At 56.7% G+C, this 54735-nt stretch carries 55 protein-coding genes, 1 other RNA gene, 3 pseudogenes and 1 other annotated feature (1 of these 60 only partly in view); of the genes and pseudogenes, 28 read left to right on the top strand and 31 right to left on the bottom strand.

Features of this window, described 5'->3' with window-relative positions; all coding sequences use genetic code 11:
- Together GTU67_RS13485 and GTU67_RS13480 are read left to right on the top strand one after the other, a co-directional pair.
- On the top strand, positions 1-424 hold the 3' portion of the coding sequence (locus GTU67_RS13485) for a helix-turn-helix domain-containing protein (RefSeq protein ID WP_185780574.1). The gene continues 548 nt to the left of window position 1, outside the view; only the last 424 of its 972 coding nucleotides appear in the window; its start codon lies off the left edge, out of view; it ends in the stop codon at positions 422-424.
- A gap of 24 nt (positions 425-448) precedes the next feature.
- Positions 449-1240, top strand: a complete 792-nt coding sequence (locus GTU67_RS13480; RefSeq protein WP_185780573.1) for a complex I NDUFA9 subunit family protein — start codon at positions 449-451, stop codon at positions 1238-1240.
- Here GTU67_RS13480 and GTU67_RS13475 read toward each other — a convergent pair.
- A pseudogene (locus GTU67_RS13475) lies at positions 1138-1392 on the bottom strand (PLP-dependent transferase); the annotation flags it as partial. The gene GTU67_RS13480 and the pseudogene GTU67_RS13475 overlap by 103 nt on opposite strands.
- A 201-nt stretch (positions 1393-1593) precedes the next feature.
- Here GTU67_RS13475 and GTU67_RS13470 point away from each other — a divergent pair.
- Entirely contained in the window at positions 1594-4197 is a 2604-nt protein-coding gene (locus GTU67_RS13470) for an AsmA family protein (protein ID WP_185780572.1), read from the top strand.
- Positions 4194-4583, top strand: coding sequence for an MOSC N-terminal beta barrel domain-containing protein (locus GTU67_RS13465; protein WP_185780571.1), 390 nt, complete (start codon positions 4194-4196; stop codon positions 4581-4583). The genes GTU67_RS13470 and GTU67_RS13465 overlap by 4 nt, the downstream gene beginning before the upstream one ends.
- Positions 4584-4623: 40 nt before the next feature.
- Here the strand turns inward: GTU67_RS13465 and GTU67_RS13460 are convergent, their stop codons facing one another.
- The 3 genes from GTU67_RS13460 to rsmD all read right to left on the bottom strand — a co-directional run bounded on the left by GTU67_RS13460 (position 4624) and on the right by rsmD (position 6117).
- Positions 4624-4884, bottom strand: coding sequence for a YfhL family 4Fe-4S dicluster ferredoxin (locus GTU67_RS13460; protein WP_185780570.1), 261 nt, complete (start codon positions 4882-4884; stop codon positions 4624-4626).
- Between the two features lie 23 nt (positions 4885-4907).
- Complete coding sequence (coaD, locus tag GTU67_RS13455; RefSeq protein ID WP_093969634.1) at positions 4908-5438, bottom strand: pantetheine-phosphate adenylyltransferase; 531 nt, start codon at positions 5436-5438, stop codon at positions 4908-4910.
- A 109-nt stretch (positions 5439-5547) separates the two neighbouring features.
- Complete coding sequence (gene rsmD, locus GTU67_RS13450; RefSeq protein WP_185780569.1) at positions 5548-6117, bottom strand: 16S rRNA (guanine(966)-N(2))-methyltransferase RsmD; 570 nt, start codon at positions 6115-6117, stop codon at positions 5548-5550.
- 266 nt (positions 6118-6383) lie between these two features.
- Between rsmD and ftsY the strand changes: the two genes are divergently transcribed.
- Positions 6384-7556: a signal recognition particle-docking protein FtsY gene (gene ftsY, locus GTU67_RS13445; protein ID WP_185780586.1), complete on the top strand. Its 1173-nt coding sequence runs from the start codon at positions 6384-6386 to the stop codon at positions 7554-7556.
- An 81-nt stretch (positions 7557-7637) separates the two neighbouring features.
- Here the strand turns inward: ftsY and GTU67_RS13440 are convergent, their stop codons facing one another.
- Positions 7638-9185: a CYTH and CHAD domain-containing protein gene (locus tag GTU67_RS13440; protein ID WP_185780568.1), complete on the bottom strand. Its 1548-nt coding sequence runs from the start codon at positions 9183-9185 to the stop codon at positions 7638-7640.
- 167 nt (positions 9186-9352) lie between these two features.
- Between GTU67_RS13440 and ribBA the strand changes: the two genes are divergently transcribed.
- The 6 genes from ribBA (at position 9353) to GTU67_RS13410 (ending at position 13666) form a co-directional block, all read left to right on the top strand.
- Complete coding sequence (ribBA, locus tag GTU67_RS13435) at positions 9353-10513, top strand: bifunctional 3,4-dihydroxy-2-butanone-4-phosphate synthase/GTP cyclohydrolase II (protein WP_185780567.1); 1161 nt, start codon at positions 9353-9355, stop codon at positions 10511-10513.
- A gap of 13 nt (positions 10514-10526) precedes the next feature.
- Positions 10527-11033, top strand: a complete 507-nt coding sequence (gene ribH, locus GTU67_RS13430; RefSeq protein ID WP_185780566.1) for a 6,7-dimethyl-8-ribityllumazine synthase — start codon at positions 10527-10529, stop codon at positions 11031-11033.
- A complete protein-coding gene (gene nusB / locus GTU67_RS13425) occupies positions 11011-11517 on the top strand; it encodes a transcription antitermination factor NusB (protein WP_249417719.1) in 507 nt (168 codons plus the stop codon). Before ribH ends, nusB begins: the two co-directional genes overlap by 23 nt.
- Before the next feature lie 27 nt (positions 11518-11544).
- Positions 11545-12513 (top strand): thiamine-phosphate kinase, encoded by a 969-nt coding sequence (thiL, locus tag GTU67_RS13420; protein WP_185780564.1) that lies wholly within the window; start codon positions 11545-11547, stop codon positions 12511-12513.
- Between the two features lie 140 nt (positions 12514-12653).
- Positions 12654-13124 carry a phosphatidylglycerophosphatase A family protein gene (locus GTU67_RS13415; protein WP_249417722.1) on the top strand — a complete coding sequence of 157 codons (471 nt, stop codon included), beginning with the start codon at positions 12654-12656 and terminating at the stop codon, positions 13122-13124.
- On the top strand, positions 13121-13666 hold the full coding sequence (locus GTU67_RS13410; RefSeq protein WP_185780562.1) for a CinA family protein: 546 nt from the start codon (positions 13121-13123) through the stop codon (positions 13664-13666). Before GTU67_RS13415 ends, GTU67_RS13410 begins: the two co-directional genes overlap by 4 nt.
- Here the strand turns inward: GTU67_RS13410 and pyrF are convergent.
- The 4 genes from pyrF to groES form a co-directional block, all read right to left on the bottom strand.
- On the bottom strand, positions 13650-14465 hold the full coding sequence (gene pyrF, locus GTU67_RS13405; RefSeq protein ID WP_185780561.1) for an orotidine-5'-phosphate decarboxylase: 816 nt from the start codon (positions 14463-14465) through the stop codon (positions 13650-13652). The genes GTU67_RS13410 and pyrF overlap by 17 nt on opposite strands.
- A gap of 22 nt (positions 14466-14487) precedes the next feature.
- The gene (locus GTU67_RS13400) at positions 14488-14877 is read right to left on the bottom strand and encodes a diacylglycerol kinase (protein ID WP_185780560.1); all 390 of its coding nucleotides are present in this window, start codon (positions 14875-14877) and stop codon (positions 14488-14490) included.
- Positions 14878-14965: 88 nt separating this feature from the next.
- Positions 14966-16612: a chaperonin GroEL gene (groL, locus tag GTU67_RS13395; RefSeq protein ID WP_185780559.1), complete on the bottom strand. Its 1647-nt coding sequence runs from the start codon at positions 16610-16612 to the stop codon at positions 14966-14968.
- A gap of 34 nt (positions 16613-16646) precedes the next feature.
- Positions 16647-16934: a co-chaperone GroES gene (gene groES, locus GTU67_RS13390; protein WP_123661440.1), complete on the bottom strand. Its 288-nt coding sequence runs from the start codon at positions 16932-16934 to the stop codon at positions 16647-16649.
- Between the two features lie 406 nt (positions 16935-17340).
- Between groES and GTU67_RS13385 the strand changes: the two genes are divergently transcribed.
- Positions 17341-17796 carry a hypothetical protein gene (locus GTU67_RS13385; protein ID WP_185780558.1) on the top strand — a complete coding sequence of 152 codons (456 nt, stop codon included), beginning with the start codon at positions 17341-17343 and terminating at the stop codon, positions 17794-17796.
- A 30-nt stretch (positions 17797-17826) separates the two neighbouring features.
- Here the strand turns inward: GTU67_RS13385 and GTU67_RS13380 are convergent, their stop codons facing one another.
- The 5 genes and pseudogenes from GTU67_RS13380 to GTU67_RS13360 form a co-directional block, all read right to left on the bottom strand.
- Complete coding sequence (locus GTU67_RS13380) at positions 17827-18123, bottom strand: hypothetical protein (protein ID WP_185780557.1); 297 nt, start codon at positions 18121-18123, stop codon at positions 17827-17829.
- A 13-nt stretch (positions 18124-18136) separates the two neighbouring features.
- Positions 18137-18475: a hypothetical protein gene (locus GTU67_RS13375; RefSeq protein WP_185780556.1), complete on the bottom strand. Its 339-nt coding sequence runs from the start codon at positions 18473-18475 to the stop codon at positions 18137-18139.
- Between the two features lie 153 nt (positions 18476-18628).
- Positions 18629-19060, bottom strand: a pseudogene (locus tag GTU67_RS13370) (IS3 family transposase); the annotation flags it as partial.
- A gap of 83 nt (positions 19061-19143) precedes the next feature.
- A complete protein-coding gene (gene ltrA / locus GTU67_RS13365; RefSeq protein ID WP_185780585.1) occupies positions 19144-20661 on the bottom strand; it encodes a group II intron reverse transcriptase/maturase in 1518 nt (505 codons plus the stop codon).
- Between the two features lie 681 nt (positions 20662-21342).
- Positions 21343-22082, bottom strand: a pseudogene (locus GTU67_RS13360) (IS3 family transposase); the annotation flags it as partial.
- Positions 21688-21804 (bottom strand) — a sequence feature (AL1L pseudoknot). Its footprint overlaps the pseudogene before it by 117 nt.
- Before the next feature lie 304 nt (positions 22083-22386).
- On the opposite strand from GTU67_RS13360, the gene GTU67_RS13355 reads away from it, so the two are divergent.
- The gene (locus tag GTU67_RS13355; protein ID WP_185780555.1) at positions 22387-22884 is read left to right on the top strand and encodes a DUF2165 family protein; all 498 of its coding nucleotides are present in this window, start codon (positions 22387-22389) and stop codon (positions 22882-22884) included.
- Between the two features lie 97 nt (positions 22885-22981).
- Here the strand turns inward: GTU67_RS13355 and GTU67_RS13350 are convergent, their stop codons facing one another.
- Positions 22982-23365, bottom strand: a complete 384-nt coding sequence (locus GTU67_RS13350) for an RNA-binding S4 domain-containing protein (protein WP_185780554.1) — start codon at positions 23363-23365, stop codon at positions 22982-22984.
- Between the two features lie 254 nt (positions 23366-23619).
- Here GTU67_RS13350 and GTU67_RS13345 point away from each other — a divergent pair, with 254 nt between their 5' ends.
- The 3 genes from GTU67_RS13345 (at position 23620) to GTU67_RS13335 (ending at position 29805) form a co-directional block, all read left to right on the top strand.
- Complete coding sequence (locus tag GTU67_RS13345) at positions 23620-24843, top strand: MFS transporter (protein WP_185780553.1); 1224 nt, start codon at positions 23620-23622, stop codon at positions 24841-24843.
- A gap of 296 nt (positions 24844-25139) precedes the next feature.
- Entirely contained in the window at positions 25140-27308 is a 2169-nt protein-coding gene (locus GTU67_RS13340) for a TonB-dependent receptor domain-containing protein (protein WP_185780552.1), read from the top strand.
- A 142-nt stretch (positions 27309-27450) separates the two neighbouring features.
- On the top strand, positions 27451-29805 hold the full coding sequence (locus GTU67_RS13335; RefSeq protein ID WP_185780551.1) for a transporter substrate-binding domain-containing diguanylate cyclase: 2355 nt from the start codon (positions 27451-27453) through the stop codon (positions 29803-29805).
- Positions 29806-29868: 63 nt separating this feature from the next.
- Here GTU67_RS13335 and GTU67_RS13330 read toward each other — a convergent pair whose 3' ends face one another.
- Positions 29869-31017, bottom strand: a complete 1149-nt coding sequence (locus GTU67_RS13330) for a mechanosensitive ion channel family protein (protein ID WP_221893377.1) — start codon at positions 31015-31017, stop codon at positions 29869-29871.
- 69 nt (positions 31018-31086) lie between these two features.
- Positions 31087-32292 carry a formate-dependent phosphoribosylglycinamide formyltransferase gene (gene purT / locus GTU67_RS13325; protein WP_185780550.1) on the bottom strand — a complete coding sequence of 402 codons (1206 nt, stop codon included), beginning with the start codon at positions 32290-32292 and terminating at the stop codon, positions 31087-31089.
- A 190-nt stretch (positions 32293-32482) separates the two neighbouring features.
- Between purT and GTU67_RS13320 the strand changes: the two genes are divergently transcribed.
- The 4 genes from GTU67_RS13320 (at position 32483) to GTU67_RS13305 (ending at position 35923) form a co-directional block, all read left to right on the top strand.
- On the top strand, positions 32483-32935 hold the full coding sequence (locus GTU67_RS13320; RefSeq protein ID WP_185780549.1) for an RrF2 family transcriptional regulator: 453 nt from the start codon (positions 32483-32485) through the stop codon (positions 32933-32935).
- 61 nt (positions 32936-32996) lie between these two features.
- Positions 32997-34202, top strand: a complete 1206-nt coding sequence (hmpA, locus tag GTU67_RS13315; protein ID WP_185780548.1) for an NO-inducible flavohemoprotein — start codon at positions 32997-32999, stop codon at positions 34200-34202.
- Positions 34203-34336: 134 nt separating this feature from the next.
- Positions 34337-34993, top strand: coding sequence for a DNA oxidative demethylase AlkB (gene alkB / locus GTU67_RS13310; RefSeq protein ID WP_185780547.1), 657 nt, complete (start codon positions 34337-34339; stop codon positions 34991-34993).
- A 156-nt stretch (positions 34994-35149) separates the two neighbouring features.
- Positions 35150-35923, top strand: a complete 774-nt coding sequence (locus GTU67_RS13305; RefSeq protein WP_249417718.1) for a TorF family putative porin — start codon at positions 35150-35152, stop codon at positions 35921-35923.
- Between the two features lie 88 nt (positions 35924-36011).
- Here the strand turns inward: GTU67_RS13305 and epsC are convergent, their stop codons facing one another.
- The 3 genes from epsC to GTU67_RS13290 form a co-directional block, all read right to left on the bottom strand.
- Entirely contained in the window at positions 36012-36938 is a 927-nt protein-coding gene (gene epsC, locus GTU67_RS13300) for a serine O-acetyltransferase EpsC (protein WP_185780582.1), read from the bottom strand.
- Between the two features lie 81 nt (positions 36939-37019).
- Positions 37020-37235 carry a DUF2061 domain-containing protein gene (locus tag GTU67_RS13295; protein WP_221893376.1) on the bottom strand — a complete coding sequence of 72 codons (216 nt, stop codon included), beginning with the start codon at positions 37233-37235 and terminating at the stop codon, positions 37020-37022.
- A gap of 187 nt (positions 37236-37422) precedes the next feature.
- Complete coding sequence (locus GTU67_RS13290) at positions 37423-39387, bottom strand: methyl-accepting chemotaxis protein (RefSeq protein ID WP_185780546.1); 1965 nt, start codon at positions 39385-39387, stop codon at positions 37423-37425.
- Positions 39388-39630: 243 nt separating this feature from the next.
- On the opposite strand from GTU67_RS13290, the gene GTU67_RS13285 reads away from it, so the two are divergent.
- Positions 39631-40185 carry a copper chaperone PCu(A)C gene (locus GTU67_RS13285; RefSeq protein WP_185780545.1) on the top strand — a complete coding sequence of 185 codons (555 nt, stop codon included), beginning with the start codon at positions 39631-39633 and terminating at the stop codon, positions 40183-40185.
- A 7-nt stretch (positions 40186-40192) separates the two neighbouring features.
- Here GTU67_RS13285 and GTU67_RS13280 read toward each other — a convergent pair whose 3' ends face one another.
- The 9 genes from GTU67_RS13280 to GTU67_RS13240 form a co-directional block, all read right to left on the bottom strand.
- Complete coding sequence (locus GTU67_RS13280) at positions 40193-41023, bottom strand: alpha/beta fold hydrolase (protein WP_221893375.1); 831 nt, start codon at positions 41021-41023, stop codon at positions 40193-40195.
- Positions 41024-41036: 13 nt separating this feature from the next.
- Positions 41037-41720 (bottom strand): tol-pal system protein YbgF, encoded by a 684-nt coding sequence (ybgF, locus tag GTU67_RS13275; protein WP_185780543.1) that lies wholly within the window; start codon positions 41718-41720, stop codon positions 41037-41039.
- Positions 41721-41797: 77 nt separating this feature from the next.
- Complete coding sequence (gene pal, locus GTU67_RS13270) at positions 41798-42292, bottom strand: peptidoglycan-associated lipoprotein Pal (RefSeq protein ID WP_185780542.1); 495 nt, start codon at positions 42290-42292, stop codon at positions 41798-41800.
- Positions 42293-42326: 34 nt separating this feature from the next.
- Positions 42327-43634, bottom strand: a complete 1308-nt coding sequence (gene tolB, locus GTU67_RS13265) for a Tol-Pal system beta propeller repeat protein TolB (protein WP_185780541.1) — start codon at positions 43632-43634, stop codon at positions 42327-42329.
- 24 nt (positions 43635-43658) lie between these two features.
- Positions 43659-44825: a cell envelope integrity protein TolA gene (gene tolA / locus GTU67_RS13260; protein ID WP_185780540.1), complete on the bottom strand. Its 1167-nt coding sequence runs from the start codon at positions 44823-44825 to the stop codon at positions 43659-43661.
- A 14-nt stretch (positions 44826-44839) separates the two neighbouring features.
- The gene (tolR, locus tag GTU67_RS13255; RefSeq protein ID WP_185780539.1) at positions 44840-45286 is read right to left on the bottom strand and encodes a protein TolR; all 447 of its coding nucleotides are present in this window, start codon (positions 45284-45286) and stop codon (positions 44840-44842) included.
- Entirely contained in the window at positions 45286-45960 is a 675-nt protein-coding gene (tolQ, locus tag GTU67_RS13250) for a protein TolQ (protein ID WP_185780538.1), read from the bottom strand. The genes tolR and tolQ overlap by 1 nt, the downstream gene beginning before the upstream one ends.
- 2 nt (positions 45961-45962) lie before the next feature.
- Positions 45963-46388 (bottom strand): tol-pal system-associated acyl-CoA thioesterase, encoded by a 426-nt coding sequence (ybgC, locus tag GTU67_RS13245; RefSeq protein ID WP_185780537.1) that lies wholly within the window; start codon positions 46386-46388, stop codon positions 45963-45965.
- Positions 46378-48126, bottom strand: coding sequence for a proline--tRNA ligase (locus GTU67_RS13240; RefSeq protein ID WP_185780536.1), 1749 nt, complete (start codon positions 48124-48126; stop codon positions 46378-46380). The genes ybgC and GTU67_RS13240 overlap by 11 nt, the downstream gene beginning before the upstream one ends.
- Before the next feature lie 66 nt (positions 48127-48192).
- On the opposite strand from GTU67_RS13240, the gene GTU67_RS13235 reads away from it, so the two are divergent.
- Positions 48193-48771, top strand: coding sequence for an RNA pyrophosphohydrolase (locus tag GTU67_RS13235; RefSeq protein WP_185780535.1), 579 nt, complete (start codon positions 48193-48195; stop codon positions 48769-48771).
- On the opposite strand, the gene GTU67_RS13230 is transcribed toward GTU67_RS13235, so the two are convergent.
- Positions 48768-49691, bottom strand: a complete 924-nt coding sequence (locus GTU67_RS13230) for an NAD(P)-dependent oxidoreductase (RefSeq protein WP_185780534.1) — start codon at positions 49689-49691, stop codon at positions 48768-48770. The genes GTU67_RS13235 and GTU67_RS13230 overlap by 4 nt on opposite strands.
- Before the next feature lie 112 nt (positions 49692-49803).
- Here GTU67_RS13230 and GTU67_RS13225 point away from each other — a divergent pair, with 112 nt between their 5' ends.
- The 4 genes from GTU67_RS13225 (at position 49804) to GTU67_RS13210 (ending at position 51670) form a co-directional block, all read left to right on the top strand.
- Positions 49804-50274 carry a hypothetical protein gene (locus tag GTU67_RS13225; protein ID WP_185780533.1) on the top strand — a complete coding sequence of 157 codons (471 nt, stop codon included), beginning with the start codon at positions 49804-49806 and terminating at the stop codon, positions 50272-50274.
- Between the two features lie 6 nt (positions 50275-50280).
- Positions 50281-50598 carry a cell division protein ZapA gene (locus GTU67_RS13220; protein WP_185780532.1) on the top strand — a complete coding sequence of 106 codons (318 nt, stop codon included), beginning with the start codon at positions 50281-50283 and terminating at the stop codon, positions 50596-50598.
- A gap of 84 nt (positions 50599-50682) precedes the next feature.
- Positions 50683-50864: non-coding RNA, 6S RNA (gene ssrS, locus GTU67_RS13215), on the top strand.
- 50 nt (positions 50865-50914) lie between these two features.
- Positions 50915-51670, top strand: coding sequence for an SIMPL domain-containing protein (locus GTU67_RS13210; protein WP_185780531.1), 756 nt, complete (start codon positions 50915-50917; stop codon positions 51668-51670).
- On the opposite strand, the gene lgt is transcribed toward GTU67_RS13210, so the two are convergent.
- Positions 51624-52418, bottom strand: coding sequence for a prolipoprotein diacylglyceryl transferase (gene lgt, locus GTU67_RS13205; protein WP_185780530.1), 795 nt, complete (start codon positions 52416-52418; stop codon positions 51624-51626). The two genes, GTU67_RS13210 and lgt, sit on opposite strands and share 47 nt — an antisense overlap.
- Before the next feature lie 107 nt (positions 52419-52525).
- Between lgt and GTU67_RS13200 the strand changes: the two genes are divergently transcribed.
- Both GTU67_RS13200 and msrA read left to right on the top strand, forming a co-directional pair.
- On the top strand, positions 52526-52942 hold the full coding sequence (locus GTU67_RS13200) for a c-type cytochrome (protein ID WP_346727027.1): 417 nt from the start codon (positions 52526-52528) through the stop codon (positions 52940-52942).
- Positions 52943-53133: 191 nt separating this feature from the next.
- Positions 53134-53712, top strand: coding sequence for a peptide-methionine (S)-S-oxide reductase MsrA (gene msrA / locus GTU67_RS13195; RefSeq protein WP_185780529.1), 579 nt, complete (start codon positions 53134-53136; stop codon positions 53710-53712).
- Positions 53713-54735 lie beyond the last annotated feature (1023 nt).

Raw genomic sequence — 54735 nt, 5'->3', positions numbered from 1 at the left:
GGGGCAGGCGCTGCATGTGGCCCAACGTATCCAGTTTTTGCTGGCCCAATTAATGGGGGTGCCCGACACCGCCTCCTTCCAGGCCAATGTCTTTGACGCGCGTTTTCACAAAGCCGACGCCTTTATTGCAAGGCATTTGTGCGATCCTCTCCTTGATGCTGCCGCGGTGGCGGCGCACTTGCACATGTCCGTGCGTACACTGAACCGGGTGTTTTCGGCACACAACACCACCGTTGCGCAGCGGGTGTGGTCGCAACGGTTGCAACTGGCCTGTACGCAATTAGAAGCGGACCCGGCCATCAGCATTGGTCAGGTTGCTCTGGGCTGTGGGTTCAGCACCCAGGCGCATTTCGCCAGCAGTTTTAAAGCGGCATTTGGTATGACGCCGTCCGAGTATCGGCGTCAGTTTTCGGTTGCATCGTAATTTTTAACGGCGGGGGCCTTTTGTATGCGTGTCTTGGTAACTGGCGGTACAGGTTTCATTGGGCAGCATCTGGTGGCGCGGCTGGTTGCCGAGGGGCACGAGGTCGTTGTCCCCACGCGTCGTTATGCGCATGGCCGCGATTTACTGCCCATGCCAACCGTCAATGTGTTGCAGGCCGACATTCACGACGATGCCGCTCTGGGGCGCCTGGTGTCTGGTTGCGATGCCGTGGTTAATTTAGTGGGTATTTTGCACAGCCGGCGCGGCCAGCCTTATGGCCCCGATTTTCGCCGAGCGCATGTCGATTTGCCCAAAAAAATTGCCAAGGCTTGTGTGGCGGCTCAAGTGCGCCATTTTGTGCACGTCAGTGCACTGGGGGCCAGCCCTTCGGGCACCAGTGGCTACGCCCGCTCAAAAGCCGATGGCGAAAAGGCCATCCGCGACGTTTACGCGGGGCAGGCCGACCTTTACTTCAGTATCTTGCAGCCATCGGTGGTGTTTGGCCCCGAAGACCAATTCATGAATTTGTTTGCCAAGTTGGCGCGCTGTATGCCGGTACTTGCGCTGGCCGGCGCACACGCCCGGCTTCAGCCGGTGTATGTCGGCGATGTCGTCAAAGCCGTCACAGCATGTTTGTCTAACCCAAAGTGTCGCAATAATACCTACGAGCTGGGTGGGCCGCAGGCCTACTCCCTGGCCGAACTGGTGGGTTTTGCTGCGCGCTGGTCGGGGCATCCCAGGCCCGCGACGCCGCCCTCCATGGCCGCAACACGTTCTTCCAGCACCGCGTTGGTGGGGTTCATGATGCGGGTGTAAATATTGCCGGGCACCTTCAGGTCGAACAGGTCGGCGCCGTGTTGGGTGCTGTCGAAGGCGTAAGACGTGGTCTGATAAATAGGTACGGCAACCGATTTTGTGGTTGGGTCGGGGCTGTAGCCGGCGTGTACGGCCAGAGTTTCAAGTTTCATGTGCGCTTGTCTCGTGGTTGGATATTGAAAATAGTTCTTTTAGACGGCCAAGCATATCAAAACATTGGTCATGCTTGGGCCTGCAATACAAAATTCCGCCATTGGGCGGGGCAAGCGTGAAATACGGTTGCACTTGGGTTAGCATTGAGCGTATTTGTCTATTTGCAGTGCCGGGCCTGGCCCGGGTTCCAAAGGCCTTAAATGAAAGTCTGGTTCAAACGTATTGTGGTTGGCGCTGTTGCGGTGTTTATTCTGGCACTGCTGGGGCTGGCTATTTTCCTGCTCACGTTCGACCCCAACGCTTATAAAAGTAAAGTCCAGGAACTGGTCGCCGAGCGCTATCAGCGCACGCTGGTCATTAACGGCGACATCTCTTTGTCATTGTTTCCGCGCATAGGCCTCAGCGTACAAGACGTCTCGGTGTCCGATCGCAACAGCACCACTGTCTTTGCTTCGGTTCAGCAGGCCCGTGTCGCCGTGGCCATTTGGCCGTTGTTGTCCAACAATCTGGTGGTCGACCACATCAGTGTCGAGGGCTTTCGTGCCTGGGTCACGCGCTCACCGCAAGGTGTATTCAATTTTCAAGACCTTATCGACGGCGTCGACAATGCCGGTTCAGCCCTGGCGGTTCCCGCGGTGGCAACGGTGGGCGTAATGGCGCCTGCTGGCGCCGAAGAGCGCAAAGTCGCACTCGACCCTCGCCTTACGCCCGAAAGCGCGCAGTTGCAAATTGATATTGCCGGTCTCGACCTGAAAGACGGCGAAGTGCATTTCAATGATGCCCAAAAAGGATATATGGGTCGGTTGCTCGGGGTTCAGCTGAGTACGGGCAGGGTTACGTTCGACCAACCCTTCGACGTTACCTTGCGTGGCAAGCTTGTGGGTGACAACCCCGTCGCCGACGCCAATATTCAGGGCCAGGCCTTGTTGCGACTCGACCCACTTAAAAAACAATATTCGGCCCAAAAGCTCAATGTTCAGGTCACCGGTTTGTTGGCCACGCTGCAGGCGCAGTCAATGACCTTGCAAGGCAACGTGGCTTACAGCGCGGTTAACAAGCATTTCGACGCTACGGGGCTGTCGGTGGCGCTGCAGGGCAAGGTACAAGGCCTTACGCCCGAGCAACCCGCTATTGACGGCCTGCAGGTGTCCTTGACTGCACCGCAGCTCAGGGTGGATCCCAGTCGTTCGTTGCTGCAGGTTCAGCGCCTTGCTGTCAGGGCCTCTGGCAAAATGCCCGCCGAATCTTTCGAGGTTGCCTTCGACGCGCCCGATTTGTCGGTATCGCCCGAAGCCGCCACTGGCGAAACTGTGGCAGGCACGTTAAAGGTGTCGGGCGAATCGGTCGCAGGGTTGGCCTTCGAAATGTCGGGTTTGGGCGGCAACTCGCAAGACCTTAATCTAAAAGAGCTTAAAGTCGACGGTACCGTCAAAAAGGCCGACCGTCTGATTCGCGTCAATTTGTCGTCGCCTGTGCGGTGGCGCGCAGCCGAGCAACTGCTTGGGCTTACGGCCATCAAGGGCGATGTAAAAATCAATGCCGAGGCATTAGGTGCAGCCGGTTTCGAATTCCCGCTTATTGGCAGCCTTCAGGCCAACCTTCAAAAGCAAGAAATCAACAGCGACCTGAATGCCGTCCTGAACGGCAACCCGTTAAGTTTTTCGACGCGTGTGGCAGGTTTCGATGCGCCTTCGGTACGGCTCAACTTGCAGGCCGACGAGCTCGATTTCGACAAGCTTTTCCCGGTGGTGCAGGCAGCCCCCAAAGCCGCGCCCGACGCGGCTGAGCCTACGCTCGAGGACAAGGCTGCTACCGAGCCCGCATCTTCGCCCACCGGCAATGCAGCCACACCGGCTGCCCCCGCCAAGCTAGATTTAACCGTTCTCGACACCATCGATCTTGTCGCCAATGCCAAAGTGGGCAAGTTGGTCGGGCGCGGCATCGAAGCCGACAATGTCGTATTCGATGCCAAGGCCCAAAAAGGCCGCCTCGACATCAGCCAGGTGTCGGCCAATCTTTACGGCGGCACCGCTTCTGGCAAGTTCAGTGTCACATCAAAAAATGTATTCGGTGCGCAGCTGAACCTGGCCGGGGTGTCGGTAGGGCCTTTGGTAGCCGCGGCCACAGGCCAAGATCGCCTGACGGGCAAAGGCACCCTTAAACTTAACCTGACAACGCGTGGCGATACCGTCGATGCCTTGCCGGCCGGTCTGGGGGGCTCGGTGCAGTTGGCGCTGCGTGATGGCGTTGTCAAAGGCTTCAACGTCCAGCAAACACTGGTGCAAATTTCCGAAGCATTAAGCCGTATTGGCAGCGGTCAAATCCCCGATCTGGGTGCTCAGTACGACCTTTCCCGCGAAACCCAGTTTACGTCGCTCGACGCCAATCTTAACTTCGAGAAGGGCGTGGGTACATTGCGTAAGCTCGCTGTCGAAGCCCCGTTGCTGCGTGTTTCGCAAGGGTCGCCGGCAACCATAAACCTGGTCAATAAAACGCTAGACGTGGTCTCGAACGTACGGGTGGTCAACACCACGCGGGGGCAGGGCGGGCCCGACCTCAGTCAACTGCAGGGGGTCACCGTGCCGGTGCGTGTACATGGTCCTTTCGCCGACATGAAATACGCTGTCGAATGGAAAGAAATCGGTGGCCGTGTTGCCAAGCAACTGCTCGAACGCGGGCTGATGAATCTGCTCGACAAACAAGCACCGGCGCCTTCAGGGGGCGCCCAGGCGTCACCGGCGCCACGGCCGGCCGACCCGGTCAAAGATCTGGGTAACACACTGAAGGGGTTGTTGGGCCGATGAGCACCATCAATGAATATTATCCGGTGGCCGGGTGTGCGCCACTCAACGATGTCGATGCCGCCCCGTACCATTTACGGTGGGCAATTACTGACGATGCCGGTCAAATTTTGCTGGCAGACCACTGCAAGATGCTGACCGAAATTTCGGTCACGCTTAGTTTCGGGTACTTGGTAATGCGCGCGCCGGGTATGCTGCGTATGGATATCCCGCTTGATGTCATTGAGGACGACGAGAGCGTTGTGCGTCAGGCGCATTTGGGGCAGCAGCCGGTCAGGGTCGTCGACGAAGGTGATCTGGCCGCGGCTTGGGTGTCTAATTTTTTAGGGCAAAAGTCGCGTCTGGTGAAAATCCATCCCGATGCGCCGGCCTTGCGCTGGCCCGAATAAGCTTGTCTGCTACATCACGCTTTAAACGGGTAAACGGTTGTCAGGCTGGGTCGGCGCTGCCTGTCAGTAAGCGGTAACGGGCCATCAGCTCGTCGTGCGTTTCATGTTTTTCGGGGTGGATTTCTATACATTCAACCGGGCACACCACGACGCATTGCGGCTCATCGAAATGACCGACACACTCGGTACACTTCGATGGGTCGATTTCGTAGATGTGCTCGCCCATGTATATGGCCTGGTTAGGGCACTGGGGCTCGCACACATCGCAATTGATGCATTCGTCGGTAATATGCAGTGCCATAGCTGCGGGCCCGGTTGCAGGGCTTAAGCCTGCTTTTGCTGTTCGAGCTGCGCTGCAGCTTGTGCCGCTTCGCGATGGGCTGCGGCTTTGGTGTGCAGCCAGCGCTCGACAGACGGGAACACAAATTTGCTGACGTCGCCGCCCAAAATGGCAATTTCGCGCACGATCGTGCCCGAAATAAACTGGTACTGATCGGACGGTGTCATGAACAGGGTCTCGACTTCGGGCAGCAAATGGCGATTCATTCCGGCCATCTGAAACTCGTATTCGAAGTCTGAAACGGCGCGCAAACCACGCACAATGACGCGTGCGTTTTGTTCGCGGACAAAATCTTTCAGCAGCCCGGCAAAGCTTTTGACTTCGACGTTGGGGTAGTGTCCAAGCACTTCCTGGGCAATTTCAAGCCGCTCGTCGATGGTAAAAAATGGCTTTTTAGCCTGGCTGTGGGCAACGCCAACAACCAGGTGGTCGAACAGGCTGGCAGCACGCCGGACCAGATCCTCGTGACCGCGGGTCAGTGGGTCGAATGTTCCGGGGTAGACGGCAGTAATCATAGGGTTCCCGAGAGAGTCAGAAGTATAGGTTTTTAAATGACTGCGACGGTTCTTTTGTGTATGGCGGGCAGTTGTAAAGCCCCGTTTCCGGATTAGTTTAACTCAGTGGTTACGGTTTTTCTTGCGCCGCAGCAATTTTAAGCAGCAGGTAGTGTACAAGGCCGGCCTTTCCTTCGCGCAACACTTCAAAGGCGGGCGGCGGGGTAATGGGCGCCTCGGCTTCGACATAAACGTATCCGTCGGGCGTCAGCACCAAGGGTAGCAGTGGCCATATTTTTTCAAGCCAGCCCTGGTTAAACGGGGGGTCGAGTAAAACCAGATCGAATGGGTTGGCGGTGCGCTCCAGCACATGCATGGCATCGCCCGGAAACATCCGGACCCGGTCGGCCTTAAGCTTGGTGCGCAAGGCCCGAAGGGCGGCAACTGCTTTCGGGTTCTGTTCGACCATTTGCACATGGGCCGCGCCCCGCGATGCGGCCTCGAAGCCCAGCGCGCCGGTGCCGGCAAAAAGGTCAAGCACGTTTTTGTCGGTGAACTGACCGCCCCACAAGTGCGTGAGCCAGTTAAAAAGGGTTTCGCGAACGCGGTCGGGGGTGGGGCGAAGGCCGGGCGCGTCGATCACGGGGATTGGAGTCCGCCGGTATTCACCGCCTACAATACGGACATTGTGTTTTTTCATACTGTGCAGTTTGCTCGTGGCCAGAGGCTGTCTGGCAATTGATATAGGTTAGTGTAAAGCGTATGTTCAGTTTCTTTAAACGAAAAAAATCGTCCGACGCCCCAGATCAGGTGACGGCACCCGAGGCGAAAGACGAGGTCGGACAAGCGGGTACGCCCGAGGTCGGGCAAACGTCGCAAAAGGCAGACGTTGTGCGCGACGAGCCGGTGCTAGCCGATGGCCATGCCGTAGCAGCCCCTGGGGCGATACAAGACGCCGGCACGCCAATGTCCGATACGACGCCCACCGAAGCTGCGGCCGATGCGCCATCGCCATCGCCGTCGTCATCGCCATTGTCGCAACCGACGACGCATGCCATAACCAAAAATCCCGATGTCCGTCCTGAGCCGTTGGGTGAGCACCCGGTCCCCGAGACTCGCGCAGAATTACCCCAGGCCCGCGCAGAAACCTTCGAGACTCAGCCGGCCGCACTTAAGCCGGCAGATGCCCCAATCCCTGCAGCGCCGCCGGCCGAACCCGCTGCGCCCGCCAAAATGTCCTGGATGGCCCGTCTCAAGCAAGGGTTGTCGAAAACAGGGCAATCGTTGGGCGGGTTGTTTGTCGGGGTCAAAGTCGACGAGAACCTATTCGAAGAACTGGAAACCGCGCTTATTATGGCCGACGCGGGCGTCGAGGCCACCAATCATTTGTTGACTGCATTGCGCACCAAAGTGCGAAAAGACCGCCTGACCGATGCCGAGCAGGTTAAAGCCGCGCTGCGCGATATATTGGCCGAGCATTTGCGCCCGCTCGAAAAGAACTTCCCGATCGATGCCGCCAAACCTTTGATCGTCATGATTGCCGGGGTTAACGGCGCCGGCAAAACGACGTCGATTGGCAAGTTGGCGAATACTTTTCAGCAACAGGGTAAAAGCGTGTTGCTGGCAGCCGGCGATACTTTCCGTGCAGCTGCGCGCGAACAACTGATTGCCTGGGGCGCACGCAATAATGTGACCGTCATTTCGCAAGAAGGGGGCGACCCGGCTGCCGTGGCATTTGACGCCGTTAATGCAGGGCGCGCACGGGGCGCAGACGTGGTGATGGTGGATACGGCGGGCCGTTTGCCTACCCAGTTGCACCTGATGGAAGAGCTCAAGAAAATACGTCGGGTCATTGGCAAGGCCGATGGCAACGCGCCGCACGAGGTGTTGTTGGTGGTCGACGGCAACACTGGCCAAAATGCCATTGCGCAAATTCGCGCCTTCGATGCGGCCATTAACCTTACCGGCCTGGTCGTGACCAAGCTCGATGGCACAGCCAAGGGCGGCACCCTGGCTGCTGTGGCTGCAGGTAGTCAGGGCGTGCGGCCTGTGCCGGTGTACTGGATCGGGGTTGGCGAGGGGATCGAAGATTTGCAGCCCTTCGTGGCCGCAGAGTTTGCCGCAGCACTGCTCGACTAGCAGCAGCTAATATGTCAGCTGGCCAAGGGTACCTTGGCCGGCCCGACCAGCAGGTGTTAGCTAAACGCTGCAGTCTAAGTTTTAACGGGTTTTAATGGCGCCGGCCTTGGCCAACTGCTTGAACAGCGTCTGGGCTTGCAAACGTTTTTGCGCTTGCGCGCCTCGCAGCCACCCAATGGCAAACCACGCCTGGGGCTGCTTTTCTGTCATTGGCTCGTAGAACATTTCGGCGGTGTACAGGTCGTTCAGGTCGCCCAGCTCTTCTTGTACCAATTCCAACACCTTGCGCAAGCCGCCCACATTGCTTTTTACCAGCAGGTCATTCGAAAAATCCAGGCAGTAGCGCAGGCTTTTAACTTCTTTGCGCAGGTCGTGCTGGGCCTCGATGGACAGCTCGTTAAATTTGCTGCCTTTCTTCCCGATTTTTTTCAGCCAGTCGTTCAGCCGTTTGATCAACTGCGGCTTGACCGGCTCGGTCGAGGACGCCGCACTGGTTTTTTGCCATTGGTCGCCCAGTTGCACCACGTGGCTCATCAGGTCGATGAGGGCAGCTTGAAGTTCGGGGTTGGCGGCAACAACCGATGGCTTGGGCCCGCGTGCCGATTGCCGCGGCATGCGCAAGTCGGGCAGGCCAGCCAGCTTTAATTGGGGGTGAACAACAAGGGCTACAACATCACCGTCGCGTGCCATGCCTAACTGGTCGAACGCAGCGCGCAGCACTTTAAGGCTGGTGTCGGGCAATGGGGGCAGCCACCCGTTAAACAGCTTCAGGCACGACCTTAGCCGGCGAATACCTACCCGAAGCTGGTGGGTGTATTCAATGTGCAGGCCCTGATTGGCATGGTGGGTATCAACGCCCGCGGCAAACGCGGTGTTCTGGATGATTTGCGCCAGGCATTCGTTAAGACACGCCAGATAAGCCTGGGTGGCGTCGACTTTGGGTTTGAGGGCTACCGCGCCAGCCTTGCGGGCGCGAAACAGTTGCCCGGCGTTGGGGTTGGCGACCGTGGCCACCACGGTTTGCCCGGCGGCGTCGGTGGTTGTTGTCAGGGCCAGGCCGGCCAGGGCATCGCCCCGTTCGGCCTTCGACCTGATGTCAAGAATCAGGCTGTGCTTTTCGGCCCATTCGCGCGCCAGTGCAAACATGTACTGGATGTCGCCCGATACGTGTTCGAACTCGACTTCACTGATGGGCAGTTCGAGCTCGCCGGCAAAAAGCGCGCCCTGGTCGTAGGCGATTTCGATGCTGCCGGCTGGCCCTTCTTGCATTAAAACCAGTCGCGTAACGCGCGTCTCGTAGCGCAGGCACAGCGGGCTTTGCAAATTGGCGAACAGCGGTTCAAGCGCCGTGCCGGTGTACAGTGAAAGGTCTAGCTCGGGGGCACTGCGCAGGTGGTTCAGTTCGATGCGGGACAACGGGTCGGCACCCGGCGCTTTTATGGTCTGTACCCAGCGACGGCCTTCTTTGCGCAGCCTAAGGGCGATACCGGCGCGGGCCAGTTCACGCGATGGCGTGTCGAAATACCGGGCCTGCAGCGTGACCCGTTTCGCTTTTGCCGCGCGTAAATGTCGGCTAATGCCTGTCTTGGCCGAATCAGGAACATGCAGTTTGATTTCGCGTTCTGTCATGATGGGGTGCGGGCAGCCGTTATCTCAGTCAAACGCTGATCATACCTGCCGTACACGGTTGTTTGTATGACAAGAATCAACAATGCTACCGTTCTGCTGCACTGCACGATCGAATCGCGCGCGCGTACGCGCTAAAATGGGCGTCAACTACAACTGAGCATGATGTCATGACCGAAACGATTTCAGCCGGCCAAACCCTCCAGCCGGCCGGTATTTCCCCTGTTACAGAAATCATCGCCGAATTGCGCGAAGGCCGTATGGTCATTCTGGTCGACGAAGAAGATCGCGAAAACGAAGGCGACCTCGTTCTTGCGGCCGACTTCGTTACCCCCGAGGCCATCAATTTTATGGTTACGCACGCGCGCGGGCTGGTATGCCTGACGCTCACCGAAGAGCGTTGCCGGCAACTCGATCTGCCGCTTATGGCCTCCCGGAACGGGGCGCGGTTTGGCACCAATTTCACCATGTCCATCGAAGCCGCAGAGGGCGTCGAAACGGGTATCTCGGCAGCCGACCGGGCACGCACCATTCAGGTCGCTGTCGCCAAAGATGCCCGCCCGTCCGACGTCGTGCAGCCCGGCCATATCTTCCCGGTGCAGGCAGTGCGTGGGGGCGTGCTGGTACGTGCCGGGCACACCGAAGCAGGTTGCGACCTGACCGCATTGGCGGGTTTAACCCCGGCTGCAGTCATCTGCGAAATCCTCAAACCCGATGGCACCATGGCGCGTTTGCCCGACCTGCAAATTTTTGCCGCGCAACACAATCTTAAAATCGGCACCATCGAAGACCTCATCCAGTATCGCTCCGAGCACGAATCCATGATCGAGCGGGTGGGCGAGCGCAACATGAGCACGCCCTGGGGCGAATTCCGCGCCGTCGCGTATCGCGACAAGGCCTCGGGGGCGGCGCATCTGGCGCTAACCCACGGCACTATTTCCCACGACATCGAAACCCTGGTGCGCGTCCACGAACCCACCACGCTTATCGATGTCCTGTCCGAAGACGCCTCCGCCCACAGCTGGACGGTCGCCCGTGCGCTGCGCACCATTCAGGCTGCACCCAGCGGGGTCATGGTGTTTCTAAATTGCGAGGGTTCGGTCAGTCATCTATTCGAACAGGCACAGGCCTGGGGCAAGCCGCCGGCGCCCCGTAAAAGTGCCGAGGGCAGTCGCTTCGATCTGCTAACGTACGGCATTGGTGCGCAAATTCTGCGCGACCTCAGCGTGGGTAAAGCCAAATTGTTGGCCCGGCCCCGAAAAATGCCCAGCATGGCGGGCTTTTCCTTAACCATTACCGGTTACCATACCGAACCCGATTCCAACGCCTGAAAGGATCCTGCACATGACTCCCTACACACTGTTTCCCGATATGAACGGGGAAGGTTTACACATTGGCGTGGTCCGAGCCCGCTTTAACGAAAACATCGGCATGGCCGAGCTCGAGGCTTGCCTGGCCGAACTGGCCGAACTGGGCGTCGACGAGCGCGACGTTATGGTCGTTACCGTGCCCGGCGCCCTCGAACTGGGCATCACGCTGGCCAAAATGGCCGAAACCTACGAATTCGACGCCCTGATCGCTCTGGGTGCCGTGATTCGCGGTGAAACCTACCACTTCGAACTGGTCAGTAACGAAAGCGGCACCGCCATCACACGTGTGGCTCTCGAAACCGGTATTCCCGTGATCAACGGCGTGCTGACCACCGAAACCGACGAGCAGGCCGAAGTTCGTGCCGCCGACAAGGGCCGCGATTGCGCCCGTGCTGCGGTCGAAATGGCCAACCTGGTTGCCGCCCTCGAGCCCGAAGCCGACGATGACGACTACGAGGATGAAGATCTTGACGAAGAGTAAAGCGTCCAACAACGCGGGCGCAGCCCGCGCCAATGCGCGTAGCGCGCGCCGCCGTGCGCGCGAGTTCGCGCTGCAGGGCGTTTATGCCTGGCTGCTGCGTGGCGACGAAGGTTTGCAAGATGCAGGCGCCATCGACGCCCACATCCGCGACAACGACGAGTTCCCCGAGGCCGATGCCGCGTGGTTCAAAACCTTGCTGCACGGTGTGCTGCGCGAGGCCCCCGCTTTGCGCGAGGGCTTTACGCCCTTCATCGACCGCCCCCTCGAAGAGCTTTCACCTATTGAACACGGTATTTTGCTAATTGGCAGCTACGAGCTCGTTCATCACGTCGAAGTTCCCTACAAAGTAGCCATCAACGAAGCCGTCGAACTGGCAAAATCGTTTGGTGGTACCGATGGCTTCAAGTTCGTCAATGGCGTACTCGACAAACTCGCGGCGCAAGTGCGCGCCACCGAGGTTCAGGCCGCGGCGCAGCGCGCCTGACGCGTCAGCCTTCGTCAACCCGGCATCATGGGCCGCGAATTCGATTTAATCGACCGCTACTTTTCCCGTAAAGTGCCGGCCGGCTACCTGGGCGGCGGCGACGACTGCGCGTTGGTGCCTGTCGCCCCAGGCATGCAGATGGCGGTCAGCACCGACCTGCTCATCGAAGGCCGGCACTTCTTTCCCGACGTATCTCCTTTTACTTTAGGCCACAAGGCGCTGGCGGTTAATTTGTCCGATCTGGCCGCCATGGGGGCCAAGCCCTTGGGCTGTGTGCTGGGCATCGCCATGCCGTCAATTAACGAAGCCTGGCTGGCGGAGTTTGCCAATGGCTTTTACGCCCTGGCCGATGCCGCGGCCTGCCCCTTGGTTGGGGGCGACACCACGGCGGCCGACACAATAACGCTGTGTGTGACTGTATTTGGCCAAGTTGACCCGGCCCTGGCGCTGCGCCGCAGTGCGGCGCAAGCAGGTGACGATATCTGGGTTACAGGGGTATTGGGTGGCCCGCATGTGGCGTTGCAGCTGTTGCAAGGTCGTGTGCCGCCTGGTTGCAACAATACGGCGGCCTTGCTGGCCCAAGTGCGCCCTGCACTCGAGCAGCCGTTACCGCCCATCGCGTTTTCGCAGGGGCTGCCCGGTCTTGCGCATGCCGCGCTCGACATCTCCGACGGCCTCCTTCAAGACCTGGGGCATATTCTTAAGGCCAGCCGCTGCGGCGCGCAGTTGTTTTACGACAGTCTGCCCGTCGACCCGGCCCTGGCCGGGGTATCGCAGGCGTGGCAAGAAGAGGCCGTGCTGGGCGGTGGCGATGTCTACCAGTTATGCTTTACGGCCCCCGTATCCTCGCGTAACGCCATTCAGGCACTTGCTCATCAACATAGTGTTCTGGCCACACGTGTCGGTTCCATCGTGCCGCAGGCAGGCCAATTAAGCGTCACGCGCAACAATGGCCAGGTTGTGTCGGTGGCGCAGCAGGGCTTTCAGCATTTTTAACACCGGCGCCAACGGCTGTCGCAGCTTTCAAGGTTGTCATGTCAATTCAAAATAACAACGAACCCCCCGTTTCTGCGGCTCAAGCATCCGATGTTTCCGGCGTTTCCGGTAGTGCACCCATCCAGCCTTCTGTGGGCTGGATGCTGCGCTCGCCGGCACGGGTAGTGGCATTTGGCCTGGGCAGCGGATTGATACGGCCGGCGCCGGGCACATGGGGCACGCTGGCGGGCTGGCTGGTCTGGGTTGTGGTGTTGTCCCGGTTGTCCGATACCGGGGTGGCTGTTGCGCTGGCGGTGTCATTTGCCTATGGTTGCCTGGTTTGCCATCGGGTCGGCAAAGACCTTGGGCGCCCCGATCACGGGGGGATGGTCTGGGACGAAATGGTCGCGTTCTGGCTGGTGCTTTGGTTTACGCCCGACACGCTTTGGGCCCAAGCCCTTGCATTTGGCTTGTTCCGGTTGTTCGACATCGTCAAGCCGCCGCCCATCCGCTATTTTGACGCTCGACTCAAGAACGGCTTCGGCGTAATGTGGGACGATATCGTTGCCGCGCTGTATGCGCTATTAGTGCTAGCCGTTTTGCAACGCGTGGGTTTGTTGGGGGTTTTATGAGCATTCGGTACACAGAAATACACGAGACCATTATCGGGTTGGGTGATGGCGCCCAAAATAATGCACGTTTGCTGGGCGAATGCTTGCAGGCACAAGGCTGGATGCTGGCTTGTGCCGAATCGTGCACGGGCGGCCTGCTGGCGGCAACCATCACTGATATTGCCGGTTCCAGCCAGTGGTTCGAGCGTGGGTTTGTCACCTACAGCAACGATGCCAAAGTGGCTCACCTGGGCGTGGCGCCCGACACCCTCGATCGCTTTGGCGCCGTCAGCGAAGAGACCGCCATGGAAATGGCCGCAGGCGTGCTGGCCTCGGTGCCGGCTGCGCATTTTGCAGTGTCCACAACGGGTATTGCGGGCCCGGGGGGCGGCACTGCCGGCAAGCCGGTTGGCATGGTGTGTTTTGGTTTTGCACACCGTGTTAAAGACGGCGTTTCAACTCAGTCCGTTACCCGGGTGTTCGAAGGTGATCGTCGCCAGGTCAGGCAGGCGGCGGTTCAGTTTGCCCTGGCAACCAGTATCCAGCTTATTTCGCCGCGTTAATTGCGTTGCGGGTGTCAAGCGCGGCCTTGGCGGCGGCTTCACGCCAGTCATCGCCGTTGCTGGCATACAAAATGGCCCGCGACGAATTAATCATCATGCCCAGCCCTGCGCTGTTTTTGCCTGCGGCTACTGTACCGCCAATGTCACCACCCTGCGCGCCAATGCCTGGAATCAGCAAGGGCATATCGCCCACACGTTCGCGTACTTTGGCAATTTCGTTCGGGAACGTGGCCCCTACCACCAAAGCGCACTGACCATTTTTGTTCCATCGGTTGGCGACCAGGCTGGCCACATGAAGATACAGCGGTTCGCCGTTGCCGACGTCAAGAAACTGCAGGTCAGAACCGCCCTTGTTCGAGGTTCGGCACAAAATAATTACGCCTTTTTCTTCCCAGGCCAGATAGGGCTCGACCGAGTCAAAGCCCATATAGGGGTTGACGGTTACTGCATCGGCCCGGTAGCGCTCGAAGGCTTCAGCGGCGTACTGTTCGGCCGTTGAGCCGATATCGCCGCGTTTAGCGTCGAGTACCAGCGGCAAATGCGGGTACGCCGTGCGCAAGTAGTCACACAGCGCTTCAAGCTGGTCTTCGGCCCGTTGAGCGGCAAAGTAGGCAATTTGAGGCTTGATGCCGCAGACATAAGGTGCCGTGGCATCGATCACCCCTTTGCAAAATTCATAGATGGCATCGGGCTTGCCTTTGAGTTCGGCCGGAAAGCGCTGGGGGTCGGGGTCAAGCCCCACCATCAGCATCGAGTCGGCGTGTGTCCAGGCGTGTTCCAGTTTTTCAGTGAATTTCATGACGACAATACAAAAGGGGTGTTTACGGTAGCAGGTGGCTGACGATAACCATGAACCAGATTAATACGGCCAACGCAATAGACAGCAAGACAGCTGCGCTGGCCAGGTCTTTGGCTCGGCCGATAAGCGGGTGGTGGTCGAGCGTGATGGTGTCGGCAAGCGCCTCGATTGCCGAGTTTAGAAGCTCGATAATCAGTACAAAAAACAGGGCGCCGATAAGCAGTGCACGTTCGGCCAGGGTGTCGCCCAGCCAGATGGCGGCGGGTACCAGCAAAATAAACGCAAACAACTCTTGGCGGAAGGCGGCCTCGTGCACCAGGGCGGCCCGAAAGCCTTGTGCGGAGTAACGCAGGGCGTTACCCAGGCGCCGCATGCCGCCTTTGCTTTTATAGGGTGAGTTTGCGTGATTCATACCGTATTGTAGTCAAGTCTGCCCACGAAAAAGCCCCCGCATTACTGCGGGGGCTTTGCTGGAAAGACCAGGTACTACAGGGGCTTGATTAGAAGCCGCCCATACCACCCATGCCGCCCATGCCACCCATGTCGGGCATTGCAGGTGCGGGTTTGTCTTCAGGCAGTTCTGCAACAGCAGCTTCTGTGGTCAGCAACAGCGATGCGACCGAAGCAGCGTTTTGCAGGGCAGTGCGGGTGACCTTGGTGGGGTCAAGAACGCCTTGCTCTACCAGGTCGCCGTACTCGCCAGTGGCAGCGTTGTAACCGTAGTTGCCCGAACCGGCAGCAACGTTGTTAACAACAACACTGGGCTCGTCGCCGGCGTTGGCAACGATTGTGCGCAGCGGCGCTTCGATGGCACGCAGGATCAGCTTGATGCCGGCTTCCTGGTCGATGTTGTCGCCTTTAACAGCAGCAACAGCAGCTTTGGCACGGATCAGGGCAACACCGCCGCCAGGAACGATACCTTCTTCGACAGCAGCGCGAGTGGCGTGCAGCGCGTCTTCAACGCGTGCTTTCTTCTCTTTCATTTCGACTTCGGTGGCAGCGCCTACGCGAATAACGGCAACACCGCCAGCCAGCTTGGCAACGCGCTCTTGCAGTTTTTCACGGTCGTAGTCGGAAGTAGCTTCTTCGATTTGAACGCGGATTTGCTTGACGCGTGCTTCGATCGATTTGCTGTCGCCAGCACCGTCGATGATGGTGGTGTTTTCTTTGGCCACTTCGATGCGCTTGGCTTGACCCAGGTCGTCGAGGGTAGCGTTTTCGAGCGAACCGCCGGTTTCTTCGGAGATAACAGTACCGCCAGTAAGAATGGCGATGTCTTCGAGCATGGCTTTACGACGGTCGCCGAAGCCAGGGGCCTTGACGGCTGTTGTCTTGAGGATGCCGCGGATGTTGTTGACCACCAGTGTTGCCAGAGCTTCGCCTTCGACGTCTTCGGCGATGATCAGCAGCGGACGGCTGGACTTGGCAACCTGTTCGAGAACGGGCAGCAGATCACGGATGTTGCTGATTTTCTTGTCGTAAATCAGGACATACGGATCGTCAAGAACAGCAGCTTGCTTTTCTTGGGTGTTGATGAAGTAGGGCGACAGGTAGCCGCGGTCAAATTGCATACCTTCGACGACGTCCAGCTCGTTGTCAAGCGATTTGCCGTCTTCGACGGTAATCACGCCTTCTTTGCCTACTTTGTCCATTGCGTCGGCAATGATTTGGCCGATGGAGGCGTCGCTGTTAGCCGAAATCGAGCCAACCTGGGCGATTTCTTTGCTGGTGGTGCAGGGCTTGGACAGCTTCTGCAGCTCGGCGATAGCGGCGGTGACGGCTTTGTCGATACCGCGCTTCAGGTCCATGGGGTTGATGCCGGCGGTAACGTACTTGATACCTTCTTCAACAATAGACTGAGCCAGAACTGTTGCAGTAGTGGTACCGTCACCGGCGTTGTCAGAAGTTTTGGAAGCAACTTCTTTAACCAGCTGCGCACCAATGTTTTCGAACTTGTCTTTCAGTTCGATTTCTTTAGCAACCGATACACCGTCTTTGGTGACGGTGGGGGCGCCGAAAGAGCGCTCGAGTACAACGTTGCGGCCTTTGGGGCCCAATGTGGTTTTAACGGCGTTGGCCAGAACGTTTACGCCGCGCACAATGCGCGAACGGGCGTCGTCGCCGAATTGAACTTGTTTAGCTGCCATGGTTTGATTCCTTGCTTGTTCTGTTCGTTGCTGATTACTGGATCACGGCGAGGATTTCGTCCTCGCGGATGACGAGCAGTTCTTCGCCATCGACCTTGACGGTTTGGCCGGCATATTTGCCGAAAAGGACCTTGTCGCCAGCCTTGACGTCAACGGGAAGGATCTTGCCGTCTTCTGTTTTCTTGCCGGGGCCGACTGCAATAACTTCGCCTTGATCAGGCTTTTCAGCGGCGCTTTCGGGGATAACGATGCCGGAGGCGGTTTTACGCTCGTTGTCCAGGCGTTTGACGATCACGCGATCGTGCAAAGGACGCAGTGCCATGAAGGTACTCCTCAGAAAATAATGAATGTAATCAATAATCGGGGGTGTTGTTAGCACTCTACCCCGTCGAGTGCTAATTATAAGGACGAACCTTCAGACTTCAAGAGGCGGGGTGTGTTTTGTTACATTTTCGCCAACTGTTGTCGGTTGTCGATTGCCACTGAGTTTGGAATTTACGTCATTGAGTTTGGAACTCATAGAAACGTGTAGATCTAAGCTGGGTGAAGCTTGCGTGCGTTTTCTTGGTTAGAAGCGCCCCGGCTTTCGTGGAGGCCAGTTGGTTTAAGTTAGACCTCGACAGCGCCCTTTTCAGTCAGTTGTCGATAATAATTTTCTTCCGCTTCTGCCGGTGGAATATACCCGATAGGCGCCAACAGTCGATGGTGGTTCGAATTGGAGTGAAAAATTGGAACGCACGAAATACCGACCTCCCAAAGAAGTAGCGCAAGAGCACCCCACGGGCTGTGGTATCGCTTGCGTAGCTAGTGTCACCGGAAATAGTTATAGCAAAGTGATGGACACAGCACAGAAGTTGGCTGAAACGCAGGAGATTTTCACAACCTGCCGAAAGAATGTTTTTTATATGAAGTCGCAAGGCTTACGTACATTATTGGCAAATTTTGGCATGCAGACCAAAAAGGCTCAGTACGTGGTCCACTGGAGCTCAGTACCTGATCTGGCGATCGTCGGTGTCAACTGCCGCGTACATAATGAGACCGACAAACGTTGGCATTGGATTGTCCACCACCGCGAGCCTGATGGTGAAGCGTCGCTGATGGATCCCAGCGCTAACCTTAAGAGTCACCGCCGACGCATTACCAAAAGCACAAGGCCCTATATTTTCATCGAGATTTACTGTTGAGCGAGTGATAGGCGATTTCTAACCGATCGACTATTCCAAAAGTTCGATGCGCCACATGCCTCTTATACCGTCTTCGATCCAGAAACCCTCCATAAATTGACTGTTGGGGGCACGGTGAAGGCTGGCCTTACCTTTCTCCTCAAATGACTCCACCAGATAATGCCCGTAACCTAAGTCTTTGCCAATATATAAAACGGGGCCATCGGAATCATATTGGACCACTATTTCTTCACCATCAATCCTAACGTCACATGGCAGTACGTTGCTATTCTCTTGCGAGTAGTAAACAAGAGTCATCTTGCTGTTTTTCCAGCGCATCTCTTTCATTTCCCTCGAAAAATTAGTCCCAAAATTTCTTAATTGATTTTATGAGCTCAATTTTTATCAAACATGGGATATCATCGAATTCGATATAACCTTCGATTTCGCCATAACCCGGTGCCCGATGTAACGTACCTGTCGCAGATAAGTGACTCACAAGCGACCGCATAACAAAATGTCCTTGACCCACTTCGTCGCCGTGCAAAATATCCCACTGCCAGCCACCAACCATGCGGACAACAATACATTTTTCGGCGATTTCGACAAAACAATATTCATCGCGAGTGAAACCTCTAGTCATATTGAAGGTCTCCAGATAGCCTTGATAATACCGAGTGGCTATGGCGTTAGTCGGCATGTGAACTCCGCTCTTGGGCTCTTGGCTTCTATCTATATTTATTCTGTCGACCTTCCGGCCCGCATTGGCTTTTAGTATAATGAACATTAGTCTTTCATGATCAAGAAGTCTGCCATATTCTGAAATCCCGCGTGCCAATTCGCAGGGGATCCGCTACTTAATCGAGCATCCAGAGACCAAATTAGTGCAGTTGAACCACGAGACCCATTCAAGCGTAGCCAATTCCACAGATGCCTTGGTTTTCCAGGGGCCGCGACGGTGAATCACCTCGGCCTTGTACAACCCATTGATGGTCTCGGCCAAAGCGTTGTCGTAACTGTCTCCACGACTGCCCACTGAGGGCTCAATTCCTGCTTCGGCGAGGCGCTCTGTGTACCGAATGGAGACGTATTGAGAACCGCGGTCGCTGTGATGAACCAAGCCATCGGTTTGCTGCGGCTGGCGGTCATATAGCGCCTGTTCCAACGCTTCAAGCACGAAGTCGGTATGCATTGAGCTGCTGACGCGCCAACCGACAATGCGCCGGGCAAACACGTCAATCACAAACGCCACATACAACCACCCTTGCCAGGTCGACAGTAGAGTAAGAGGCAGGGCGTAGTCGAACTATTTCCCTGCCTCTCCTCTCCGAACCGGACGTGCACCTTTCAGCGCATCCAGCTCTCCATCTAAGCGTTGCTCATAGCAAAGGCGACATCGACGTAGCGCGACTCGATAGTATTTCGTACCTCGTCGCGCAGAATATACGGATTTTCCATCGGCGTACGCCATGTGAAGCGGCCCTTGCGGCTGGTAACAAGACGCCGAAGCGCCACCGCCCCATACCAACCCCGACTATTCTGGCCTTCAAGAACCCATGTTTTGGCTCTTCCCGGTTCGGGCTCGCGGACATACTTGCGCATCAACGGCGTGAATCCACGTCGGTATTTGCGCGCGAGCCAGTACCCGAACTTCCAGAACACTATCCGGTCAACTTTCCGAAACATGATGGCCGTGTAGTCGGTGTATTGATAGAAAGCGGCCCAGCCAGCAAGTTGCCGATTCAGGCTTTCCATCAGGTCCATCCGGTTGTTGTCGTAGTTACCCGACAGTTGTTTGACTAGCCGCAGGGCAAAGCCCCGGCACTTCTCCCACGGAATCGTCGTCACAGGTCGCATGCGACCACGTGGTCCACGTTTCCGGATGATTCTGTGACCCAGGAAGACGAAGCCGTCATTCACATGCGTAATATGGGTTTTCTCCATATTTAGCGTGAGCTTCAGTTCGCCTTCAAGGAATCCGCGACATGCTTCACGTACGGTCTCAGCATGCTCACGAGTTCCCTTGACTACGATCACAAGGTCATCGGCGTACCGGCAGTACGCTACAGCAGGTTTCCATTGCCGGTTTTCTCGCACGGCAATGGGCCGCTGCTTGAGAATGCCGAAGTTCCACGCCCACCGATCCTTGCGCACCTTCTTGTTCAGGTAGTTCCGTTCCATCCACGCATCGAACTCATGCAACATGATGTTGGATAACAGGGGTGAGATAACACCGCCCTGAGGAACGCCTTCGCTTGAAGCACGGAACAGATCGCGATCAACGCAGCCCGCCTTGATGAACTTCCAAAGCAGGACAAGAAAGCGCTGGTCGGCGATGCGCTTACGGATTCCCTTCATCAGCAGGCGATGATGCACCGTGTCGAAGTAACTGGCGAGGTCGCCCTCGATGACCCAGCGACCGGCGACACTTTGTTCACCACCGTCTTGCAACTGAAGCTTCACCGTGCGAATCGCATGATGTACGCTACGGGCCGGTCTGAAGCCATAGGAAGCCGGGTGGAAATCGCTTTCCCATATCGGCTCCATGGCCATTAGCATGGCCCGTTGCACGATCCGATCCCGCAGGCTCGGAATGCCAAGAGGCCTGAGCGTGCCGTTCGCTTTCGGTATATACACGCGTCGTGCGGGCAACGGACTGTACGAGCCCGCCAGCAGTTCTTCGCGCATCGTCGCCAGTTCATGCTGAAGATTCATTTCCAGCATACGTTTGTCAACGCCATCAACGCCCGGCGTGCGTGCTCCGCTGGAGGCCAACGTAATGCGAGCCGCTTCGCTCAGCCAATCTTTGTCGGCAATCAGTCGTAGGAGTCGATCGAACTTGCGTTCTTTGTCCTCGGTTGACCATGTCGCCAGTTTGTTTTGCATTTCACTGATTATCAAAGGTCTTCACCTCATTGTGGTCAATTAATCGACCAAACAAACCACTTAAACTGCCCGCCTTCGCCATGTGGCTGGTTTTCCCAGCCTCGGACTACTACGCGGGCTCCGCCAGCCTGCACATCATCGGGGGCACACTCCCTTGGCATTTGTGCAGGCCTTCCCCAGTTCACATGCTGGACTCAACACACGGGCGAGGCTGCCTGTCGCAGTCTTTATCCTTGCTTGTCGCAAGTCGTCGCAAACACCACGGTCTAGCTGCGCGCTCCCCGTCGTTCCCTGCTGATCAGCGTACATATCCAATCAGCATTTGTGGCGCCGGGCCCTACGTGTGACCAGCTCCAGTTCGCGTCCTGCCCGTAAAGCGGTGTGGGCAGGGGTGACATTTCAACCCTCAGATGCGATTTAACAGGTTCGTGTTCCTCAACCGTCCCATGCTCAGCCTAGAGACTCATCTTGGCGTAACCGCTTCGCCGCAAGCCCCGTTTCCCACGGACTTCGTCATCTTGCCAGTGTCGGCAAGTCACCGCCGCTTCGGCTCACTTTCTCTCGCAGCAGAGAAAGGGCATGCCCCGGTACCGCAACGTTTATCGTCTCCGGGTCCTGCATTCCAAACATGCTCAAGCAGCTTCACCCCCATGCAGGCGGGCTACGCTGGCTGGGCGTACCGTAGGTGAAATCCGACACCCACAGCTGATTGGGACGGTCGGCCTTGAATTGCCGATTCACGTGGTCCAGTGGACATGGTGCAGACGTATCGGGCACCGTGGTACGCATCGACTTGCCGCGCCTTGCGCCTTGAATACCAAGTCGTCGCATCAGCCGCTCAACCGTGCAACGTGCTACGGCTTGTTCTTCGCGGTGAAGCTGACGCCAAACCTTGTCAGCGCCGTAAACCCTCATATTCTTCACCCAAACCCGGTGAATCTCGGGCATCAGAACTGCATCTCGCTTGGCACGGGCACACAGCAGTTCTGGGTTCCTTTGTTGTGCGGCATAGCGCCGGTAGCCTGACGGGGCAATCTGCAAGACCTTGCAAAGTGGCTCGACCCCGTAAGCATCACGGTGCTCATCAATAAATCGCCGGATTATTTCAATCGGCGGTCGAGCTCCGCCTGGGCGAAAAAAGCGCTCGCCAGCTTGAGAATCTCGTTGGCTCGACGTAACTCCTTGACCTCACGTTCGAGCTCCTTGACGCGTTCACGTTCGGCGCTGGTGACGCCATCGCGTGTGCCGGTATCGACCTCGTGCTTGCGAACCCAATCGTTCAGCGTTTGGGGCACGCAGCCAATCTTGGGTGCTATGGACTCGATGGTGGCCCACAACGATGGGTACTCTCCACGATGCTCGAGCACCATACGTACAGCGCGTTCACGCACTTCGGGGGAAAATTTGTTTTGCTTCTTCATGGCTCCATTTTCTCAGATGTTGGAGCCTCCACAAATCCCGGGGCGCTTCACAGAGCTGCCATCAATGGGTTCGGAAAATTCCAAACTCAGTGACGCAGAGTACGGAAAATTCCAAACTGAACGACGAACGGATACCAAACTAAATAAGTAAGAGTCCGGTAAGTCATTGATATTCAATAAGCAGCATTTCCAAACTCACTGACAATCGACACCCGCTTCAGCTTAGAATTGAGCGTCTTGCCCCACGTGACGCCGCCCCGCTCGTTGCCCGGGGCGCAAGTCCAGAAACCAACACAAAAACACTATGGCGATTCGTTACTCAAAAATTTTGTTTGTGGCTGCTATAGCCTTGTTCGCAACGCTGGTGGCGTTCGGCAATATTACCGATTACGGCAGTAATTTTGCTTTTGTACGGCATGTGCTGCTTATGGACACAATTTTTCCCGACTCGGCCATCGGGTATCGTGCCATTGACGCCCCGTGGTTTCATCATCTGGCTTACATCGTCATTATTGCGCTCGAAGCGTTGACCGCTGTGCTTTGCTGGCTGGGGGCCTGGCGCTTGTTGCGGCAGGTCAAGGCCTCTGCGCGCGACTTCAACCGCGCCAAAGGTACGGCTGTTTGGGGGCTCTCGTTGGGGTTTCTGGTGTGGCAGGTGGGGTTTATGTCTATTGGCGGCGAGTGGTTCGGGATGTGGATGTCGCCCCAATGGAACGGAGTCCCGTCGGCTTTCCGGTTTTTAGTCACTATTATTCTGGTGCTGATTTATGTGGCGGTACCCGACGCCGACCCCGATAACTGATCGATAAGTGTATTAGCTCCGACTTGATCTGACAGTAAGGCCTGGCCAAAGTGTGGGGTAATCCGTGGCCGCAAAAGTCTGTTCACTTCCAGCGCGGTCAGCCCTTGCCCCTGATCAAATCAATTTGACGTCTGTCGCGCTTGGTCGGGCGCCCGATGCTTATGGTCTGTGCCGGCTCTGGCGCCAGGCGGCGCAGTTCGGCGGCTTTTTCGCGCTTTTCGCGGCTCTCGGCAGTTTCTTCGTATAGCAATTGGGCTACAGGCGCGGGCCCGCGCACCGCGCTTACTTGTTTGACTATTACGGTTATGGCGGGGTGGTCTTTGCGCACGTTCACGCTATCGCCAACAGCAACTTCGCGCGCCGGTTTGGCGGGTTGGCCGTTCACTAAGACGCGTCCTTTGGTGATTTCTTGCGATGCCAGGCTACGGGTTTTGTAAAACCGCGCAGCCCATAGCCATTTGTCTATTCTGATCTTTTCCATTGTTTCTGCGTACTTGCTGCGCCCCTCGGGGCACAGGCGTTTTTGCTCGGCGTCGATATACATTATTGCGCCGTTTTTCAAGGCACACCACATCTATCATAAGTCTGTGAGGGATCGCTTAGCGATTGCGCCGAGTTGCGAAGGCGACGTCTGCGCTGTTGGTGCCTTCAGCGGTCACAGGATTAATATGTCAAAATGGCCCCGCGCCCGCGCCCGCGTGCGTCTGTGGTCTGTGTATTGGCAACGAGGTCATTATGTTCTATTCCCTGCGTCATCCGGGTGCGATGGCAGTTACGCTGGCTGCAGCCGGCATCCTGATGGTTACCATGGGCATACGGCAAACGTTTGGCCTGTTCATCAGCCCAATCAATACCACCACCGGCATGAGCATTGCCACCATTAGTTTTGCGCTGGCCATTGGCCAGTTCACGTGGGGGTTGATCCAACCGATTGCGGGGGCGGTGGCCGACAGACACGGGCCCAGGGTCGTACTTATTGCGGCGCTGGTGATTGTCGCGGCGGGTTGTGCCATGACACCGTTTATGGGCAACGGGTTTGGTTTGATCGTCTCGCTGGGGTTGCTGGCCTCTATTGGCTCTGGCGCGGGCAGTTTTTCGGTGCTTATCGGCGCTGCCGCGCAGCGCCTGCCGCTCGAGTCGCGGGGCACGGCGTCGGGCATCATCAATGCCGGCGGCTCGTTCGGGCAATTTGTTTTTGCACCTGTCCTCCAAAAATTGATTCAGTCGTTTGGCTGGATGGGCGCCATGTGGGCCATGGCACTTACCGCGCTTGCCGCGCTGCCGCTTATTGGCAAGCTGGTGGGCGCCGACTACAAACCGCGCCCGCATGTTGATGGCGAGCAGAAGCTGGGTTCGGCTGTAGCGCAAGCTGTTAAAGACCGGAATTACATTTTGCTCAACCTCGGGTTTTTCACCTGTGGGTTTCATATTGCATTTTTGGTCACCCACTTGCCCGGCGAAGTCGACTTGTGCGGCTTGCCGCCGTCTGTCGCCAGTTGGTCGTTGGCCATTATCGGTTTGTCGAATATTTTCGGCAGCATCTACGCGGGCTCTTGTGTGGCGCGCTATCGCAGCAAATATATTTTGGCGACAATGTACGGTTCGCGGGCAGTGCTTATTGCCTGGTATTTGGTCATGCCGCGCGACCCCTGGGTGTTTTATGTGTTTGCGGCCGGCCTGGGCTTTACCTGGCTGGCCACCGTACCGCCAACGGCAGCCATTGTGGGTAAATTGTTTGGTACGCGTTATTTGGCCACGTTGTTTGGCTTGACGCTGTTGTCTCACCAGGTGGGTGGCTTTCTTGGGGCATGGCTGGGCGGGTTGGCCATTACCGAGTTCGGCGACTTTACCTGGATGTGGTACGCCGACATGGTGCTGGCTTTGCTTGCCGCGTTGGTAAATTTACCCATTAAAGAGGCCCGGGTCGTGCCCCCGGCTGCACAGGGTAGTACTGCGTAAAGCTGTTGCCCGTCTTCGCACTATCGGCAAATTTTTCTGGTTGCCGTTAGTGCGTTTCATCTCAGGTACCGCGTAAATTAAATAGCCGCCCGGGCTGCGCTCTTAGCGCAATGGCCCGCGGCATTACGTCAGGCTATCACCGACGTTTTCCCTAAATTACTGTAAGCCGCGTCGACGCCAGTCACGCGGCTAAAAGTGTTTCCGGCTGAGCCGATTTCTTACAAAATTCTGATAGAATCCTGAAAATAAATTTAATAACCGTTCTCATTTAGGTTTCTATTCAGAAGGGAAGTATCATGCAACACAAGAAACGTGTGCCTGGCCGACTGGCCTATGCGGCTATTTTGGTGGCTTCGGCGCAAGCCGTTTTTGCCCAGCAGGCCGACAGTGTCAAACAGCTGGATTCGGTCGTGGTGACGGCCAGCGGGTTCGAGCAAATGATTAAAGACGCGCCTGCGTCGATTTCGGTGATTACCCGCGAGGAACTTGAGAAAAAGCCATTTAACAATGTGGCCGATGCGGTTGCCGACATTGAAGGGGTGTCGGTAGAGCGCGGCGGTAAAACAGGCGGCATGAACATCAGCATCCGGGGGATGGGGTCCGACTACACGCTGATTCTGGTTGACGGCAAGCGGGTTAACCGCAACGGCTCGGGAGCACGTCCCAATGGTTTTGGTGATGTGGACACCAGCTTCATTCCCCCAGTGTCGGCCATCGAGCGCATTGAGGTTGTGCGCGGCCCCATGTCGACCCTCTACGGCTCCGATGCCATGGGCGGTGTGATCAACATCATTACCCGAAAAGTGGCTAAAGAGTGGGGCGGCAGCATCACGGCCGACGGCACGGTTCAGCTTAATGACACCTTTGGCAACGGCTACGGTTCGTCGTTCTACTTAAGTGGCCCCATCAAAGAAGACATGCTAGGCGTCTCAATTTATGGTCGCTACGACCGAAAAATGGCCGCACACGAAATGTATCCGGCCAGCGCTGCTGAAGCGGCAAGCGGTAATTACACCGGCAACGTTTCCGGCGACGGTTATACCGGTTCGAAGATGCAGAACCTGGGTGTGCGTTTTGCGCTAACGCCTAACCAGAATCACGATCTCTTGCTGGACCTTGAGCAAGGACGGCAGCGCTACGACAACAGTACGGGCCAGTTAGGTACGTTGAATAGTGAAGTCGCACCAAATGCCGCCGGAGGTGGCTACGATCCCGAGCAACGTTACGATCGTAGTCGATACGCGTTGACTCACCTTGGGCGCTACGGCAACTTGAGTTCTGATTCCAGCATTCTTTACGAGACCACTGAGACGATTGGTCGAACCAATCCTATGAGTCGCCCGCGTAAACCTATCGATGGCACGCCACGTACGCTGGAATACGATAACCTGGTATTGGACAGTAAATGGAACCTGTCATTGCTGGATGACACACACAACTTGACCTTCGGTGGTCAATGGCGCGAGCAAAAGTTTGTTAACAGCCTTGCCGAGGCCCCACTCGACTTGAAGCAGTGGCAATGGGCCTTGTATCTTGAGAACGAGTGGCGCGTTGTCGATGACTTCGCCATTACATTGGGTGCTCGTTACGATCGGAATGAACAGTTTGGCGGCAACTGGAGTCCACGGGCTTACGCCGTATGGAACGCCAGCCCAAACTGGACCGTCAAAGGCGGGGTTTCGCGTGGTTATAAAACGCCCGACCTGAACGTCATGACCGACGGCATTATTGGTTTGCGTGGGCAGGGGACGATCCCTGAAGTGGGTAGTGCAAGTTTGGTGCCTGAAAAGAGCGTGTCATCAGAAATTGGCGTCTATTTTGATGATCTGCAAGGTTCAAAAGCCAACATTACACTTTTCCACACAGCCTTCAAAGACAAGCTCAATACAAACAATGTGCCAAATTGTCGCGCCAACAATGTACCGGGTTGCCTTGACCTGGGTGATTGGCGCCGTAACGGAGCGCCAGTAGACAACTTTGTTGTTTGGGAAAACGTAGACGAGGCGACGATACGAGGTGTTGAACTGGGCGGAGCATTGCCGTTAACAGAAGCGCTGACCTTTAGTGGCAATTACACGTTTACCGATGCTAAACGTGATAGCGGCGCGAATATGGGTGCACCTTTGAATAGCGAAGCACGTCACCGTTTAAACATGCGTCTTGACTGGCGCATTAATACGCAAGCCTCGGCGTGGCTTAGGGCCGAGTATCGTGCCAAGCAGTATGCCCGTATTAACGCCGAGGGCAAGCAAGACTTCTACAACCCTTATTGGCTTTTTGGGGTGGGTGGCTCTTATCAGTTGACCAAGACCATTTCCATCAATGCGTCTGTTGAAAACTTGCTCAATAAAAAGTTTGTTGACTATGGCCGCTATTCGACCACCGGCAACCCGGGTTGGGGCAACGCCTATTACAAAAACCTCGAAGGCCGTCGCCTTTGGGTGTCGGCGAACATGACGTTCTAATCCGGGTTAACCCTTTCGGGTTTGTCTTAAACGCCCCGCATCTTCAAAGATGTTGGGGCGTTCGTGTATTTATCTATACGAATTGTGTCGTGGTTCTGCTAATCTTGACGCCAACTTAAAAATAAAGGCAAAAGAGTTTCAGATGCTTGGGGTGGCAAGGTGGCTGGCAGCCTTTCTGTTTTTTGTATTGGCGTCGGCGTCCATCGCTCAGGCCAATGCGCAGCCCATCGTCATTCAGCTTAAGTGGCTGCATCAGTTTCAGTCGGCTGGCTTTTACGCCGCCCTAGAACAGGGCTATTTTGCCGAAGAGGGCCTTGACGTTGTCTTGAGCGAACGCGACCCGGCCAAAAATATCGTCAGCGAAGTCCTCGACGGCCCCGCCGACTATGGCGTAGCCGATTCCATCCTGCTCATGCATCATGCCGCCGGCGACCCGGTCGTTCTGGTGGCGGCAGTCTTGCAGCACTCGGCCGGCGCCCTGATGACCATGACCAGTTCAGGGCTGACAGCGCCGACCGACCTCATTGGCAAGCGGGTGGCTTTTTACGATAACGATTCTGATGGCATCGACGTGCTTGCCTTGCTTGCCGAACAGCGCGTGCTGAACAAAGGCCTGATTCGTGTGGCCTGGGACGAGCGCCTGCGTCGTTTGGCGGCCGGCGAAATCGACGCTGTTGCTGTTTACCTGACCAACGAACCTTACGTCATGAACGAGCGGGGCCACCAGGTCAACCTGATCAGCCCCCGGCATTTTGGTATCGATTTATACGGCGATATGCTGTTCACCTCGCGGGCCGAGGCCGAGGGCAACCCGGAGCGGGTCGAAGCCGTCCGTCGAGCCGTTATTCGGGGTTGGCATTACGCGCTTGATCACAAAGAAGAAATGGTCGAGCTGATTTACCGTCGCTACAACACGCAAAATAAATCTCGCGAAGCGCTCATGAACGAAGCGCGCGGCATCGAAACCCTGATCGACCGCTACACAACCCCGTTGGGCCAAATCAACCCAAAGCGTGTGGCTTTCTTATACGACAAGCTGCGTTCGCTTGACCTGGTCAGCGCGCAGGGTAACGCCCCGCTGGGGTTGGTGTTCAAGGCCGGGTCGGGGGTCGATGCCCTCGACCTGACCACAGAAGAGCGTCAGTTTGTCGCGAGCCTTTCAACCGTCCGGTTTGCCGTCGACGAAGCGGGTTGGCCGCCTTTCGAGTTTTATGGTTCGCAAGGGCAACTGCAGGGTATTGTTTCAGACTATCTCGAGGTGCTCTCCAAGCGCCTGGGCGTCAGGTTCGAGCGCATCAGTACGTCTAGCTGGAATGAAGTGCTTGAAGGGGTAAAGGCTCGCACCATCGACATGTTGCCGTCGGCCGCCTCGACACCCGATCGCCGGAATTACATGGGCTTTACCGATACTTACCTGACCTCGCCCATGGTCATCGTTACGCGCGACAACGTCGATTACATCTCTAGCCTGTCGCAGCTCGAGGGGCAGCGTGTGGGCGTGGTGGGTGGGTACGCCTCCGACGAAACCCTGTCGCGTTATTACCCCGGCCTGACCTTAACCCGCTACCCCAGCTCGCTTGATGGCTTGCGCCGCTTGGCGGCCGGTGAAGTCGACGCCTTTGTCGATAATTTGGCCGCATCCATTCACATCATCAAAATGCAGGGCCTGGCCAATCTTAAAATATCGGGCCCAACCCCTTACACGTTCGACTTGGCCATGGGGGTAAGGTCAGACTGGCCGCTGCTGCGTAACGCTATCGACAAAGCCCTTGCCGGCATGACGCCGCAAGAACATACCGCCATTTATGACCGCTGGGTCAAGCTGTCTGTCGCCAGCCCGTTTCCCTGGGGCCGCATTTTGCCCTGGGTGGGGGCGTTGGCGTTGGCGGTACTTGTCATGCTGGTGTATTCAATGCGTATGCGTGCGCTTAGCCGGCGTGTTCAGCTAACCAACGCCAGTTTGCTCGAGGCCGAACAGGCGTTGCGTGAAAAGAACCGGCAGCTGCAAGAAGCCTCGGTCCGAGACAAATTAACAGGTGTGTTCAACCGTTATCACCTCGATGCCGTATTGTTTAAAGAGTTCGAGCGTTACCAGCGTTATCACCGGCCATTTTCAATCGTCATGTTCGACCTTGACCACTTCAAACAGGTTAACGACCAGTTCGGCCATCAGGCCGGCGACGAGGTCTTGCGCCGGTTTTGCGAAATTGTGCTTAAAAATATACGCCAAAGCGATACCTTCGGGCGTTGGGGGGGCGAAGAGTTCATGCTGATATGCCCCGATACGGTCGCCAAAGATGCGTTTATTGTGGCCGACAAGGTTAGGGCCGCCCTGGCCGGGGCGACCCTTTACGATGGCCTGGTGCAAACTGTCAGCGGTGGCATCAGGGACTCGGTCGGGTGCGGCTCGATCGACCAGCAAATTTCGGGCGCCGACAACAACTTGTACCAAGCCAAAAGTGCCGGCCGAAACCGTATCATCTTTGATCTCGGTTAACGCCGACCCTTGCTCGTGCGGTGTGCGGTGTCGGCGGCAAAAAGCCGCCAGACCGATTATTTATTACGCTTGACCTGAGGGTTGCCCCCCGACGGGTTCCATTGCAAGCGCTGTCTCGTTATTGAAGACATGCAATGTTTGTGTCGGGAAGGCAATCTCGCCACCGTGCGACGAAATAATGTCGCCGATCTTCAACAAGACTTCTTGCTTGATTTCGTGGTACTTGACCCACTCTTTGGTTTTGGTAAACGTATAGACCATGATGTCGAGCGACGAGGCACTGTATTGGTTGAAATTGACAATCAGGGTCTGGTCTTGATCAATTTCGGTGTGGTTGCGCAGCATGGTTTTGATGTCGCTGACGATGGCAGCAACATTGGCAAAATCGTCATACCGTACGCCAATCGTTTCCGAAATACGGCGGTTCGTCATGCGCGACGGGTTTTCAACCGAGATTTGCGTGAAAATGGCGTTGGGCACGTACAGTGGCCGCTTGTCGAACGTGCGGATACGCGTAAGACGCCAGCCAATGTCTTCTACCGTACCTTCAATGTTGCGATCGTTCGAGCGGATCCAGTCGCCCACGGCAAAGGGACGATCCATGTAGATCATGAGCCCGCCGAAAAAGTTGGCTAGTAAGTCCTTGGCAGCGAAACTGACTGCCAGGCCACCAATACCGCCAAACGCCAGCACCCCAGAAATCGAGAAGCCCAAGCTTTGCAGCGTAACCAGTGTGGCTGTAATAAGCACCGAAATGCGTAGCAGCTTGCCGACGGCATCGACGGTAGTGATGTCGACCGGTTCGTTGTTGGCCTGTCGTTTGGCAATAATGCCTTTTTGGACATTGCCAATAAATCGGATCACGAACCAGGTAATACACCCAATCACGCCAATAACGCGGATGGGTTCGATGAGGTCGAGCAGCGTAACTTCAGTTTCAACCTGCAAAATCTCGACGGCAAACGACAGGCCGATAATCCAGGCAAGAATGGTTGCCGGCTTGCGAACGGCTTCAATCAGGGCGTTATCCCAGAAGCTGGTTGTGTGGTGTGTTTTTTCTTCTAGTTTGGCCAGAAAACGGCGCAAGAAAAAGTTGAAGACAACAACGGCAAATACAATCAGAAAGACCTGGATCGTCAGGCCGACCATGTGGTTTCCGCCGGTATATTCTGTGATCTTGTCAGCAAGATCGGAAAAAATCGGTTCTTCCATGTAATCGCTTTCCCTGTTTGCAAAGCGACCTAGTGTAACAAGACAGGGAAAGCCCGGCCAATTTGCCCTTTATTTTGCGGGTCGTGGCTTGACCTTGCCTGCAGCGTCGCGCGCGCGTGCGCGTGCGCTTTGGGCATCAGTATCGTAGGCCAGTGCCACGCCCATGCGACGGCGCGTAAAGCTTTCGGGTTTGCCAAACAGGCGGATTTCGGTTTGTGGCACACGCAAGGCGGTATCGACGTCATCGAAGACAATACCGGTGGCGTCGACGCCGCCGTAAATGACTGCACTTGCGCCGGGGTTACGCAGGCGGGTGTCTACAGGCAAGCCCAAAATGGCGCGCGCATGCAGTTCAAACTCGTTCTGCCACTGGGTAATCATGGTCACCATGCCGGTGTCGTGCGGCCGGGGGCTGACTTCGCTAAACCAGACCTGGTCGCCCTTAACAAAAAGTTCAACGCCGAACAACCCTTGGCCACCCAGGTTTTTGGTAATGGCATCGCCAATTTCTTTGGCTTTTTGCAGCGCGGCCGGGCTCATGGGGTGGGGCTGCCAGCTTTCGATATAGTCGCCTTTGTCTTGCAGGTGGCCGATCGGGTCGCAGAAATAGGTTTGTGTGTGGCCCTCGGCATCTTTGGCGCGTACCGTCAGCAGGGTAATTTCGTAGTCGAAGTCGATAAAGCCTTCAACAATGATGCGCCCATGGCTCACACGGCCGCCCGCCATGGCGTAGTCCCAGGCTTTCGCGACGTCTTGCGGGCCGTCGATTTTGCTTTGGCCCTTACCCGAACTGCTCATGACGGGTTTGACAACGCAGGGGTAGCCGATGCCGTTGTCTATGGCTTCTTGCAGTTCGCGCAGCGAGTCGCAAAAACGGTAAGGGCTGGTGGGCAGGCCCAGTGTTTCGGCCGCCAGTCGCCGGATGCCTTCGCGATCCATGGTCAGGCGTGCCGCGCGCGCCGTAGGAATGACTTTAACCTTGCCTTCGGCTTCCAGGGTTTCAAGGGCCGGGGTGGCAATGGCTTCAATTTCGGGCACGACCAGGTCAGGCTGTTCAGACTCGATCAGTGCGCGAAGCTGTTCCGGGTCGGTCATGACCAGTGTGCGCGCATGATGCGCCACCTGGTGGCCCGGGGCGTCGGGATAGCGGTCAACCGCTATGGTTTCAACGCCCAGACGCTGCAATGCAATAATGACCTCTTTGCCAAGTTCGCCCGAACCCAGCAGTAAAACTTTGGTAGCAGAAGGTGAAAGCGGGGTGCCGAGCGTTGTCATGGTGGTCCTGTGCAACATCAAAAACAGCCATTTTAGCGGTTATGTTTGTCAGACAGTAGCAGGTTGCAAGACGCGTTCACCCCTACAATAACGTCCTGTTTCTTTCTTGCAAGCTTCGTATTGAATCGTAGTTTAATAAGTTGCATATTAAATATATCTTTGATAATATTCTTGCCCAGTGGAGTTGGCAATGCGTCTGACACGATTTTCAGATATTGGCCTGCGTGTGCTTATGTACTTGGCGCAGCAGGTTCGCGAGCAACCCGTCACCGTGGCCGAAATTTCCAGCCAGTTCGGGGTGCCGCACAATCATCTGGTCAAGGTGGTGGGGGCCATGGCCAAACAAGGCTGGATTCACGCGATGCGTGGCCGTCACGGCGGCGTGCGTCTGGCGGTATCGCCCGGGCAACTGCCTATAGGCAGTGTCCTTCGTATCCTTGAAGGCGATCGCGAAGCGATCGACTGCGAGGGGCTGGCGTGCCGTCTTGCCGCGCAGTGTTTTTTGCGCGGCGCGTTGCAAGAAGGTCTGAATGCGTTTTACAGTGCGATGGATCGCTACACCCTGGCCGATGTGGCTGGCACCGAAACCGGTGAAAAAATTGTGCAAATGCATCGCAATTTTTTAAAGCAAAGCGCGGGTTAAATGGCTTGCGTTTTTTTAACTTAAATGTTGCATATTAAAAGCAACAATTGGAGTGAGTCGTATGTTGTCCCAAGAAGCCCGTCCGTATATTGATGCCAGTGTTCCTGTTCTGCGCGAGCATGGTGTGACCATCACACGTACGTTCTACAAGAACATGTTTGCCGAACACCCCGAGCTGACCAATATTTTCAATATGGGAAATCAGGCCAGCGGCGCGCAACAGCAGTCGCTTGCAGCGGCGGTTTTTGCCTATGCGGCCAACATCGACAACCCGGATGCCCTGGGGCCTGTCGTCAGTCGTATTGTTCACAAGCATGCGTCGGTGGGTATTACCGCCGAGCACTACCCCATTGTGGGCCGTCATTTGCTGGGGGCTATTCAGGAAACATTGGGCGACGCGGCAACACCGGATCTGCTGTCCGCCTGGGGCGAAGCTTATGGTTTGCTGGCTCAGGCATTCATTGACGAAGAGCGAAAATTGTACGAAGCCGCCGGGGTTGAGCCGGGCCAACTGCGCGACATGACGGTGGCCCAAGTGGTCGAGCAAAGCGCCAATGTGCGTTCGTTTGTTCTGATGCCCGCCGACGGTCAGCCACTGGCCGACTTCAAGCCCGGCCAGTACATCAGTGTCGAGGCCAACTTGCCTAACGGTCGCCGCCAGTTGCGCCAATACAGCATGTCCGATGCGCCCGGTGCACCGTACTACCGTATTTCGGTCAAGCGCGAAGCCGCTGGCGCCGAAACGCCGGCAGGCACGGTGTCGAACTGGTTGCACGACAACCTGAAGCAGGGCAGTACGCTGCGCATCAGCCCGCCGTTTGGCGACTTCACACCCGACGTCACGTCCGAAGCGCCCATCGTGTTGCTATCTGCCGGTATTGGTATTACGCCCATGATTTCGGCATTGAATGCCATTGCAACCCGTCACCCAGAGCGCCATGTTGTTTTTGCACATGCCGCACGCGATACAGCGCACCACGCCCATCAAGATGATATTGCTCACGCTCAGGCTGTCATGCCCAATCTGCAGGTTGTCACGTTCTACGAAGCGATGGATGCCGAGCACGAAGGCAAACCGGGCTACCGCGCGGGCTTGATGCGGGTCGATCAGCTGCCGGCCTGGGCCTACGCCGATGTGCCGGTGTATATGTGTGGCCCGCTTAAATTCATGCAGCAGCAATGGCGTGACCTGGTTGCACAAGGCGTGCCACCCACCAAAATCCACCAAGAGGTTTTTGGCCCCGATCTGCTCGATCACCTGCGCTAAGACGCGTCAGTTGCGTGCTCAATGTCCCGTTTCTGGGGTGTTGGCACGCAAACCGCCTCGGGCGACTGCAAGGCATGACCTATACTTTCGGTCATGCCTTTTTCGTTTCTTTGAGCGCCTGTAAACCGATGCCAATGCAACAGCTGGATTTAATTGGGGATGTGCGCGCCCAGGGGCTTTCGGCCCAGCAGATCGGGCCGCAGGCGTGTATTTTCAGGGGCTTCTTGCGTGAGGACGCTGCGGGCTTTCTTGCTGACCTGGCCGCTGTTTTGCGGGCGTCCCCCTGGCGCCGTATGCCTACGGCACGAGGCTGGATGTCGGTTGAACAATCCAATTGTGGCAGTCATGGCTGGGTCTCCGACAAGAAGGGCTACCGTTATTCGCTGTTCGACCCGCTAACAGGTGAGCCCTGGCCCGACATGCCCGCACTGTGGCGACAGCGCGCTGTCGAGGCCGCCGAGTCTGCAGGGTTTGCGCGCTTTAGCCCGCAGGCCTGCCTGTTGAATCGCTATGGTCCCAAAAGCAAAATGGGTTTGCACCAAGACCGGGACGAAGAAGATGTTGCGGCGCCAATTGTGTCGATGTCTTTTGGGCTGCCGGCGGTCTTCCTTTTTGGCGGGCTAAAAAGAACAGACCCAGTCGAAAAGTATTTGCTTGAGCACGGCGATGTGCTGGTATGGGGCGGCGTTGACCGTTTGCGGTTTCATGGGGTCATGCCGGTTCGGCAAGCAAGTCACGCCTTATTGGGCGAGCAACGGCTTAATCTGACGTTCCGGCGCGTGCTGCGCTGATCAGCGCATACGTTCAAATGTGTTTCGTTTTGGTGCAGGACGTTTGCCCCATCGCTGTAAAGCGGTACGCCACGCGGTGCAGTTATCTTGGCATGCAAATTGCTTAAGTAAGTTTGGCACATCTTGTTTGCTGTCAAACTTCAAAAGGAGCTCGTCATGCCCTCAATTTCTGTAGCAAAAGCCATGTGCGGCGCCGTCTTGGCCGCTGTCGTTGCCACGCCGGTTGCTGCGCAATCCACCGAGCCGGTCTCACCGGCTTCTGACTTTTCGTTCAGTGCCAATATGACGCTGGCCAGCCAGTATCGCTACCGAGGGCTGATGCAGACCAATAACAAGCCGGCCATTCAGGGTGGCTTCGACTTGAGTCATAGTAGTGGTCTTTACATCGGCAACTGGAACTCGAGCATCAGTTGGCTGGGCGATTCTGACGACAATGTTTCTGCACCCCTCGAGATGGATTTTTACGCTGGCTACACTGCACCGATTTGGGGCGATTTAACTGTCGACGTGGGAGTCTTGCAGTATTACTACCCCGGTAGTTATCCGCAAGGCTTTGTCAGCCCCGATACCACCGAGCTTTACCTGGGGCTGGGTTATGGCCCGGTGTCGTTCAAGTACTCGCATGCGGTAACCAACTTGTTTGGTTGGGCCGACAGTAAAAACAGCCAATACTACGATCTGTCTGCCAGTGTGCCCACGGGGTTCTGGGGCTTGAATCTGGACGGTCATGTGGGCTACCAGCGGGTGCGCAACGTGGCCGATGGCAACTACACCGATTGGTCGCTGGGGTTAAGCAAAACCTGGGGTAATGTCACGGCCTCGCTGGCGTATGTCGATACCAACGCCGACAAGGGCGTATATACCAGTGCGGCCACGGGTCGGTATCAGGGGAAAGCCGCCGCTGTATTTTCATTGACCGCGGCGTTCTGATCGGTTCTATTCGAGTCAGATGTAAAAAAGGGTGCCTTCAGCTTGAAGACACCCGTTTTTTACAGGGTACGGTTTGAATGTCTTTGGGTTAAATGATCGAGTCGGGGCACTTGGAGCGCGGGGTGTCTTGGGAACGCGCCTGGGTGACGACGCAGCCCGCGGGCACGTCTTGGGTCAGCCACACGTTGCCGCCAATCACACAACCTTTGCCCAAAGTCACGCGCCCCAAAATCGTGGCGCCGGCATAAATAACAACATCGTCTTCGACCACCGGGTGACGGGGTAACCCTTTTTGAAGTGAACCGTCTTCATCGGTGGGAAAGCTTTTTGCGCCGAGCGTGACGGCTTGGTAAATACGTACGCGCTCGCCAATAACGGTCGTTTCGCCAATAACGACGCCGGTGCCGTGATCAATGAAGAAACTTCGGCCGATTTGTGCGCCGGGATGGATGTCGATACCCGTCTCGGCATGCGCCATTTCGGCCGCAATACGCGCCAGCAACGGCAACTTGCTGGTGTACAGCTCGTGCGCGATGCGATGGTAAATCATGGCCTGTACGCCGGGGTAGCACAGCAAGACCTCGTCGACGCTTTGCGCTGCGGGGTCGCCCTGGTAGGCGGCCAAAACGTCGCTGTCGAGCATGCTGCGGATGTGCGGCAGTTTGTTGGCCAGATTCGATACAGCTTTTACGGCGCGCGCCTCGAGCTCGTTGTCGTCTAGCGGTGCGTGTCTGTTCTGATAGCGAATTTCAAGGCGAGCTTGCCCCAGCAACGTGTGCAGGGCAGTGTCGATGGTGTGCCCCACATAATGGTTTTCGCTGTCGTGTCGCAAGTCGGTGGGCCCAAGGCGCATGGGGAACAGTGCGCCTTTCAGGGCGTCCATAACGTCGGAAAGCGCCTGACGTGACGGGAACTCCCGACTGCCGGGCTCGCGAGACCGCCCTTGGGCCGTGCGCCACGCACTACGGATATCGGCCAGTGATTGAACGATTGAGTCGATATTGAAAGACGCCATGTCAGCAATTACGTCAAGATTGAAAGACAAAATCTTACCACCTGGCGCAGGCCCGGGCGGCGACCATCTGAGGTTGTCAGGTCAGCACGCGCGTGACCACTGGGGGAAGGGTACGCGCCATTTGGTCTTGATGCGGCGCCAGACACGTTCGTGCAAAGGCAGCAAGGCTACATTGCAAATCGGCTCAACCAACGCAGCCAGGCCCCCTGTCATGACTGACCCGGTCATCGCATAAGTAACGCCAAAGGCAACACCCATGTGCAAGAGAACCTGGCTGGTTTTTTCAAGGACAATCATGATGCTGCTCCATCTTGTAAGTTGAGTTAATGATAATCAATCTCAACAAATCAAGATATTTGATTGTTTTAATCTCTGCGATAGGGGCGTGCTATCGCATCACAAAAAAGCGCTCAAAAAAATAAACCCCGCTGCGAACGCAGGGGAGTTATCAAAATACCGGGCCGCGGTTCAGGCGGCCGGTTGTTCAGAACTCTTCCCAGTCGTCTTCTTTATCGGCTTTGGTTGCAGGTGACTGTTGATTGCTCAGGTCGGGTCGTTTTAGTTGGGCATCGCTACGCGCTGCGTTGGCCGTCGCAGCGTCGGTTGCAGGTGCCGATGCACCCGCGCGACGGGCCGGGCGTGTTGCACCGTTCGATATTGCATGTGTACGTTGTGCCGACCCCGGCGCCCCTTCGTTTGGTGTTGGCGTCGTGCTGTCGTGGTGGTTTTGTGTTGTGTGCACGTCGTCTTCGAGCGATGCCTGGGAACGGGCCTTCTTTGAAGACTTGCCTGCGGGCAGTTGGGCGGCTGCGGTTGCCGGAATGGCCGGAGCGTTGGCGTCGGACGCGGCTTCTTTGACTTCGCGCGCGGTGACGTCGATGTAGTCGCGGCCAATATCAAACAGGTTGACGACTTCTACCAGTTTGGCGGCTTGTGCTTTCAGGCTGTCGGAAGCTGCAGCCGACTCTTGCACCAGGGCGGCGTTTTGCTGGGTTACATCGCTAAGTTGCAGCACGGCGTCATTGACTTGCCCGATGCCCGACGTTTGCTCGTCGGTGGCCGCGCTGATCTCATTGATAAGGTCGGTAACCCGCTTGACGTGGGTCACAATGCCTTGCATGGATTCTCCGGCCTCGTCCACCAGCCGGGAACCGGCGTCTACTTTTTGTACGCTGTTGTCGATAAGGTTTTTGATGTCTTTGGCGGCCGAGGCGCTTTTTTGCGCCAGGCTGCGCACTTCGCTGGCCACGACTGCAAAACCACGGCCTTGTTCGCCGGCGCGGGCAGCTTCGACGGCGGCGTTCAGCGCCAAAATATTGGTTTGGAAGGCGATGCTGTCGATGACCGAAATAATGTCAACAATCTTGCGCGAAGACGCATTGATTTCTTGCATGGTGTCGACCACATTGTTGACGACCTCGCCGCCTTGAACGGCCGCACTACTGGCCGCAGATGCCATGTGGGCCGCTTGCTTGGCGACATCGGCATTGCTTTTCACGGTGCTGGCCAGTTGTTCCATGGCCGCCGCTGTTTCGGTCAGGTTGGCGGCCTGGTCTTCGGTGCGGCGCGCCAGGTCTACGTTGCCCGTTGCAATTTCGGCTGACCCGGTCGCAATATGATCGCTGCTGTTGCGCACTGCCAGCACGACCTTGCGCAACGAGTCTTGCATCTGGTTCATGGCGTTCATGATGCTTTGCTTCGCATTGCGGGGCACGACGATTTTGTTGTTCAGGTTGCCCTTGGCAATGGCGGCTGCAATTTGTGCCACCTCGTGGGGTTCGCCGCCTAACTGCCGCGTAAAGCCCCGGGTGATTAACAAGCCCAGAATAATCGCAATCAGCGCGCCGCCGGCTGTCAGGCCGATCATTAACGTGAAAGCTTGCGTGTAAATGGCCTTGATTTCTTCGGTGGCGGTCAGGGCATCGTCTTGCTGGCCATAGACAATGCGCTTGATCAGGCTTTCGGCCTCGTCGCCCAATGGGCGCATTTCTTTGAACACGCGCTCGGTCGTATCCAGTCGCCCCAGCGTTTCGGCAGGTTGTTCGCGAACAATGTCTTTTGCTGTTTTCTCGAATGCGTTGATGGCTTCACGCGCTTTCTCGACGGCGCGTTTGCCTTCCTCGCTTTGCGCTGTGCGGGCCAGATCATCAAGTGCCATTTTGGCCGAGATGAAGTGATTGTCGATAGAAAAGTATTCGGACCGGTATTCGTCCTCGGTGGAGGTGAGCAGCGTATTGCTCAGGGCCCGACCGGCGGCAACCAGTTGACGGTCGGCTTCGGTGGCATGGCGCATACCGACAAACTCGTTTTCGTACAAGCGGTCGGTCATCTGGCTGATGCGCTGCATCGACTGGATGCCCACAAACCCGATAATGGCGGCGATTGCCGCAACAATCAGGAAGCCGCCAATCAGTTTGGTTCGGACCCTCAGGGTTTTTATTCTGCTCATGGTGTCTCCGGGAAAGCGCAAATGTTACCAAATTAACGTAACGGCAATATTTGGTGAAACTTTACCGATGCTACCGTGGGTGTTTACCCTGTAGTAAGCAGAAAAAGGCTGAAGAAAACAGCTTGATTGAACCTTAAGGCTGGCGTAAGCGGGGGTGCGCCGACGCCGTCAAGGTCTGACGCATATCAAGGCGCATCGACGCATTCGGCGCTACACTTCGCGCAGTTCATTTGCGAGGTTGTCATGTTGCGTACGCTTTTAAATACTTCTGTTGTCATACTTATGTCTTCGGGCGTTGCTGTGGCTGCCCATCATGGGGCCCACGGGCAGCCGCCTGCCCACGGCGGGCAACCCCATGCCATGGCGCATGCGGCGCCCCAAACCGACACTGCCCGTTTGCCCGTGGCCCAAGGTGTTGTCGCCGATGCATGCTGGATTCGGTTGTTGCCTGCGCCTGCGCCATCGGCAGGTTATTTTGTACTCAAGAACAACACCAATGCGCCCGTTAGCCTGGTGGGTGCGGCAGCCCCCAAAGATTATGGCCTGTTAATGGTGCATCAAACGCGTCACGAAAACGGCATGAGCCGTATGGGCATGGTTGACGAGGTTGCGGTCCCGGTTGGGGGGCAGCTCGAATTCAAGCCGGGTGGTTATCACATCATGCTCGAACAGCCGCGTCGCGACGTTGCAGTGGGCGACACCATTCAGGTTGACCTGGTGCTGAAGTCGGGCGAAAAAGTTGTGGCTAGCTGCGAGGTCAAACCCGCCGGCACCATGCCCCGAATGATGTCGCACTAAACCGGGCTTATGCCGGCAGGGCAGTTTGCTCGCCGGCAAAAAAGGCCAGCACTTTGCGGTTAAAGCTTTTGGGGTTGGCCAGGTTCATGCCATGCGAGGCCAGGGGCACGGTGTCGCGTCTTGCATCGGCCAGCCGGGGCGCCAGTACATCAATAATCTGGCGATAGCGTTGCGGGCTGTTGCTTCCGCCAAGCAATAAAACCGGGCAGCTTATCTGGCGTGCGGCGTCGGGGTTATATAAGGTATCGGCCTCTAGCGCCTGCGAAAGCAGCGTACCTGCGTTGTCGCGCACCATGGTTTTAAACCAACCCGTCATTCGGCGCCAGGTGTCGGGGCCGCTCACGGTGTCAATAAAAGTTTCCAGGCCGGCTTCGGTCAACCCTTGCGCAACCGATTGCGCTGCGTTACCGATAAAACCGCTGTTGCGCGAGACCCCGGGGACGTTCATGCCAGGGTCGGCTAAAACCATGCTGCGCACATGCGCCGGTGCTTGAACAGCCATTTCAAGGGCGACGTGGGCGCCTCGCGAGTGGCCGACGATATCGACGGGCTCGTCCGGGCTGGTCGCGCGTATGAGCGCGATCAGATCGGCCGCATGCTGTTGCACAGAAAACTGGGGGTCGGGGGCGGTGCAGGTATGGGGCCAAAACCCCCGCAAGCTGGGCGCAATAACACGTCCGTACTCTGCAAATGGCGCCATTTGCCAGCGCCAGTACCGGTAGTCGCACAACGAGCCGTGAATCAGCAGCGTCGTTCGCCCATAACCCAGTTCAACAAACGTCAACGGGGTCTGGTCGGCAAGGGTGAAAACTTTCTCGGGTAGCTCGAGTGCTGGCATACGGCCGGTGACGTTATTGCAAAAGCTTGAGACGATCTTGGGCAGTGCGTGCCGCATTGCTGCCGGGGTAATCGGCCACAATGCGCTGCAGGCTGGCGGTGGCGCCGCCCAGGTCGTTCAGTTCGATTTGCGCGGCAGCCACAATCAGCAAGGCATCTGCGGCCCGATTGCTGTCTGGGTGTGCTTGAACCAGCGCTCCTAGCGCCTGGACCGCGCCTTTGAAATCTTTGGCGGCATATAAGCTGCTGCCTTGATAAAACTGCGCATCAACCACTAACTGGCTGTTGGGATACTGCGTCAGGAAAGTCTTGAAGCCGTCTGCAGCGTCTTTGTATTTCCCTTCGCGGAACTGTGCCATGGGGGTATTGAAAGCGGCTTGCTCTTGTGGATTGCTAACCTGTGCCGCTGGGCCGTTGCCCAAACCATTGCCATTCTTAATATCCAGCTCGAACCGGATGCGTTCGATCTGGCCGCGCAGGCTGGTGACTTCCTGTCGAAGCGTTTCGAGCTGATCAGCCAGCAACAGGCGGGCCTGGCGGTTCTGCTCGGTCAGAACACGTATTTGTTCGCGCAGTTCCAGAATGGCACGGCGTGCATCGTCGTCGGCAAAGGCATGTGCAACACCGGATGGCAGCGCCAGGGCGCTAAAAGATGCGGTCAGGGCGAAGCGGCGAAGCGTAAACAAAGAGTTCGTCATAAGGGGTCTCATTCAAGTGAAAACGCCGCGGCGGGAAGCCGCCACGGCGCTTTGTTGATGCAGATTATGCCAAAAAATCAACGCTGGTAGTTGATGTCTGCGCGACGGTTCTCTGCGTAATCGGCTTCGGTGTTACCCATGGCCTTCGGGCGCTCTTTACCGAAACTGATGGTTTCGATCTGGTCGGCACGCACACCCATCAGGGTCATCATACGGGCAACGGCTTCAGAACGGCGCTGGCCCAGTGCCAGGTTGTATTCCGAGCCACCGCGCGCGTCGGCGTGGCCTTCGACGCGGATGCGTTGCTGGCCGTTTGCGGTGAGGTACGACGAGTGCATTTCGACAACGTTGCGGTACTGTTCGGGTACGACATAGCTGTCAAACTCGAAGTAAACCGAACGCTGTTGCGCCAGCGGGCTTTGCGGGTTGAAGGGGTCCATGACCATACCGGTCGAGGCCCCTGCACCCGTGCCCGAGCCGGATCCGGCCTGGTCAAGCGGTACAGAGCTGCAAGCTGCCAGGGCGGCAGTCAAAGCAGCAACACTTAGCGTTTTTGTAATGCGCGAGCTCATTTAAGTTCCTTTAGAAAAAGAGTCACACTAAAAATTAGTTGGTAAAAGGGCCCCAGGTCGGTTCACGGACCTTGCCATCGAGTGTCGACAGCGTTTGCCGGACCCGGCCATCGACCGAAACCACGGCCAGCACACTGCGGCCGTTTTGGACGGCACTGTGAAGCACTTGCATGCCGTTGGGTGCAAAACTTGGCGACTGGTCGTCGGGGCCTGTGGTTAACAGTTGTTCCGAACCCGTGTTCATATTTTGCAATGCAATGCGGAAAGCACCGTCTCTACGTGTAACGTACACCAAACTGTTACCGTCGGGCGAGAGCGCTGGTGAGATGTTGTAACTTCCGTTAAAAGTTATGCGCCGTGCTTCGCCGCCGGCCACTGGCACACGGTAAATTTGCGGGCTGCCGCTACGGTCGCTGGTAAACACAATCGAAGCACCGTCGGGTGCGAATTGCGGCTCGGTATCGATGAGCGGCGAACGCATGATGCGACGCAGGTCAGAGCCATCGTTGCGGATCGTATAAATTTGCGAAATGCCATCGCGTGAAAGCACCACGGCAAGCTGGCTGCCGTCGGGCGACCATGCCGGCGCACTGTTGTTACCCTTGAAGTTGGCCAGGGGCAGACGTTGGCCGGTGGCCAGCGTTTGTACATACACTACGGGCTTGCCCAGCTCGAAGCTGACATAAGCAAGTTGCTTGCCGTCGGGTGACCAGGCTGGCGAAATAATCGAGTGTTTCGAGCGCAACATCACCTGCGGGTTCTGGCCGTCGGCGTCTGCAATTTGTAACTCATAGATGTCGCCTTTTTGCACGACATAGGCCAGGCGTGTTGAAAAAACGCCACGCACACCCGTGATTTTTTCGTAGATGCGGTCGGCAATCCGGTGTGCAATGCGGCGAAGTTCACGCTCGTTACCGGCAAATGCAATGCCGTCAAGTTCGGTTTTGCGTACGGTGTCAGACAGGCGATATGTAATGGTGTACTGGCCGCCGGCCTCGGTAATTGACCCATACGCAATATAGTCGGCGCCTCGACCACGCCAGTCGTCGTGGGCGACCGGGGTCTCGGCGCTTAAGGCGGCGCCAGTGGCGTTGACAAGACGGAACTGCCCGGAACGGGTCAGGTCGGCACGGATGACTTCGGCCAGGCTGGCGCCCTGAGCGTTACCCTGGAAGTCGGCGATGGCAATAGGGTATTGCGTTGCGCCCACGCCCGAAATATCGACGCGCAACTGTGCCGAAGCCGGCGTGGTGAGCGCCACACTGGCGAGTACCGCAAGGCCCCAGGCCTGCAGTCGCCCGAGTGTTCGGGCGACGGTTTTTGCGAAGGTGACACGGGTCATTTCGACAATCTCCTGTTGGTCGTGCTATTGATCGTACATATAGTAGTACCCATCGATATACGGCGGGTACTTGCCGGATGGCGGTGCCGGGAAGGGGTTGCAGCCGCGCACGCCGTTTTCTACGGCACGGTCGAAACCGGCAATACCCGACGAGCGGCGGATCTCGACGTCTTGAACACGCCCTTGAGCATTGAGCATAACGCGGAACTGTACGGTTGGGTTTGCACCGGCGCGCGGCGGGATGGGGTAGGTTACGCGTGGCTTGATGCAGGCCCTGACTTGCGCCGCGTAGCCGTTATCGTTGCCGCCGCCACCGGCCTGGTTGCGGTCGGCCGTGCCGCCCGGAATACCGGCAGCGCCCAGCGCATCACCGCGCATGGCTTGTTTAATTGCTTCGCGCTTTGCTGCTTCCTCTTTGGCCTTTTTCTCGGCCGCGGCCTTGCGGGCAGCTTCTTCTTTGGCTTTCTTCTCGGCAGCCGCTTTTTTGGCAGCTTCTTCTTTAGCCTTGCGCTCAGCCTCAGCCTTCGCTTTCTGTTCAGCCTCGGCCTTTGCTTTTTGTTCGGCGGCTTCTTTAGCCTTACGCTCGGCTTCGGCCTTTGCTTTGCGGTCGGCCTCTTCTTTCGCCTTGCGCTCGGCTTCCGCCTTGGCTTTACGTTCCGCTTCTTCCTTCGCTTTTTGCTCAGCCGCTTGCTTGGCTTTCAATTCAGCGGCCGTGCGCTCGGCCTCTTCGCGTGCTTTGCGCTCAGCTTCTTGCTGGGCAAGGCGTTCTTTGCGTTCTTGCTCGGCTTTTTCCTGGCGTGCCTTTTCAAGCGCGATTTCAGGATCGACTTGCGGCGGCTCGGGGATTGGATCAGGGCGCACTTGCGGCGAGGGCTCCGGTTCGGGCGCGGGCGGCTCTGGCGTGGGCTCCGGTTCTGGCGTAGGCTCGGGCTCTGGCTCGGGTTGGGGTTCGGGCTCTGGCGTGTCTTCGGTAGCTGTTTCTTCCTGCGGCTCTTGAACCGCGTTGGGCGACACACCGTCGGCCCATAGCTCGACCTGTACCGGTGCGGGTGTTTGAGGCGCCGATGTCAGTACCCCCAGCAGCAACACCAGAGCCAGCGCTACGTGCGCCGAAATGGCATACACAAAGCCCCGACGGTCGTCGAGCTGTTCGGGAGATTGACCAGAAGGTTCAGACCAAAGCCACTTCATGCATCAGCCTTATGTTATTGCTGGTCGGGGTTGCCGGCGCTTTGATCAACCAGCAAGCCCAGTCGCGACACACCATTGCTGCGCAGCTTGTCCATCACTTCCATGACTTTTTCGTACGGCACTTTACCGTCAGCGGCGATGACTACGGGTGTTTCGGCAGTTATACGGGCCCGCACTTCGTCAACCAGGGCTTCGTTGGCAATGGATTCGAACTCGGCGCCGGCCACGCGCTTGCGTAACGATACCGTGCCGTTCTCTTCGATTTGCACTTCCAAAGGCTCGGTGGGGACTTCAGCAGCCCGACCGACCGAGGGCAGCTCGATAAGGCCGGGGGTGATCATGGGTGCGGTCACCATAAAAATGACCAGCAACACCAGCATCACGTCGATATAGGGGACGACGTTGATCTCGTTTTTAAGCCGGCGGCCAGCGCGCCCCATGCTACTGCGGTTAGAGGGCATTAGCGCACCTGACGTTGCAGAATATTGAGGAATTCGTCGATGAAGCTGTCAAAGCGGATCGACAGACGGTCGATTTCGTTGGTGTAACGGTTATAGGCAACCACCGCAGGGATTGCGGCAAACAGACCTATGGCGGTTGCAATCAGGGCTTCGGCAATGCCGGGCGCCACCGCAGCCAGCGTGGCTTGCTGCATGCTGGACAACCCCAGGAAGGCGTGCATGATGCCCCACACCGTACCCAGCAGCCCGATGTATGGGCTGACAGATCCGGCCGATGCCAAAAAATTCAGGTGTGATTCCAGGCTGTCCATTTCGCGCTGGTACGACGCGCGCATGGCACGACGGGGGCCGTCGAGCAGGGCGTCGGTGTTGCCGTTGGCCCGTCGTGCTTTGATGAACTCGGTCATGCCGGCGTCGAAAATGCGCGCCAATGCGCCGTAGTCGGCCGGGCTGGTCGATACCGATTGCTGCAGGGCCGTCAGGTCGCCACCTGCCCAGAAGTCGTCTTCAAAGAGTTTGGTTTGTTCGTGGGCGCGTTTCAGGGCCGTACGTTTGCTGAAGATATACGTCCAGGACAACACCGAAATGCCGACCAGAATCAGCATCACAAGCTGTACCGGGATACTGGCGTCAAGAATGAGCGAGACGATAGACAAGTCGCTGGTGGGCTGCATGTTTATACCTGAACCTTTTCCAATAATGTTTTGAGTTCGTCGGGCAGAGCCGCGGGGCGCAAGGTTTTTGCGTCAACGCAGCAAATTTGTATGTTTCCCTCGCACAAGCGCTGGCCATCGAGTTCTGCGCACTGGAAAAAATCGATGGACGCCCGACCCACCCGGGTGATCTGGCTGTTAATCGTCAGCAGATCATCAAGCTTTGCCGGCTTGATATACCGGGTGTCGAGTTGCTTGACCACGAAGACTCGCTGTTCGGTAACGGCCAGTTCAGACTGGTTGACGCCCAGTCTGCGCAACCATTCGGTGCGACCCCGTTCGAAGAACTTGAGGTAATTGGCGTAGAACACGACGCCGCCGGCATCGGTATCTTCGTAGTAAACGCGAACAGCTAACGTTGAATGCACGTTGTTTGAATCAGGTGGCATGGGCGCGCAATTTTAACTGTTCCAGAACGAAATCAGTGGCTTGTGCAACAGTTATTTTTTCGGCTTCAGGTTGTCGGCGATGCTGGATCTCGACAACCCCTTCTTTCAGGCCGCGGTCGCCAACCGTGACACGTACGGGAACACCGATAAGCTCCCATTCGGCAAACATGACGCCGGGGCGAATATCGCGATCGTCGATGATGACGTCTGCACCGTATGAAATCAAGTCTTGATACAGTTGCTCAGCAGTGTTTCGAACGGTTTCACTTTTGTGGGCGTTTAGCGGGCAGATAACGACCTGGAAAGGGGCGATGGCTTCGGGCCAGATCATGCCGCGATCGTCGTGGTTTTGTTCGATGGCGGCTGCGGCGATACGGCTGATGCCAATCCCGTAGCAGCCCATTTGCATGATTGCCGGCTTGCCATCGGTATCCAGGAAGGTCGCGTTCAGGGCTTTCGAGTATTTGTCGCCCAGGAAGAAGATATGCCCGACTTCAATGCCGCGCTGGATATTCAGCGTGCCGCCATTCGGGTCGAGGTCGCCGGCCACAACGTTGCGCAAGTCGGTGACAAGGTCGGGCTCGGGCAGGTCGCGACCCCAGTTCACGCCGTCAAGGTGGAAGCCGTCTTCGTTGGCCCCGCAGATGAAATCGTGCATGTTGGCGACGGTTTTGTCGGCAATGATCGTAACTGGTCCGACAGGGGCCACGGGCCCTAATGAGCCGGGGCTGCAGCCGAAGGTGCGCTTGATTTCGTCGTCGGTGGCAAAGCGGAACCCTTGGTTCAGCCCTGGGAGCTTGCCTGCCTTGACTTCATTCAATTCGTGGTCACCGCGCACCAGCAATACAAAAATTTGTACCGTCTTGATCTCTTCTGTGGGCTCGACGGCTAAAACCACGGCTTTGACTGTGTCTGAAAGCGGGCGCTTCAGTAACGCAGCCACCTCTTCACATTTGGTCATGTTCGGTGTGGCTACTTTTGCCATTGCCTTGCCGGCCGGGGACCGGGTCGCAATCAGGCAAGGCGCGTCGGCCAGTTCGATGTTGGCGGCGTACTGCGACTGGGGGTTGTAAACAATTAGGTCTTCGCCCGTATTGGCAATGACCTGAAACTCGTGGCTGCGCGAACCGCCAATTGATCCGGTGTCGGCAGCAACGGCCCTGAACTCAAGGCCCAGGCGAGTGAAAATTTTCATGTAGGCGTCGTACATGTTGTCGTAGCTGGCCTGCGCGGCCTCTTCGCTGCGGTCAAACGAATACGCGTCTTTCATGGTGAATTCGCGGCCGCGCATCAGCCCGAAACGGGGGCGCCGTTCGTCGCGAAACTTGGTTTGGATATGGTAGAAATTTACAGGAAGCTGACGCCAGCTTTGAATTTCGTTGCGCGCAATGTCGGTAATGACTTCTTCAGAGGTGGGCTGGAGGACGAAGTCGCGTTGATGACGGTCTTTGATGCGCAGCAATTCGGGGCCATAGGCCGTCCAGCGCCCAGACTCTTCCCACAGTTCTGCGGGTTGCACCAGTGGCATGAGCAACTCAACGGCGCCGGCCCGGTCCATTTCTTCGCGCACAATGGCTTCAATTTTTTTAAGCACCCGCAAGCCCAGCGGCATGTAGGTGTAAATGCCGCCCGCAATTTTGCGGATCATGCCGGCCCGGGTCATCAGCTGGTGGCTGGTGACTTCGGCTTCGGCGGGGGCTTCTTTCAGGGTGTTGATGTGATACTTGGATGCGCGCATGGTGAGGATCTCTACAGATACGTATAATCGGGTGTAATTGTATTAAATTCGTTATAGAGGTGGCCTATGTTAGACCGTGAAGGCTACCGTCCTAATGTCGGCATTATCCTCGTTAATCATAAAAACGAGGTGTTTTGGGGTAAACGCATTCGGGAGCATTCCTGGCAGTTTCCGCAGGGTGGTATCAAATACGGCGAAAGCCCGGTGCAGGCCATGTACCGCGAGCTTCGCGAAGAGGTGGGTTTGTTACCAGAACATGTCCGAATTTTAGGGCGTACACGCAATTGGCTACGTTACAACGTGCCCAATGATTTTATCCGTCGCGATTCGCGGGGTATTTATAAAGGGCAAAAGCAAATCTGGTTTCTGTTGCGGCTGGTAGGGCGCGATTCCGACGTCAGTTTACGTGCCACCAAGCACCCCGAATTCGACGCCTGGCGTTGGAGTCATTACTGGGTGCCGCTCGATGCTGTCATCGAGTTCAAGCGCGATGTCTACACGCAAGCCCTGAACGAACTGGCCGGTATTTTGTTTCGCCGTGTCAGCGAGCGTCGTTATTTGCGTCAGCGGCCGCAGGCTGCCAAGGGCGACGCCACAAAATCTGTTGCCGCCAAGTTTGTGGCTGCCCCAGAAGGGTCGCCTTAACCAGGTTGCGTGGGCTGGGGTAGGCGGGTAATCAGGCTCGACGTATCCCAGCGGCCACCGCCCATTTTCTGTACCTCGGCATAAAACTGGTCTATCAGGGCTGTGCCTGGTACGCTGGCTCCATTGCGTCGGGCTTCGTCCAGAACCAGTCCCAGGTCTTTGCGCATCCAGTCAACTGCAAAGCCAAAATCAAACTGGTTGGTCACCATGGTCTGGCCGCGGTTTTCCATTTGCCAGCTTTGCGCCGCCCCTTTACTTATCACCGACAAGACTTTTTCCATATTCAGCCCGGCGGTTTTGCCAAAAGCAATCGCCTCAGAGAGCCCTTGCAATACGCCGGCCACGCAAATCTGGTTCACCATTTTGCACAACTGGCCCGAGCCCGAAGCGCCCATGTAGGTGGTGGCCCGGGCGTAGGCCTGCATGATGGGCTCGGCCTGGGTAAAGTCGTCCACGTCTCCGCCACACATGATGGTCAGCACGCCTTGTACGGCGCCGTTCTGGCCACCCGATACCGGTGCGTCTAAAAAGCGCAGCCCGGCGCTTCGCGCGGTGTCGTAAAGCTCACGGGCCACATCGGCGGATGCCGTGGTGTGGTCAACGCACAGAGCGCCTGGTTTCATGCCGGAAAATGCCCCGTCTTTGCCGGTTAGTACGCCACGCAGGTCGTCATCGTTGCCCACGCAGCAGAAAACGATGTCCGCCGCTGCGGCGGCCAGGGCGGGAGTGGGGGCAGTGGCGCCGTTAAACTCCGCTGCCCAGCGGCTCGCTTTCTCGGGTGAGCGGTTGTAAACGCAAACCTGATGACCCGCTGCGACCAGGTGGCCGGCCATGGGGTAGCCCATCGCGCCCAGCCCGATAAACGCCACTTTCAGAGGCGGAGTATTTTCGTAGCTGCGGGGGGCGATTGATGCGGACATGACAAGGCTCCGTGATGTCGTAGAAAGTTGGGCAATTTCGGTTATTCTAACGGCTCCATAGACTTGATCGCGGGGCTTTTCTTCGAAAGCGCCTGTGGTTTACCATATCGCCATGTTGCAAGATCTAGAATCTCTGGCCGCCCGTGTTGGCCAATTGGTTGAGCTCTCCCGTCGGCTTCAGTCGCAAAACGAAACCCTTGTTCAGCGTGCTACGCGGGCCGAACAAGAGCGCGATGCGCTGCGCGACCAGCTCAATCAGCAAGCCATCGAATACAAAGACGTTGCCGCTCAGGCGGCGCGTCATCAGGCCGAAATGGACGCTCTGCGCGCGCAAGCCGACGCCGAGTTGCAAGGCCTGCGCCAGCAGGCGGCTCAAACCGAGTCCAGTCTGCGTGCACAGGCCGACAGTGCGGTGGCGCAGCTCAAAGAGCAACTCGAGCGCCAGCAGGCCGAGCAGGCCGCCGTCCGGCAAAATCTGCAAGCCAGCCAATCCGAAACCTCCAGCCTGCGTCAAGCCGTCGAGTCCGCTCGGCAACGCATCGACGCTGTACTTATGCGCCTCCCCGGCGCTCCTCAGGAGTAACCCCGCATGGAACGCGTCGATGTTTCAATTTTGGGCCGCGATTATTCCCTGGCGTGCTCGCCTTCCGAAAAAGACGATCTGCTCTCGGCGGTCCGGTTTGTCGACCAGCGCATGCTGGCTATCAAAGGCTCTGGTAAAATCTCAAGCAACGAACGCATTGCCGTTATGGCGGCCATTCAAATTGCTGCCGAACTTTTAGCCATGCGGGCCCCCGACGGGCCATTGGGCGAAGTCGCCGTTGGCGACTTCAAACGCCGCCTCGAAGACATGCATCGCCAGCTCGACCTGGTATTGCCCCAACAGGTTGCGCCCAGTAACAGTTAGCACCAAATTTCAGGCCAGGCCCGGTATTTACATACGGTTGCGGTAAGCAGCTGTTTTATCTACTAAGCTGTAGCCTGTACAAGTTAGTCCCTGCAGTGTTCGTGACTTGACCTTACATTTCTTGAACCAATGCTTATGGCATTAGGTTGCCAGATTGACAAGCAGGAGTGAACGTCTTAACTGACGATCCCGAAACTTGACTGAAGGCGACCACCTTGAACCCTCGGTTCCAGGATGCCGGTCTTGACGGCACAGGCGGGGCATTTTTGAAGGCAGGCCCGCATTAATGCGGGCCTGTTTATTTTGGAGCTAACGCATGTCTCAGTCGTTTACGTTGTTAAAGTCTTTTTCAGTTGCCCCTTTAGTCTTAAGCGCCGCGTTTGCGGTTGTGGGCGTACCCGCTGCGGTTGCCCAAAATATAGTGCCCGACGCACCTGCGCTGATGCGTAAAGGGCAGTTGCCATTGGCAGCCCTTAATGCATCGGCCTCGTCGCAAGTCAGCCAAGACACCATAAAAATTACGCTTGCTGCGCAAGTGGCAAACGCCAGCCACCAAAAGGTCAGCGCCGGCCTAACCCAGGCGCTCGACAGCGTCGTCAAGCAAGCTAAAGCGGTCAGCTCGGTTAAAACCTATTCGGGCAATTATCGCGTTTGGCCGCTCACTAACGACGAAGGGAAAATCACCGGTTGGCAAGGGCGCGCCGAAGTCATCCTCGAGTCGACCGACTTCGAAGCCGCTTCGGGTTTGGCAGGCCAGCTTTCCGACCGCATGTCCATTGCCAATCTGCAGTTCTCGGTCTCGCCGCAAGTGCGTGCTAAAGCTGAAGCCGATTTGCTCAACGATGCCGCGCAGGCGTTCAAGGGGCGCGCCCAGTCTGTGGCGCAAGCCTTTGGTTATCAAGGTTTTCGTATTAAAACCTTGTCGCTCGATGGCGGGGGCGCCGAATACGCGCCCATGCCGCGCATGATGATGGCCGCAAGCGCCGATAAAATGGCCGTGCCTCTCGAGGCCGGTGTCGAGACCGTTACGGTGTCTGTTCGGGGCGAGGTTTACTTGCTCGAAAATAAATAAACAGGCCCAGGGCGATCATTGGCAGGCAAAGTAACTGCCCCATGGTTAGCGACCCCAGTACCGGGCCTAAAAACGCGTCGGGTTCCCGAGTGTATTCGGCCAAGAACCTGAATACACCGTAGCCCATCAAGAACAAGGCGCTAACTTGCCCGGTTGCCCGGGGCTTGCGGGCAAACCACCAAAGCACAGCAAACAGCAGTATGCCCTCCAGCGCCATCTCGTAAAGTTGCGAGGGATGCCTGACGATGTTGTCGCCCAGCTGCGGGAACACCATGCCCCACGGAACATCGGTGGGACGGCCCCAAAGTTCGCCGTTAATAAAATTGCCCAGGCGCCCTGTGGCCAGGCCTAAGGGTATTAAAGGTGCAATGAAGTCGCCCAATTGCAAAAAGGTGCGCCCTTTTTGGCGTGCCAGTACAAACAATACAACCAGTACCCCGATCAGCCCCCCATGAAAAGACATGCCACCTTGCCAGAGGTAGAAAATTTCAATGGGGTTTTGCAGGTATTCGGCGGGTTTGTAAAACAGCACATAGCCCAGTCGACCGCCGGCAATGACGCCAAGAACCCCGTAGAAAATGATGTCTTCCAGGTCCCGCAGGCTCAGGTCTGTTTTCCCGTGGTTGATTCTCCAGCGGCCGGCCAGCCACACCAGACCAAAGCCAATAAGGTACATCAAGCCGTACCAGTGAATGGCGATGGGGCCGAGTTGCAGGGCGACAGGGTCGAATTGAGGGTGAACAAGCATGGAAAAGGGCCTTTAATCTTAGCGTCCGGCGCTGATAATTTGTTGGATGATAACGCGATATCGCGGGCTGTTTTGGCGGCCCCGAAACTGTTTACGGCAGGTAGATTATGTATTTTCGTATCGCAGTATTAGGCATGGGGTTAAGTTTGGCGGTATATGCGCCGGCGGGTGCTGCCCAAACGGTGGGCATTGGCCTTGCCCAAGCCAATAATTGCGTCGCGTGTCATCGTGTCGACGACACCGAAGGTCGCAAGCGTCTGGGGCCAGACTTCGAAGTGGTCGCCAAGCGCTATCAGGGCAATGCGGCGGCCATCTCGCATCTGGCCACCAAAATTCGAAATGGTTCGCGCGGGGCGTGGGGGGCGGTGCCTATGCCGGCGCAGTCTCACGTCAGCCAGGAAGGCGCCGAACTGCTCGCCGCCTGGGTGTTGTCTTTGGCGGGCGATGCCAGTGTCGGTTCCGGCCCAAATCTCGATGACTCATCTTCACCGGCGCTTCAGCCCCAAGGTAGCAACAATCAATAAACCGTGGCGTTAGTCATAAGCCGTGGCGCTATTAAATAATGAACCGGGGCGCTAACTAGTCACGCGTCAGCACCCTTGCTACAGTAGTCCTTAAGTCAACTTATTATCATTAAGCCGCAAGGTCGGCGGGCAACGCCGGTCACGCCCATCCCACGTTGGCTACATCCATTTCATTACACGAGATCGCATCCATGACATCATCTAATGCAACCGCCGCTGCAAGTGCCGGCGCTACGGCCGGCCTCGAAGAGGCCGTATTGGGCGGCGGCTGCTTCTGGTGCACCGAGTCCGTTTTCCAATCGCTTCGTGGGGTTCTCGAGGTCAAGCCGGGCTATGCGGGTGGGCATGTCAGTCACCCCACATACGAGCAAGTGTGCGGCAAAACGACGGGTCATATCGAAGTTGTCCGGGTTGTGTTCGACCCCATGCAAATTTCTTTTGCGACTTTATTACGCGTATTTTTTGCAACGCACGACCCAACAGCTCCCGACCAACAGGGTGCCGACATCGGTCCTCAGTATGCGTCCGCCATTTTTTATCAGTCCAATGATCAAAAAGAGGCAGCAGCTCAGGTTATTGAAGAAGTGCAGTCGCTATTGGGCCAGCCGGTCGTTACACATCTATTGCCAGCGGCCCACTTTTGGGAAGCCGAGACCTATCACCATAATTACTACACACGTAACCCGTATCAGGGGTATTGCCAGTTCGTAATCGCGCCTAAGCTTGCCAAGCTGCGCCACTACTACGCCGATCTGCTTGCTACGCCATAAGACATTGAGCAAAGTGCCAATTTGTATGATTGTTGTATAGCTATGTGGCTATGTGGCTATGCGGCAATGTAGTTGCTTAGGTTGTTGGGGTTGTTCGGCTTGTTTGGGTAAGTCGGGTCACAATTCCTTTCAAGCAGTTGCCCTCAGGTAGGGGCAGGCTTAATACAATGAGTTGTCGCTAATGAAGTTGCAGTAATTTAAATGGCACTGCGGTGCAGGCACTGTTGCAAATTAATTTATGCGGCGTTTCATGATGTGGCGCTAAGTCAGGGGCCGAATACATCGGCCCAACTGTATGGCGTTATCGCAAACTAAACGGCGCGGCAGTAATTCATGCACTGCTTCGTTCCAAGTTTATGCACTGCTTCGTTCCAAGTGGTATTTGCCAGGCGTTGGTGCTGATCCATCGGCGCGAATTAGATAGCGCAGCAGCAAAACAACCTGCAGGCCGCCAGTTAAGCCGCACGTTTTCATCAAAGCAGCTCTTTTTGACGTGTTTTTGATTATTTTCTGGCTTTGACTTGCACGCTTTAAAATAACCGTGCTATAGTTCGCCTCCTTTGCAGCACAGCCGGTTCGGGTTTACCCGAATAGGTGGTGAGGCAAGGGGCGAGGCAAGAACTTTTTTTAGCCACGCAGTTGGGGCCCAAGTTTAGGGTTTTGGCTGTGGGGTTGGCCTGAATAAGGCGGGTTGTTCAAGTCGTGGTGGTGGTTTTAAGAAGTGGTTTAAAAACTTTTTAAAATAAACTGCAAAACGATTTGACAGCGATAAAAAAAGGGTTCATAATCTCGTTTCTTCGCTGATCGAACAGGTCAACGAAGCGCAGCAAGACGAAGCGCTTGCGGGGCGATAGGGTTTAGATTCTAGCGCGCCGATGTGGCAAACGTGTTGCAGCGACACTGCTCTTTAACAATTAAACAACCGATAAGTGTGGGCACTTTGAAGGTAGCCGCTTTGGCCAACACCCTTCTCACGAAGGGGCTAAAGTAATACTACATAAGTGCTTACACAGAAATAAGTCA

It is taken from the genome of Pusillimonas minor, assembly GCF_014237865.1.
Lineage (GTDB): Bacteria > Pseudomonadota > Gammaproteobacteria > Burkholderiales > Burkholderiaceae_B > Neopusillimonas > Neopusillimonas minor.
Note: the sequence above shows the minus strand (reverse complement) of the source record. Positions and strands in the feature narration are given on the sequence as shown.

Coding starts and splice junctions, on each gene's coding strand:
- GTU67_RS13340 (WP_185780552.1), top strand. CDS start 25,140: ATGCAACACAAGAAACGTGTGCCTGGCCGACTGGCCTATGCGGCTATT.
- msrA (WP_185780529.1), top strand. CDS start 53,134: ATGACATCATCTAATGCAACCGCCGCTGCAAGTGCCGGCGCTACGGCC.
- rsmD (WP_185780569.1), bottom strand. CDS start 6,117: ATGAAAAAACACAATGTCCGTATTGTAGGCGGTGAATACCGGCGGACT.
- coaD (WP_093969634.1), bottom strand. CDS start 5,438: ATGATTACTGCCGTCTACCCCGGAACATTCGACCCACTGACCCGCGGT.
- ybgC (WP_185780537.1), bottom strand. CDS start 46,388: ATGCCACCTGATTCAAACAACGTGCATTCAACGTTAGCTGTTCGCGTT.
- groL (WP_185780559.1), bottom strand. CDS start 16,612: ATGGCAGCTAAACAAGTTCAATTCGGCGACGACGCCCGTTCGCGCATT.
- groES (WP_123661440.1), bottom strand. CDS start 16,934: ATGGCACTGCGTCCTTTGCACGATCGCGTGATCGTCAAACGCCTGGAC.
- GTU67_RS13290 (WP_185780546.1), bottom strand. CDS start 39,387: ATGAGCAGAATAAAAACCCTGAGGGTCCGAACCAAACTGATTGGCGGC.
- GTU67_RS13220 (WP_185780532.1), top strand. CDS start 50,281: ATGGAACGCGTCGATGTTTCAATTTTGGGCCGCGATTATTCCCTGGCG.
- GTU67_RS13230 (WP_185780534.1), bottom strand. CDS start 49,691: ATGTCCGCATCAATCGCCCCCCGCAGCTACGAAAATACTCCGCCTCTG.
- pyrF (WP_185780561.1), bottom strand. CDS start 14,465: ATGAAATTCACTGAAAAACTGGAACACGCCTGGACACACGCCGACTCG.
- GTU67_RS13280 (WP_221893375.1), bottom strand. CDS start 41,023: ATGCCAGCACTCGAGCTACCCGAGAAAGTTTTCACCCTTGCCGACCAG.
- purT (WP_185780550.1), bottom strand. CDS start 32,292: ATGACAACGCTCGGCACCCCGCTTTCACCTTCTGCTACCAAAGTTTTA.
- ltrA (WP_185780585.1), bottom strand. CDS start 20,661: ATGCAAAACAAACTGGCGACATGGTCAACCGAGGACAAAGAACGCAAG.
- GTU67_RS13285 (WP_185780545.1), top strand. CDS start 39,631: ATGTTGCGTACGCTTTTAAATACTTCTGTTGTCATACTTATGTCTTCG.
- GTU67_RS13225 (WP_185780533.1), top strand. CDS start 49,804: ATGTTGCAAGATCTAGAATCTCTGGCCGCCCGTGTTGGCCAATTGGTT.
- tolQ (WP_185780538.1), bottom strand. CDS start 45,960: ATGCAGCCCACCAGCGACTTGTCTATCGTCTCGCTCATTCTTGACGCC.
- GTU67_RS13380 (WP_185780557.1), bottom strand. CDS start 18,123: ATGAAAGAGATGCGCTGGAAAAACAGCAAGATGACTCTTGTTTACTAC.
- tolR (WP_185780539.1), bottom strand. CDS start 45,286: ATGCCCTCTAACCGCAGTAGCATGGGGCGCGCTGGCCGCCGGCTTAAA.
- GTU67_RS13235 (WP_185780535.1), top strand. CDS start 48,193: ATGTTAGACCGTGAAGGCTACCGTCCTAATGTCGGCATTATCCTCGTT.
- nusB (WP_249417719.1), top strand. CDS start 11,011: ATGAAGATCTTGACGAAGAGTAAAGCGTCCAACAACGCGGGCGCAGCC.
- GTU67_RS13400 (WP_185780560.1), bottom strand. CDS start 14,877: ATGAATCACGCAAACTCACCCTATAAAAGCAAAGGCGGCATGCGGCGC.
- GTU67_RS13355 (WP_185780555.1), top strand. CDS start 22,387: ATGGCGATTCGTTACTCAAAAATTTTGTTTGTGGCTGCTATAGCCTTG.
- GTU67_RS13465 (WP_185780571.1), top strand. CDS start 4,194: ATGAGCACCATCAATGAATATTATCCGGTGGCCGGGTGTGCGCCACTC.
- GTU67_RS13480 (WP_185780573.1), top strand. CDS start 449: ATGCGTGTCTTGGTAACTGGCGGTACAGGTTTCATTGGGCAGCATCTG.
- GTU67_RS13305 (WP_249417718.1), top strand. CDS start 35,150: ATGCCCTCAATTTCTGTAGCAAAAGCCATGTGCGGCGCCGTCTTGGCC.
- GTU67_RS13200 (WP_346727027.1), top strand. CDS start 52,526: ATGTATTTTCGTATCGCAGTATTAGGCATGGGGTTAAGTTTGGCGGTA.
- thiL (WP_185780564.1), top strand. CDS start 11,545: ATGGGCCGCGAATTCGATTTAATCGACCGCTACTTTTCCCGTAAAGTG.
- GTU67_RS13415 (WP_249417722.1), top strand. CDS start 12,654: ATGCTGCGCTCGCCGGCACGGGTAGTGGCATTTGGCCTGGGCAGCGGA.
- lgt (WP_185780530.1), bottom strand. CDS start 52,418: ATGCTTGTTCACCCTCAATTCGACCCTGTCGCCCTGCAACTCGGCCCC.
- GTU67_RS13295 (WP_221893376.1), bottom strand. CDS start 37,235: ATGATTGTCCTTGAAAAAACCAGCCAGGTTCTCTTGCACATGGGTGTT.
- ribBA (WP_185780567.1), top strand. CDS start 9,353: ATGACCGAAACGATTTCAGCCGGCCAAACCCTCCAGCCGGCCGGTATT.
- GTU67_RS13470 (WP_185780572.1), top strand. CDS start 1,594: ATGAAAGTCTGGTTCAAACGTATTGTGGTTGGCGCTGTTGCGGTGTTT.
- GTU67_RS13410 (WP_185780562.1), top strand. CDS start 13,121: ATGAGCATTCGGTACACAGAAATACACGAGACCATTATCGGGTTGGGT.
- GTU67_RS13350 (WP_185780554.1), bottom strand. CDS start 23,365: ATGGAAAAGATCAGAATAGACAAATGGCTATGGGCTGCGCGGTTTTAC.
- GTU67_RS13345 (WP_185780553.1), top strand. CDS start 23,620: ATGTTCTATTCCCTGCGTCATCCGGGTGCGATGGCAGTTACGCTGGCT.
- hmpA (WP_185780548.1), top strand. CDS start 32,997: ATGTTGTCCCAAGAAGCCCGTCCGTATATTGATGCCAGTGTTCCTGTT.
- tolB (WP_185780541.1), bottom strand. CDS start 43,634: ATGACCCGTGTCACCTTCGCAAAAACCGTCGCCCGAACACTCGGGCGA.
- GTU67_RS13320 (WP_185780549.1), top strand. CDS start 32,483: ATGCGTCTGACACGATTTTCAGATATTGGCCTGCGTGTGCTTATGTAC.
- pal (WP_185780542.1), bottom strand. CDS start 42,292: ATGAGCTCGCGCATTACAAAAACGCTAAGTGTTGCTGCTTTGACTGCC.
- GTU67_RS13440 (WP_185780568.1), bottom strand. CDS start 9,185: ATGACAGAACGCGAAATCAAACTGCATGTTCCTGATTCGGCCAAGACA.
- ftsY (WP_185780586.1), top strand. CDS start 6,384: ATGTCCGATACGACGCCCACCGAAGCTGCGGCCGATGCGCCATCGCCA.
- epsC (WP_185780582.1), bottom strand. CDS start 36,938: ATGGCGTCTTTCAATATCGACTCAATCGTTCAATCACTGGCCGATATC.
- ybgF (WP_185780543.1), bottom strand. CDS start 41,720: ATGACGAACTCTTTGTTTACGCTTCGCCGCTTCGCCCTGACCGCATCT.
- GTU67_RS13460 (WP_185780570.1), bottom strand. CDS start 4,884: ATGGCACTGCATATTACCGACGAATGCATCAATTGCGATGTGTGCGAG.
- ribH (WP_185780566.1), top strand. CDS start 10,527: ATGACTCCCTACACACTGTTTCCCGATATGAACGGGGAAGGTTTACAC.
- GTU67_RS13210 (WP_185780531.1), top strand. CDS start 50,915: ATGTCTCAGTCGTTTACGTTGTTAAAGTCTTTTTCAGTTGCCCCTTTA.
- GTU67_RS13330 (WP_221893377.1), bottom strand. CDS start 31,017: ATGGAAGAACCGATTTTTTCCGATCTTGCTGACAAGATCACAGAATAT.
- GTU67_RS13240 (WP_185780536.1), bottom strand. CDS start 48,126: ATGCGCGCATCCAAGTATCACATCAACACCCTGAAAGAAGCCCCCGCC.
- tolA (WP_185780540.1), bottom strand. CDS start 44,825: ATGAAGTGGCTTTGGTCTGAACCTTCTGGTCAATCTCCCGAACAGCTC.
- GTU67_RS13375 (WP_185780556.1), bottom strand. CDS start 18,475: ATGCCGACTAACGCCATAGCCACTCGGTATTATCAAGGCTATCTGGAG.
- GTU67_RS13335 (WP_185780551.1), top strand. CDS start 27,451: ATGCTTGGGGTGGCAAGGTGGCTGGCAGCCTTTCTGTTTTTTGTATTG.
- alkB (WP_185780547.1), top strand. CDS start 34,337: ATGCAACAGCTGGATTTAATTGGGGATGTGCGCGCCCAGGGGCTTTCG.